The 51,759-nt window shown below is 61.9% G+C and carries 32 protein-coding genes, 1 tRNA gene, 1 pseudogene and 2 riboswitches; of the genes and pseudogenes, 15 read left to right on the forward strand and 19 right to left on the reverse strand.

All coding sequences use genetic code 11. From position 1 onward, the window contains the following. Window positions 1–354: 354 nt before the first annotated feature. A complete protein-coding gene (locus tag VNS12_RS04570; RefSeq protein WP_325486661.1) occupies window positions 355–1,656 on the reverse strand; it encodes an RsmB/NOP family class I SAM-dependent RNA methyltransferase in 1,302 nt (433 codons plus the stop codon). 8 nt (window positions 1,657–1,664) lie between these two features. After that, a complete protein-coding gene (gene htpX / locus VNS12_RS04575) occupies window positions 1,665–2,642 on the reverse strand; it encodes a zinc metalloprotease HtpX (RefSeq protein ID WP_325486692.1) in 978 nt (325 codons plus the stop codon). 110 nt (window positions 2,643–2,752) lie between these two features. On the opposite strand from htpX, the gene VNS12_RS04580 reads away from it, so the two are divergent. Beyond that, on the forward strand, window positions 2,753–2,944 hold the full coding sequence (locus tag VNS12_RS04580; RefSeq protein ID WP_325486662.1) for a DUF1674 domain-containing protein: 192 nt from the start codon (window positions 2,753–2,755) through the stop codon (window positions 2,942–2,944). Between the two features lie 7 nt (window positions 2,945–2,951). On the opposite strand, the gene VNS12_RS04585 is transcribed toward VNS12_RS04580, so the two are convergent. The 5 genes from VNS12_RS04585 to tsaD form a co-directional block, all read right to left on the reverse strand. After that, window positions 2,952–3,362, reverse strand: a complete 411-nt coding sequence (locus VNS12_RS04585) for a DUF1761 domain-containing protein (RefSeq protein WP_325486663.1) — start codon at window positions 3,360–3,362, stop codon at window positions 2,952–2,954. A gap of 74 nt (window positions 3,363–3,436) precedes the next feature. Further along, complete coding sequence (locus tag VNS12_RS04590; protein WP_325486664.1) at window positions 3,437–3,853, reverse strand: EVE domain-containing protein; 417 nt, start codon at window positions 3,851–3,853, stop codon at window positions 3,437–3,439. Continuing rightward, complete coding sequence (locus VNS12_RS04595; RefSeq protein ID WP_325486665.1) at window positions 3,853–4,149, reverse strand: YciI family protein; 297 nt, start codon at window positions 4,147–4,149, stop codon at window positions 3,853–3,855. The genes VNS12_RS04590 and VNS12_RS04595 overlap by 1 nt, the downstream gene beginning before the upstream one ends. Window positions 4,150–4,151: 2 nt before the next feature. Continuing rightward, complete coding sequence (locus tag VNS12_RS04600) at window positions 4,152–5,144, reverse strand: NAD(P)H-dependent glycerol-3-phosphate dehydrogenase (protein WP_325486666.1); 993 nt, start codon at window positions 5,142–5,144, stop codon at window positions 4,152–4,154. After that, window positions 5,141–6,202 carry a tRNA (adenosine(37)-N6)-threonylcarbamoyltransferase complex transferase subunit TsaD gene (gene tsaD / locus VNS12_RS04605; RefSeq protein WP_325486667.1) on the reverse strand — a complete coding sequence of 354 codons (1,062 nt, stop codon included), beginning with the start codon at window positions 6,200–6,202 and terminating at the stop codon, window positions 5,141–5,143. Before tsaD ends, VNS12_RS04600 begins: the two co-directional genes overlap by 4 nt. Window positions 6,203–6,314: 112 nt before the next feature. On the opposite strand from tsaD, the gene hemC reads away from it, so the two are divergent. The 5 genes from hemC to VNS12_RS04630 all read left to right on the forward strand — a co-directional run bounded on the left by hemC (window position 6,315) and on the right by VNS12_RS04630 (window position 10,928). After that, window positions 6,315–7,262 (forward strand): hydroxymethylbilane synthase, encoded by a 948-nt coding sequence (gene hemC, locus VNS12_RS04610; RefSeq protein ID WP_325486668.1) that lies wholly within the window; start codon window positions 6,315–6,317, stop codon window positions 7,260–7,262. A 2-nt stretch (window positions 7,263–7,264) separates the two neighbouring features. Next, window positions 7,265–8,005: a uroporphyrinogen-III synthase gene (locus VNS12_RS04615; protein WP_325486669.1), complete on the forward strand. Its 741-nt coding sequence runs from the start codon at window positions 7,265–7,267 to the stop codon at window positions 8,003–8,005. A 332-nt stretch (window positions 8,006–8,337) separates the two neighbouring features. Further along, a complete protein-coding gene (locus tag VNS12_RS04620; RefSeq protein WP_325486670.1) occupies window positions 8,338–9,402 on the forward strand; it encodes a COG4223 family protein in 1,065 nt (354 codons plus the stop codon). Further along, window positions 9,399–10,766 (forward strand): heme biosynthesis protein HemY, encoded by a 1,368-nt coding sequence (locus VNS12_RS04625; RefSeq protein ID WP_325486671.1) that lies wholly within the window; start codon window positions 9,399–9,401, stop codon window positions 10,764–10,766. Before VNS12_RS04620 ends, VNS12_RS04625 begins: the two co-directional genes overlap by 4 nt. An 86-nt stretch (window positions 10,767–10,852) precedes the next feature. Beyond that, a tRNA-Thr gene (locus tag VNS12_RS04630) sits at window positions 10,853–10,928 on the forward strand. A gap of 423 nt (window positions 10,929–11,351) precedes the next feature. On the opposite strand, the gene VNS12_RS04635 is transcribed toward VNS12_RS04630, so the two are convergent. Both VNS12_RS04635 and VNS12_RS04640 read right to left on the reverse strand, forming a co-directional pair. After that, window positions 11,352–12,464, reverse strand: coding sequence for a ribonucleotide-diphosphate reductase subunit beta (locus VNS12_RS04635; protein WP_325486672.1), 1,113 nt, complete (start codon window positions 12,462–12,464; stop codon window positions 11,352–11,354). Window positions 12,465–12,482: 18 nt separating this feature from the next. Next, window positions 12,483–15,371: a ribonucleoside-diphosphate reductase subunit alpha gene (locus VNS12_RS04640; RefSeq protein WP_325486673.1), complete on the reverse strand. Its 2,889-nt coding sequence runs from the start codon at window positions 15,369–15,371 to the stop codon at window positions 12,483–12,485. Between the two features lie 114 nt (window positions 15,372–15,485). Further along, window positions 15,486–15,681: riboswitch (cobalamin riboswitch) on the reverse strand. Window positions 15,682–15,796: 115 nt separating this feature from the next. Then, window positions 15,797–15,987, forward strand: a riboswitch (cobalamin riboswitch). A 247-nt stretch (window positions 15,988–16,234) separates the two neighbouring features. Between VNS12_RS04640 and metE the strand changes: the two genes are divergently transcribed. Then, window positions 16,235–18,508 carry a 5-methyltetrahydropteroyltriglutamate--homocysteine S-methyltransferase gene (gene metE / locus VNS12_RS04645; protein ID WP_325486674.1) on the forward strand — a complete coding sequence of 758 codons (2,274 nt, stop codon included), beginning with the start codon at window positions 16,235–16,237 and terminating at the stop codon, window positions 18,506–18,508. A gap of 101 nt (window positions 18,509–18,609) precedes the next feature. On the opposite strand, the gene VNS12_RS04650 is transcribed toward metE, so the two are convergent. Both VNS12_RS04650 and VNS12_RS04655 read right to left on the reverse strand, forming a co-directional pair. Beyond that, window positions 18,610–19,956 (reverse strand): sensor histidine kinase, encoded by a 1,347-nt coding sequence (locus tag VNS12_RS04650; protein WP_325486675.1) that lies wholly within the window; start codon window positions 19,954–19,956, stop codon window positions 18,610–18,612. Continuing rightward, window positions 19,953–20,627, reverse strand: a complete 675-nt coding sequence (locus VNS12_RS04655) for a response regulator transcription factor (RefSeq protein ID WP_325486676.1) — start codon at window positions 20,625–20,627, stop codon at window positions 19,953–19,955. Before VNS12_RS04655 ends, VNS12_RS04650 begins: the two co-directional genes overlap by 4 nt. A gap of 189 nt (window positions 20,628–20,816) precedes the next feature. On the opposite strand from VNS12_RS04655, the gene VNS12_RS04660 reads away from it, so the two are divergent. The 4 genes from VNS12_RS04660 to VNS12_RS04675 all read left to right on the forward strand — a co-directional run bounded on the left by VNS12_RS04660 (window position 20,817) and on the right by VNS12_RS04675 (window position 37,120). Next, window positions 20,817–22,046 (forward strand): efflux RND transporter periplasmic adaptor subunit, encoded by a 1,230-nt coding sequence (locus VNS12_RS04660; protein ID WP_325486677.1) that lies wholly within the window; start codon window positions 20,817–20,819, stop codon window positions 22,044–22,046. 5 nt (window positions 22,047–22,051) lie between these two features. Continuing rightward, complete coding sequence (locus VNS12_RS04665; RefSeq protein ID WP_325486678.1) at window positions 22,052–25,177, forward strand: efflux RND transporter permease subunit; 3,126 nt, start codon at window positions 22,052–22,054, stop codon at window positions 25,175–25,177. A 409-nt stretch (window positions 25,178–25,586) separates the two neighbouring features. Further along, window positions 25,587–33,650 (forward strand): DUF7507 domain-containing protein, encoded by an 8,064-nt coding sequence (locus VNS12_RS04670; protein WP_325486679.1) that lies wholly within the window; start codon window positions 25,587–25,589, stop codon window positions 33,648–33,650. Between the two features lie 83 nt (window positions 33,651–33,733). After that, window positions 33,734–37,120, forward strand: coding sequence for a TonB-dependent receptor (locus tag VNS12_RS04675; RefSeq protein ID WP_325486680.1), 3,387 nt, complete (start codon window positions 33,734–33,736; stop codon window positions 37,118–37,120). A gap of 15 nt (window positions 37,121–37,135) precedes the next feature. Here the strand turns inward: VNS12_RS04675 and VNS12_RS04680 are convergent, their stop codons facing one another. The 7 genes from VNS12_RS04680 to VNS12_RS04710 form a co-directional block, all read right to left on the reverse strand. Continuing rightward, window positions 37,136–37,777 (reverse strand): ribbon-helix-helix domain-containing protein, encoded by a 642-nt coding sequence (locus VNS12_RS04680; RefSeq protein WP_325486681.1) that lies wholly within the window; start codon window positions 37,775–37,777, stop codon window positions 37,136–37,138. A gap of 343 nt (window positions 37,778–38,120) precedes the next feature. Then, window positions 38,121–41,459, reverse strand: coding sequence for an error-prone DNA polymerase (locus VNS12_RS04685; protein ID WP_325486682.1), 3,339 nt, complete (start codon window positions 41,457–41,459; stop codon window positions 38,121–38,123). After that, on the reverse strand, window positions 41,456–43,015 hold the full coding sequence (locus VNS12_RS04690) for a Y-family DNA polymerase (protein WP_325486683.1): 1,560 nt from the start codon (window positions 43,013–43,015) through the stop codon (window positions 41,456–41,458). The genes VNS12_RS04685 and VNS12_RS04690 overlap by 4 nt, the downstream gene beginning before the upstream one ends. After that, window positions 42,903–43,691 carry an ImuA family protein gene (locus VNS12_RS04695; protein ID WP_325486684.1) on the reverse strand — a complete coding sequence of 263 codons (789 nt, stop codon included), beginning with the start codon at window positions 43,689–43,691 and terminating at the stop codon, window positions 42,903–42,905. The genes VNS12_RS04690 and VNS12_RS04695 overlap by 113 nt, the downstream gene beginning before the upstream one ends. A gap of 201 nt (window positions 43,692–43,892) precedes the next feature. Beyond that, window positions 43,893–45,458 (reverse strand): ABC transporter substrate-binding protein, encoded by a 1,566-nt coding sequence (locus VNS12_RS04700; protein WP_325486685.1) that lies wholly within the window; start codon window positions 45,456–45,458, stop codon window positions 43,893–43,895. Between the two features lie 97 nt (window positions 45,459–45,555). Beyond that, the gene (locus VNS12_RS04705) at window positions 45,556–46,389 is read right to left on the reverse strand and encodes an ABC transporter permease (protein ID WP_325486686.1); all 834 of its coding nucleotides are present in this window, start codon (window positions 46,387–46,389) and stop codon (window positions 45,556–45,558) included. Beyond that, the gene (locus VNS12_RS04710) at window positions 46,386–47,324 is read right to left on the reverse strand and encodes an ABC transporter permease (RefSeq protein WP_325486687.1); all 939 of its coding nucleotides are present in this window, start codon (window positions 47,322–47,324) and stop codon (window positions 46,386–46,388) included. Before VNS12_RS04710 ends, VNS12_RS04705 begins: the two co-directional genes overlap by 4 nt. A 242-nt stretch (window positions 47,325–47,566) precedes the next feature. On the opposite strand from VNS12_RS04710, the gene VNS12_RS04715 reads away from it, so the two are divergent. The 4 genes from VNS12_RS04715 to VNS12_RS04730 are packed head-to-tail and all read left to right on the forward strand — an operon-like array spanning window position 47,567 to window position 51,629. Continuing rightward, on the forward strand, window positions 47,567–48,565 hold the full coding sequence (locus tag VNS12_RS04715) for an ABC transporter ATP-binding protein (RefSeq protein ID WP_325486688.1): 999 nt from the start codon (window positions 47,567–47,569) through the stop codon (window positions 48,563–48,565). After that, complete coding sequence (locus tag VNS12_RS04720) at window positions 48,562–49,557, forward strand: ABC transporter ATP-binding protein (RefSeq protein WP_325486689.1); 996 nt, start codon at window positions 48,562–48,564, stop codon at window positions 49,555–49,557. Before VNS12_RS04715 ends, VNS12_RS04720 begins: the two co-directional genes overlap by 4 nt. Window positions 49,558–49,596: 39 nt before the next feature. After that, the gene (locus VNS12_RS04725) at window positions 49,597–50,955 is read left to right on the forward strand and encodes an MmgE/PrpD family protein (protein WP_325486690.1); all 1,359 of its coding nucleotides are present in this window, start codon (window positions 49,597–49,599) and stop codon (window positions 50,953–50,955) included. 14 nt (window positions 50,956–50,969) lie between these two features. Then, window positions 50,970–51,629, forward strand: a complete 660-nt coding sequence (locus VNS12_RS04730) for an aminotransferase class IV family protein (protein WP_325486691.1) — start codon at window positions 50,970–50,972, stop codon at window positions 51,627–51,629. Between the two features lie 6 nt (window positions 51,630–51,635). Here VNS12_RS04730 and VNS12_RS15410 read toward each other — a convergent pair. After that, a pseudogene (locus tag VNS12_RS15410) lies at window positions 51,636–51,759 on the reverse strand (sensor histidine kinase); the annotation flags it as partial.

Here is a 51,759-nt window from a genome sequence, read left to right on the forward strand (position 1 = left end):
TCGAGAACGCTCTGGGCGTCGGCGGGACGGAATTCGGCCAGACGTGCGACGAAGCGAGTCGTGCCGGCGCCCGACCAGGTCCAGGAAAACAATGGATTGGTCACCGCCTGATCGGCCAGACCCAGGCCCGCCCGCCGCAGACCAAAACGCAAAACTTCAAACACGCCCACACCCGGAACTCTACTCGCGGCACTGGAGGGCCGGGCGGTTCAAGCATCGCCCCTGCGCACGTCCAGCCCCTTGAGTTGCCGCGCTTGGGTCCGCAAAGCAAAATGCATTTGGCCCGCAAGCACGCCAATGTAGCATCAACTTTGCGTTAACCACAGGGCGGAGTGAAGATTATCCCGTCCATTCTCACCTTTTGACAAACCGGGCGGCAAAAAAACCGTCAAGACCGCCGTCAACTGCGCCGGGGAGGTCAAGCGCGGGGGTGAGGCGGAGCGCGCCGTCGGCAGTGATCGGGGCGCTCCAGCCATCGAGTTCTTCCGCGGTGATTGGATCGAATTCGAGGTCCTTGAGCGCTTCCGCGGCCCAGCGAAGATGGGATTCGCCTTCTTCGGGTTCCAGCGAGCACACGCAATAGACCAAGCGCCCGCCGGGCTTGAGCAGGGATTGCGCGTGAACCAGCATTTGCCGTTGCAGGGCGACACGACCCGCGATGCCCTTTTCATCCCGATGCCAGAGCACTTCAGGGTGGCGGCGGAACGTTCCGGTCGCCGAACAGGGCGCATCGAGCAGCACCGCATCGAATATTGGGCCCGGGGCATAGTCGAGCGCGTCGGCGACCACCATTTCGGCATTAAGGTGCAGGCGCTCAAAATTGGCTGTCACCCGCTCCATGCGTTCGGCAGACAGATCGAGGGCGGTCACGGTGCTGCCGGCGGCTGCCAGTTGGGCGGCCTTGCCACCGGGCGCGGCGCACAGATCGAGCACTTTTTCACTCGCCTGGACACCGAGCAGTCGGGCGGGGATTGCCGCAGCGACATCCTGCACCCACCATTTCCCCTCGGCAAAGCCGGCAAGATCGGAGACCGCAGCGTCGCGCTCGGCGAGCCGTACGGTGTCGCCCAGGAGCGGCTGGGCGCCCAGCGTTTCGACAAGCGCCGGATCGGCGGATTTAAGGGTCAGATCGAGGGGCGGCGTTTCGGTGAGGAGATCGGTGAAGCGCTCAAAGGCGGCATCGCCATAGGCGGTGCGCCAGCGTGCTTGCAGCCAGTCGGGAACCAAAAGCGCAGCGGGCAGGGCAGCGAGCGCCGCCGCATCGCGCTGTACCGAGCGCAGAACGCCATTGACCAGCTTGTCGAACCGTCCGGCGCGCTTGTCGGCGCGGGCTGCTTCAACGGCAAGATGAATCGCGGAATGCGCGGCGATGCCATCAATGAACAGCAATTGCGCGATGCCCAGCCGCAGCACCGCTTCGAGGATGCCGGCGCGCTGGGGGACGCCTTTTGACAGCGCCCGGTTGAGAATTTCGCTGATCTGGCCGTGTCGGCGCAGGGCGATAGTCACCATGCGGTTGGCGAGGGCGCGGTCGCGTCCCTCCTGTAGCCGCTCGGGCCCAATGGGGGAAAATGGCTTGCCGTCGAGCACTGCCTTAAGGTGAAAAGCGGCCTCAAGCCGAAGCCTGAGACCGGGTCGGTCGTGTTTGTCGTTCAAAATCTGTCCTATCCCCAGGGGCCCGCCGCGCCACCTTCATCCGGACGGCGGCGTGTGCCGGGCGGACGCCAGCTCTGGCCGGGCCGGGTGGTGGTCGTCGCCGGGTTTACCCGCGAACGCGGCGTTTGGCCACCGCCTCCGCCACCATTACGCGCCATTTCCATCAGCGCGGCGATGCGGTTGCCGACATCGGGGTGGGTGGAGAACAGATTGTCCATGCGGGCACCCGACAGGGGGTTGGAAATATACATATGCGCCATGGCGGGTGCGCGTTCGGCAGCCATGTTGACGGTGCGCTGGCCTGCGGCAGAAATCTTTTCCAGCGCGGTGGCAAGGGCGAGCGGATCATCGCAGATCGCCGCGCCGTCGCGGTCGGCTTCGTATTCGCGCGTCCGGCTGACCGCCATCTGCACCAGCATGGCGGCGATGGGGGCCAAAAACACCATGGCGATCACCCCGATGAACCCGAGCGGATTGTTATTGTCGCGATTGCCGCCGAAAAACAGGCCGAACTGGGCCAGCATCGAAATCGCGCCTGCCAGGGTGGCGGTGATGGTCATGGTGAGGGTATCGCGATTTTTGATATGGGCCAGCTCGTGCGCGATGACGGCGGCGACCTCGCGGCTGTCGAGGTGGCGCACGAGGCCCGAGGACACGGCCACGACGCCCTTATCCGGGCTGCGCCCGGTGGCAAAGGCATTGGGCTGGTCGGTCTCGATCAGATAGAGCCGAGGCATCGGCAGGCCGGCATTTTCGGCAAGCCGCTGTGTCATCGCGTAGAGATCGGGTGCCGAGCGGGGATCGATCTCGCGCGCGCCCTGCACCGAAAGCACCATTTTATCAGAGTTCCAATAAGCAAAGGCGTTGGTGCCCAGCGCAAACAGCAGGGCAATCACGGTGCCGCCTGTGCCCCCGATCAGATAGCCCACGCCCATGAAGAGCGCAGTCATGCCAGCCAGCAGGATTGTGGTTCTCAGCGTGTTGATCATCAAATGCTCGGCTTTCCCCGATAGATTCGTTCCCGAAACGCTCTATATGATGGTAACGCCCATGGCGGCCAACAAGTACCGTCCCGCAAAAGCGAAGAGAAAAACCCATGTCCGAAACGCAAAAAGTCAAGCGTCCCGATCCGGAAATCGCGCGGCGCGCCCTGGAAGAAGCCCGGGCGCGGCGCGTGGCGATCGATGCCAGGACCAGTGACGCCCCGACCGAGATCGACGGACGTGGCGGGCTCGACCCGGCCCGTTACGGCGACTGGGAAATCAAGGGCATTTCCTCTGACTTCTGAACCGAGGTCAGCCCAGAAGACCCAACACCACGCCCTGCACGATCATCACGGCCAGCAAATAGCCGCCATCGATCACCGCCAATGACCATTTCTGGCCCTGATAGCGGTGGTTGATGATGATCGAGGTGATAATGAAGCCCAGCCACAGGTGGATGCCCACGGTGACGGCATTGCCCAGTGTCATGGTGCCAAGGATCAGCGGGGTCAGCAGCGCCAGGAAATAGGCCATGACCAGTTGCATGGCGGCGTTCCAGACAAAGGCCGCTGAGCCACCGGCTCCGCGCTTGATCTGTTCCATGGTCTTGCCGGTGGCCGACAACCATTGGCGGGAGAGGCCCATGTACCAGGCAGCACCCAAGGCCATCGAAGCCACCATGGCCAAAACGATGGCCAGCCAGTTGACGCCCAGATAATTCATCGTCCCCTCCCAAGGATTTTTTCAGCCCGTTACTGAGTGTGCGCCTGTTTGGTTTGGGCGTCCATGGCAAGTCGTCAGGGCTCGGTTTCTCCCATGCGGCACACTATGGCCCATTCTTCCTCCGTCACCGGCTGGACCGAAAGGCGCGAATTGTTGACGAGGACCATGTTCTCAAGGTCCGGATTAGCTTTGATCTCGTCGAGCGTGACCGGGCGTTTGAACGGACGCACCGCTTCGACATCGACGCATTCCCAGCGCGGATCGTCGGTGGTCGAATCGGGATGGGCTTCATTGGCGACGCGCACGATCCCCACGACTGCTTTTTCTTTCACCGAATGGTAGAAAAAGCCCAGATCGCCCTTTTTCATGGCGCGCATATTGTTGCGGGCGGCGTAATTGCGCACCCCGTCCCATTGCTCGGGCGCACCCTTGGCCACCTGATGGTGCCAGCCCCAGGTCTCGGGCTCGGATTTGAACAGCCAGTATGCCATCAGATGTGCTCCGGACGTTTGATGACCCAATTCCAGGGTTTGACTTCGACGCTGGCAAACACACCTTCGGTTGCGTAGGGATCGGCGCCGACCAGCGCCGTAGCGGCGTCGTGGTCAGCCGCCCGGATCACCATCATCGAACCGACCGCGTTGCCGTTTTCATCGAGGAACGGACCGGCCAGAACCATGGCGTCGGTCTTTTCCTCCCAATAGGCGAGGTGAGCGGGGCGAACCTCCTGACGCCGTGCGAAATGGTCCGGCTTGTCGAGGCCGATCACTGCGAACATTTTTGTCATTGTCATCCTTCCCGTTTCAAAGGGCGGCGCATCAGCATGGGCACGATGGCCTCGATTTGTGCTTCGCCCGACAGCAGCATGTCCACCGCCCCGATCAGCGGGGCGTCGATCTCGTGGCGCAAGGCGATGGCGCGGGCCACCGGGGCGGTGAAAACGCCCTCGGCCAGTCCCATGCCAGAAGAACTTATTTCGTCAACGCCCATTCCTTGTCCCAGCGCCATGCCGAAGCGGTAATTGCGGGAGGCGCTGGAGGTGCAACTGAGCGCCAGATCGCCAATGCCGGCAAGCCCAGCGAGGGTTGCCTCGTTGCCGCCCAGCGCGGCAATCATCGGACCCATTTCGGCAAAGGCGCGGGCCAGAAAGGCCGAGCGGGCCGACAGGCCCAGCTCCGCGCCGTCAATGGCTCCGGCACCAAGCGCATAGACATTCTTGAGCGCACCGCACAACTCTACCCCGGCAATATCGCCGCTGGCATAGGGACGGAAACTGTCGGACGCCAACAGGGTTGCGATGGTTTCGGCGCGGTCGCCCGTCGGCCCCGCCAGCGTCACCGCCGTGGGTTTCCCTGCCGCCACGTCATGGGCAAAACTGGGGCCTGACAGAACGAAGGGTTCGGCATCGGGGGCGGTCTGGGCCAATATCTGGCTCTGACGGTCATTGGTGCCGGTTTCCAATCCCTTGGCGCATAAAATCACCGGCTTTCCGGCCAGCCGCTCGGGGCCGATGGCGGCAAGCGTCGCCCGGCTCGCCTGCGCCGGCACCACCAGCAGAATGGCGTCGGCCTGTTCAAGGCCGGAAAAACCTGTTTGAGCGAAGAGGTCGGGATCGAGCGCGATGTCGCCAAGATAGGTATTCAGGGTGTGGCGAGAATTGATCTCGTCCACCGTATTTGCGTCCCGTGCGACGAGCGAGACGCGGTTTCCAGCCAGGCGTGCCGCCTGCGCCAGCGCCGTGCCCCAGGACCCGGCACCGATGACAAAGATTGAGGCGCTCACATTGGGTCTCGCTGCAATTGGTCGAGCGGCCAGCGCGGACGCGCGGCGCTGTCGAAACCGTCCGTCAGACCCAGCGCGAAACGCTCCGCACCCGCCCAGGCGATCATCGCTCCATTGTCGGTGCACAGTGCGGGGGGCGGAATGACCAGATTTGCGCCGGCCGCGTCGGCAACTTGCGCCAGGGCGGTGCCGATGGCGCGGTTGGCGGCGACCCCGCCGGCCACGACAAAGGTGGGGGTGAGATCAGGATAGGTCTCGGCGAAGCGGTCGAGGGCCTGTCGAGCACGGGTTGCGACGATATCGGTCACCGCTGCCTGAAAGCTGGCGCACAGGTCCGCAATATCGGCCTGCGAAACCGGGGCCACCGATTCTGCGGCCAGCCGCATGGCGGTCTTGAGGCCGGAGAAAGAAAAATCGAGCCGTTTTTCCCGCAACAGGGGACGGGGGAGGGCGAACCGCTTGCCGTTCCCCCCGAGCGCGGCGCGTTCGACCTCGGGGCCGCCCGGATAGCCCAGCCCCAGCAGCTTGGCGGCCTTGTCAAAGGCTTCTCCCAATGCGTCGTCTATGGTGCCGCCCCAGCGCTCATAGTTGCCGACGCCTTTGACCAGCACGATCTGGGAATGGCCGCCCGAGACCAGCAGCAGCAGATAGGGAAAGGTAACGCCATCGGTAAGGCGCGCGGTCAGCGCGTGGCCTTCGAGGTGGTTGACGGCAATGAGCGGCTTGCCACTGCCGGCTGCCAGTGCCTTGCCTGTGGTCAGCCCCACCAGGACCCCGCCGATCAACCCCGGCCCTGCGGTGGCGGCGATCGCATCGATATCGGCAAGCGATGTGTCTGCTGCATCGAGCGCCCGGGCGATGATCGCGTCGAGGTGAATCACATGCGCCCGAGCCGCCAGTTCGGGAACCACGCCGCCAAAGGCGCGGTGTTCATCGATCTGGCTGCGGACGATGTTGGAGACAATCTCCCCGCGTCCATCGGAAAAACGCCGGACGACAGCTGCGGCGGTCTCGTCGCAACTGGTCTCGATCCCCAAAATCAGCGTGTCGCGATCCATTGCGGCGATCTGGTCTCTGGCCCTTGGCTGTGGTCTGATGCAAAAAGCGGATCGCAATCCGCTATTCGCGCGTTGGAAAAGCGCGCCCATCTGTGACACCTGCGAGGCCATATTGCAATCTCCTGCTCCCACTCCCGTTCTCACCATCGGTACGCGCGGTTCGCCGCTGGCGCGCGCGCAGGCTCACGAGGTCCGCGACCGGCTCGCTGCCATCCATGGGCTGGAGGCCGACAGCATCGCCATCAAGGTGATCAAGACCAGCGGCGACATGATTCTCGACCGCCCGCTTTCAGAAGTGGGGGGCAAGGGGCTGTTCACCAAGGAGCTGGAGGTGGCGCTGGCCGCAGGTGAGATCGATATCGCCGTTCACTCGGCCAAGGATGTGGCGACCACCTTGCCCGAGGGCATGACCCTTCCGGCCTATCTGCCACGCGAGGACGTGCGCGACGCGTTTCTGTCCCTTAGGGCCAAAAGCCCCGATCATCTGCCCGAAGGAGCGGTGATCGGCTCGTCTTCGCTGCGCCGCCGGGCCCAGATGAAGCGTTTCCGCCCCGATTTCCGCACGGTGGAGTTTCGCGGCAATGTGCAGACGCGGCTGCAAAAGCTGGCCGACGGCGTCGCCGATGCAACATTGCTGGCGGTGGCCGGGCTCAATCGGCTCGGCGAAGCCCATCGAGTGACCCATGTGCTCGATCTGGCGCAGTTCCCGCCGGCACCGGCTCAGGGGGCCATTGTCATCGAAAGCCGGGACGACGATAGCGAAGCCATCCGGCTGGTGGGGATGCTCGATGATCCCGACACTCGCCTGAAGGTCGAGGCCGAGCGCGCCTTTCTCAAAACCCTCGACGGCTCGTGCCGTACGCCGATCGCAGCGCTGACGACACTGGCGGACGGGCGGCTGACCCTGTTTGGGCAGATCCTGTCCCCCGATGGGTCGGAAGTGCATGAAGACGAGGTCAGTGGCGACGCAGATACGGGCGCAGAGCTGGGCCGCAGGCTTGGCGAGATGCTGCTTGCGCGGGCGGGAGAGGACTTCTTCACGCGCCTGCGACAGGGCTGATCATGGAAAAACGCACCATTCTGGTCACCCGGCCTCAGCTCGATGCGGAGCGCACCGCTGCCGGGCTGGCGGCGCTGGGCCTGTCCCCGATCATCGCCCCAATGCTCGAAGCACGGTTCACGGACGTCGATTTGCCCGATCCCTCCGGCTTCGTGGCGATTGCGGCCACTTCGGCCAACGGCATCCGCGCGCTGGCGGCCCGTCCCGAAGGGGAGGCTTTCGCTCACCTGCCGGTCTATGCGGTGGGCGATCACACCGGCGCTGAAGCGCGGGCGGCGGGGTTCGAGCAGGTTCGGGCATCCGAGGGCACCCTCTATCACCTGAGTCGCGATATCATCGCCGATCGGCCAGAGGGCAGGATTTTTTATCCTGCCGCCCACCATCAGAGCGGCGATCTGGCCGGGCTGCTGGCCGCGTCGGGAATCGAAGTGACCTCGCGTATTCTCTATGAAATGCATGCGGCGACCAGCCTGGCGCCGGGCCTGAGGGAGCGGCTGCTGGCCGGGGACATCGACGGCGCGGTGTTTTATTCCCGGCGCACGGCAGAAGTGTTCGCCGGGCTGGTGGGGGGCGAAGAGTTCGCGCCGCTGCGCGGGAAACTCCATTGCCTGTGTATGTCGGAGAACGTCGCCGAGCCGCTGGTTTCGGCCCGGTTCGTGCGGATCGGCCTGGCCGATGCACCCTCCCACGAAGCGGTGATGGTCCTAGCGCTGGCTTTTGCGCGCGATCAAATCAGTCCATGATGGCGCGGGCACACCCGACCGATTCACCTGAATAGAGGCAGGCTGAAATGGCAGAAAAGAAATCCGGTCCGGTCAAACCCCCGATTATTGACGCCACGCCGCGCCGCGAGGGCGCCGAAAAGCGAGCGGCTAGTGGCGGGGCGTCCGGGGCCAGGCCAGAGCCTTCTGCCCCTGCGTCAGCTTCCGCGACGCCTGCTTCCGCCACGCGTCCTGAACCCAAGCAGAAAGCGTCGGACAGCAAGCCAGCCAGCGCAACTCAGCCGGCCCCTTCTGCGTCTTCGGCGCCCCGTTCGGACGCCGCTGCGGCCTCGCCTGCGTCCGGCCCCGGCGCCATGTCGCCTCTCGTGCTGGCAGGGAGCGTCGGCGGGGGCGCGTTGATCGGGTTGGCGCTGGCCTATGGGGTGGCGCTGGCCGGGTGGTGGCCGCAGCCCGGAGCCTTGGACGGTGGAGAGATTGCCGCACTGGAGGCCCGCACCACCGAAATGGAACGCGCGCTCGCCGGGCAGGCTTTGGAACGCACTGCGCTGGAAGACAGACTCGGCGCGGCGGAGATGGCGCTCGGGCAGCTTTCTGCGGCAGAAGCGCCGTCCCTGGACGGGCTGGCCGCAGAGGCCGATCTGGACGCGCTGTCCACGCGGGTGGACGAACTGGCAAGCCGTCTCGATGCGGTGGCGGCAGGGGCCTCCGCTGAGGATTCGACCCGTATCGCGACCGAATTGACGGGGATTGCGGCACAGGCTTCCGACCTGTCGGCGCGGCTTGATGCGCTTGAACCGCAAGTGGCGAATCTTGCCCCCAGAATTGCGGCGACAGAGGCACGTGTGGATGATCTCGACACCCGCATTGCCGACCAGCCGGCCTTTGAGGCGGTTTCCGCCGAACGGGACCGGGTTGCCTTGTTGCCGTCTGCTCTTGGCGCGCTGGAGCGGGCGGTGACCTCCGGTCAGCCCTTTGCCGTCGAGTTGGCGGCGCTCGAACCGCTGCTGCCATCGTTGCAGATTTCGCCGCAGGTGCGGGCTGTTGCCGCAAGCGGTGCCGATACCGACGCCGGGCTCCTGGCGAGGTTTCGCGCGGAAATCCCCGACATTCTCGCCGCCCGTCCCCGCGACCCCGAGGCGGGTTGGGCCCAGACCCTGCTCGATCAGGCGGCTTCGGCCATCGCCCTGCGCCCTACTGCAGGGGATACTCCCCAGGCGCTGGTTGGCCGCACCGAAGAAGCGCTGGAAACAGGCGATGTGAACACCGCTGCCGCCGCCTTTGCTGCGCTGCCCGCGCCCATGCAACAGGCCGCGCCCGGGTTCACCGAAGCTTGGGCACGCACGCTCGCCGCCCGGGACCTGCTGGAGACTATCCGCGCCGCCGACCCGATTGCACCTGCCACGGAGGCCAGCCAATGATGCGCCTCGTTCTCTATCTCGTCGCCAGCCTGGTTTTGGCGTTGGGCGCGGCCTGGACCATGAGTTTGCCGGGCACCGTGGAGATTGCCTTCGGTTCGTGGCGCATGAGCCCGGGGCCGGGCTTTGCCATTCTGACCGTTCTGGTGATCGCCGTACTGGCCGCTTTGCTCTGGGGGCTATTTTCGCGTGCCATTGGCGCGCCTGCTGCGCTGGCCCGCGCCAATGCCCGGAGGCGGGAAAAGGCGGGCGTCGAAGCGCTCTCCGACGCGGTGATCGCCTTGCAGGCGGGCGAATTTTCCAAGGCCCGGATGCTGGCGCGCGATGCCCGGGCCAAGCTTCCCGATAATCCGGCGGCCAAGTTGCTCGAAGCAAGGACCGAATTGGCGCTGGGCGATCTGGCATCGGCGCGAGAACATTACCGCGCTCTGATTTCCAACGAGCGGACCGCGCTTGCGGCGCTGTCGGGGCTTTACGATCAGGCGCGCACCCAGAACCGCAATACAGCTGCGATCACCTTTGCCCGCAAGGCGCTGGCGATTTCGCCCAGCCTCGATTGGGCCTCGGAGGCGGTGTTTGACGATCTGGCTGCCCGCGGGGACTGGGCCGAGGCGCTTAATATGAGCGCGTCGCTTCCAGCCCGCACGCGGGTGCAGAAAGCTGCCAAGAGCCGGCGGCAGGGGGTTCTGGAAACCGCTCTTGCCCTGACGCTGGAAGAAACCGAGCCGGACGCCGCCTATGAGCATGCCCAAAAGGCTCTGCGCGCGATTGCCGATTTTGTGCCGGCAGCGCTGGTCGCCGCGCGGATCCTGATCAATCGGGGTGATACCCGCCGCGCCTCAGCGTTGTTGCGCCGGGTTTGGAAGGCCAGCTCCCATCCCGATGCGGCAACACTTTATGCCCATGTCACGCCGGGCAGTTCAGCGGTGGAGCGCCTCAGACGCATCGAGGAGCTTGTCGCGGCTCCGGGGAACAACGAGGCCGCGGCCATCGTCCTCGCCCGCGCGGCGATCGATGCCTATGAATGGGAACTTGCCCGCAAAGCGCTCGCGCCGTTCGTCGTCGGACAGCCGACCCGGGACATGTGCCTGTTGATGGCCGAAATCGAAGAAGGGCAATCAGGGGATCAGGGGGCTTCGCGCGAATGGCTGGCTCGCGCCGTGACCGCACCGGCAAATCCGGTCTGGACCGCCGATGGCGTCACATCGGACGAATGGGCCCCGGCCTCTCCCGTCACCGGACGGCTGGACGCGTTCGCGTGGAAGGTTCCCCTCGAAACCCGGCCGGTCCGTTTGCTGGCCGACCCGGAGCGAGCGGCCGAGATCGTCCGGGATCCGGCCCCCGCCCTGCCGCACCCATCGGGCTGAACTGGCGCGTGCGTTGGGGCGGCGCTTTTTGCGCTTGCACCTTGCCCACACGCCCATTAAAAGACGCCCAACCGCCTCCGGGCCGTGCCGCTTTAGCTCAGTTGGTAGAGCACATCATTCGTAATGATGGGGTCAGGTGTTCGAGTCACCTAAGCGGCACCAGTTTTTCCAGTGTATATCAATGACTTAGCGTGATCGCTGCGGAGAGTGCGGCGTGTGCATGTTATGGCGCCAAAGCCAAGTTCTTGTTTTTATTGCCCTCGTTCCTTCTTGCATCGCTGGGTGGCTTGGCTAAACGACACAGGCCTGTCGCAAGCGCTGGCAGCCTGAGCCGATGACGAGGACTACGGACCACTACAAGCAGACGATCCGCAGTCCTGCATTCGAGCTCAAATCCTGACGCCCTTAGAATGGCCGGTTTGGAGCGGTGGTCTGAGCGGCCTGCACGGCAGACACGCGTCGTTTTCGGGGTTCGGTTACATCGTAAAACTTGTCTTAGCCGACGTTTGGAAAGTCCGCATTGCGGACTCTCTTGTTTTCAGCTCTTTGTGCCGTTCTGATATTTCTGCGGAATTCTGCTAAGGTTTACTCCCAGCTTAGCGAGCCGCTTGATTGGTACTCGATGACCCGGCTCTCGAAGAAATTCTTCTCCTTCTTTAAATCCATTACCTCGCTCATCCACGGGAACGGATTGTCCGCCGGTGGGAAGACCGGCTCCAGCCCCAGTTGCGCGCAACGGCGGTTGGCGATGAAGTGCATGTACTGCTCGCACAGCGCCGCGTTGAGGCCGAGGAAACCGGTGGGCATGGTGTCGCGGCCATAGGCGGCTTCCAGCTCGGCGGCGTCGCGCAGCATGGCGCGGATTTCCTCCTGGAAGGACGCCGTCCACAAATGCGGGTTCTCGATCTTGATCTGGTTGATCACGTCGATGCCGAAGTTGAGATGAATGCTCTCGTCGCGCAGGATGTATTGATACTGCTCGGCGATCCCCACCATCTTGTTACGGCGGCCCAGCGACAGAATCTGGGCAAAGCCGGTGTAGAACCACATGCCTTCAAAAATCACGTAGAAGGCCACGAGGTCCTTGAGGAAATGCTGGTCGGCCTCGGTGGTGCCAGTGCTGAATTCGGGATCATCGAGGCTCTGGGTGTGCTTTAAGGCCCACGCCGCCTTGTCGGTGATCGAGGGCACCTCGCGATACATGTTGAACAGCTCGCCCTCGTCCAGCCCCAGGCTTTCCACGATATATTGGAAGGTGTGGGTGTGGACCGCCTCCTCGAACGCCTGTCGCAGCAGATATTGCCGGCATTCGGGGTTGGTCAGGTGCCGGTAGATGGCCAGCACGATATTGTTGGCCACAAGGCTTTCCGAGGCGGCGAAGAACCCCAGGTTGCGCTTGAGCATGCGGCGTTCGTCATCGGTCAGCCCGTCTTTCGATTTCCACAGCGCGATATCGGCCTGCATGGAAATTTCCGTAGGCATCCAGTGATTGGCGCAGCCCGAAAGGTATTTCTCCCAGGCCCATTTGTACTTCAAGGGCAGGAGCTGATTGACGTCGGCGCGGGCGTTGATCATCGCCTTGTCAGAGACCGAGACGCGGGCGGCGCCGCGCTCGATCTGGCCCAGGCCTGTGGCGTCACCCGTGTCCGTATTGGACGCGGCGGGATTGGGGGCATCATCCCATGCGAGAGTGCTCATGGTCATTTGTCCTTGGTTCTACTGGCAGGCTTCGCATTCGGGATCGTCGATGGCGCAGGCATTGAGCCCCGCCTCGCGTTCCGCGCGAGCCCGCAATGTGTCGATGGATGGGGCGACGGGCGCGACCGAGACCGGCGAGACCGCGTTGAGCTTGCCGTCCGTGCCCTTGAGGGTGGATTTTTCAACGCTGGTGGCCGCGCGAGAGCGCAGGTAATAGGTGGTCTTGAGCCCCATCGACCAGGCGAGCCTGTAGATCGAATCCAGCGCCTTGCCCGAGGGGTTGGCGATATAGAGATTGAGCGACTGGGCCTGGTCGATCCATTTCTGCCGGCGCGAGGCCGCTGCGATCAGCCATTTGGCGTCGACCTCGAAGGCGGTGGCGAAGACTGCCTTGAGATTGTCGGGGATGCGATCGATCTGCCCCACGCTGCCGTCGAAATATTTGAGGTCCGAGATCATCACCTCGTCCCAGAGGCCGCGTGCCTTGAGCGCTGCGACCAATAGCGCGTTCACTACGGTGAAATCGCCGCTCATATTAGTCTTGACGTAAAGGTTCTGGTAGGCGGGCTCGATTGACTGGCTGACGCCGCAGATATTGGAGATGGTTGCGGTCGGCGCGATGGCGAGACAGTTGGAATTACGCATGCCCACCGTCCACACGCGTTCGCGCAGCACTTCCCAATCGAGCCGCTGTGTGCGGTCCATATCGACGCTGCCGCGCGCCTCTGCGATCCTTTCGATGGAATCGACAGGCAGGATGCCTTTCGACCACAGCGAACCCGCAAAACTCTGATACCGGCCGCGTTCCTCGGCCAGTTCGGTCGAGGCCCAGATGGCGTGGTAGGAGATCGCTTCCATAGAGACGTCGGCGAAGTCCACGGCCGCGTCGGAGGCATACGCGATGCCCTGCATCTGCAAGGCGTCCTGGAAACCCATCAGGCCCAGCCCAACCGGACGATGCTTGAGGTTGGAGCGCCGCGCTTCGGGAATTGTGTAGAAATTGATATCCACCACATTGTCGAGCATGCGCATCGCCGTCTTGACGGTTCTGGCGAGCTTGTCGTGATCAAGCCCGTTTTCCCCGATATGGGCGACAAGGTTCACCGATCCGAGATTGCACACGGCGACTTCGTCAGCCGAGGTGTTGAGCGTGATTTCCGTGCACAGGTTAGACGAGTGCACCACGCCCACATGCTGCTGCGGCGAACGCAGATTGCACGGGTCCTTGAAGGTGATCCAGGGGTGCCCGGTCTCGAACAGCATCGAAAGCATCTTGCGCCACAGATCGACAGCACGAACCTTGCGGTAAACCTTGATGCGGCCCGCCTCGGCGTCGGCTTCGGCCTGCTCATAGGCGGCCTTGAATGGCTTGCCGTAGAGGTCGTGCAGGTCGGGCACCTCGTCGGGCGAAAACAGCGTCCATTCGCCATCCTCCTCGACGCGCTGCATGAACAGGTCCGGCACCCAATTGGCTGTGTTCATGTCGTGGGTGCGGCGGCGGTCGTCGCCCGTATTCTTGCGCAGGTCGAGGAATTCCTCGATGTCGATATGCCAGGTCTCCAGATACGCGCACACCGCTCCCTTGCGCTTGCCGCCCTGGTTGACGGCAATCGCCGTGTCGTTGGCGACCTTGAGGAAGGGTACAACCCCCTGGCTTTCCCCGTTGGTGCCCTTGATATGGGCGCCAAGCCCACGCACCGGCGTCCAGTCATTGCCCAGCCCGCCCGAATATTTGGCGAGCAGCGCATTGTCCTTGATGCTCTTGAAAATGGCGTCGAGATCGTCGCCGATCGTGGTCAAAAAGCACGAGGAAAGCTGCGGACGGCGCGTTCCGGCATTGAACAGCGTCGGCGTGGAGGCCATGAAATCGAAGCTCGACAAAAGATTGTAGAACTCGATGGCCCGCTCCTCGCGCTCAGTCTCGCGCAGGGCAAGTCCCATGGCGACGCGCATGAAGAAGGCCTGCGGAAGCTCGTAACGTTGGCCCGAGACGTGCAGGAAATAGCGGTCGTAAAGGGTCTGTAAGCCCAGATACTGGAACTGCATGTCGCGCTCGGGCCGGATGGCGGCGGCGATGCGCTTCAGGTCGAACCGTGCCAGCTCGGGGTCGAGCATGTCCGCATCGATCCCCGTCTTGACGTAGGCGGGGTAATACTCGGCATAGCGGGTGCCCATGTCGGCCTGCGTCGCCTGTTCGGGTCGGCCGAAAACGAAGCTCAGCGCCTCGCGGCGCAGTCGGTCGAGCAGCAGGCGGGCGCTGACCTGGGCATAGCCGGGATCGTTTTCCACCAGCGTGCGGGCGGCGAGAATGGGGGCCAGCGCCAGCTCGTCGAGCGAAATGCCGTCATAGAGATTGCGCCGTGCTTCATCGATAATCGCCTGGGCCGAGGTGCCCTCCAGCCCGGCGCAGGCTTCGGCGACCACGGTTTCGAGGCGCGCGAAATCGAGCGGAACGCTGTTGCCCTCCGCATCGCGCATGGAAAGCCCCGGCGCGCTTTCGACCAGTCGCGGCGCTTTCGCCGCCTGTTCGGCCCGCTCGGCGGCGCGGCGCTCGCGATAGAGCACGTAGGCGCGCGCCACCTTGTGGTTTTCCGAGCGCATCAGCGCCAGCTCCACCTGGTCCTGCACGTCCTCGATGTGGAAGGTGCGCCCTTCGCCCACGCGCTTGGTCAACGCGGCGACGATATTGCCGGTTAGTTGCTCGACGATCTCGTGGATGCGCCGCGATGCGGCGGCCGAATTGCCCTCGACGGCGATGAACGCCTTGGTCAGCGCCACCGAAATCTTCGAGGCATCGAACGGGGTCACGCTCCCATTGCGCTTGATAAGGCTGTAGCCCGGCTCAAAAGCCTCGGCATGGCGCGTTGATGGGAGATCGGCTGGATCGGCGGAAAGGACTTGCGACATCGGCACCCCGGATGCTGTTGCAACGGGGCGCAAAGGTGCGTGAAGCTGCGGACAGGACACAAAAATCCCCTTCCGCCGGCACACGAACCCAACGAGACACCCCGCCCGTTGAAAGACAGTTCACGCGCACGGCAGGTCTCCTGGCTCGCGGATCGTCGCGTTCTTCCCGCCTTCCCAGCCGATGGCCAGTGGCGAATTGGTGGAAGAAAGCTCTCCGCTTACAGTTGCGGGGGCAGCATCGGTTTCTCACCGATTTCCCGTCTTAGCCCCTGATCTTGCGATCGGGGGAACCGTAACACGCCATATATAGTGTGGGGCGCGATGATTCGCGTCAATCGGCAATCGGGCCTGTGGGTAATTCCGTGGAAGGAAAGTGATATAAAGATATCTTTATATCTGTGTTGACATCAGGCGGCGATTGCGTCAGTTTCATTCTCGTCCACGGTCCCCGCGAGGGGATAACAGGGAATTCGGTCAGGGCCTTGGCTCAAGTCCGAAGCTGCCCCCGCAACTGTAGGCGGTGATAGAGCGTCCAAAGGCCACTGGAGTTTTCCGGGAAGGCGGGCACTCGGTTTGAACCGCGAGCCAGGAGACCTACCTTGGACCTTGCTTTTCCTTTTTGGCCGATCGGGGTGGATCGGTTCGAGGACACGACGATGATCGACGCAATCTCCCTTCTTTCGCAGCCTCATTGCGACATGCGAATGCCCGCGGCCTGACCGCAGGCGCATCACTTCCCATTCATTCCCTTTTTTCTCCGCGTGGTTCGTTGGAGCGCTTCCAGCAAAAGTGGACGCCACTTTTGCGGTTCGGAAGCGCGACCGATCAAAGACTCGCGGCCCGTTTTCGCATGAGGCAAATCCATGACCGTTTCGGCCAATCTCGGCTTCCCCCGCATCGGCGCGCATCGCGAGCTCAAATTCGCGCTTGAATCCTATTGGAAGGGCGCGACGTCAAAATCGGACCTGTTGGCGACCGCCGCGCAGTTGCGCGCCCGCCACTGGCAATTGCAGCAAACCGCCGGGATCGAGGTGATCCCCTCCAACGATTTCACACTTTACGATCATGTGCTCGACACCGCGCTGGCCTTTGGCGCGGTTCCCGAGCGTTTCGCCGATCTGCAGAGCGGTGATCCGCTCGATCTCTATTTCGCCTGCGCGCGCGGCACCGACACCGCCCCGGCCATGGAGATGACCAAGTGGTTCGACACCAATTACCATTATATCGTCCCCGAATTCGCGCCCGACCAGACGTTCAATCTCTCTTCGACCAAGATCGTTGATGAATTCCGTGAGGCCCAGGCGCTGGGCATCGAAACGCGCCCGGTCCTGCTCGGGCCGGTCACCCTGCTGTCGCTGGGCAAGGCCAAGGGCGATTTCGCGCCCATCGGCCTGATCGACCGCCTGGTGCCCGCCTATGCGGAAATCCTCGCGACGCTCAAGGCCATCGGCGCAAAATGGGTGCAGATCGATGAGCCCGTTCTGGCGCTCGATCTTAGCGACAAGCAGCAGGCGGCGCTGAAATTCGCGTTCGAAGCGCTGGCTCCCATAGCGCCCAAAATCATGCTCACCACCTATTTCGGCGCTCTGGGCGACAATCTCGACCTCGCCGCCGATCTTCCGGTGGCCGGTCTGCATGTCGATCTCGTCCGCGCGCCGGAACAGCTCGAACCCGTATTGGCGGCTTTGCGCGACAAGCCCACCACCCTTTCGCTCGGCCTGATCGATGGCCGCAACATCTGGCGTGCCGATCTGGAAGAAAAATTCGCCTTCGTTCGTCGCGCCTGGGACCTCGTCGGCCCCGATCGCCTGCAGATCGCGCCATCCTGCTCGCTACTGCACACCCCGATCGATCTCGATTTCGAAACCAATCTCGATCCGGACCTCAAATCCTGGCTCGCCTTTTCGCGGCAAAAGCTCGAAGAGGTCCAGGCTCTCACCCTCGCCATTCAACGTGGCGAAGGCGCGGCTCGCGAGGCCTTTACAGCAAGCAGCAAGGCCCTCGCGAGCCGCACAGCCTCCGAACGTACCCATAATTCCCGGGTGCGCGAACGCGTGGCGTCCATCACCCCCGACCTGCTCAGCCGCAAAAGCCCTTTTGTGGTCCGCGATGCCATCCAGAAACAGCGGTTCAACCTGCCGCTCTTTCCCACCACCACCATCGGCTCGTTCCCCCAGACCAGGGATGTGCGCCAGGCCCGCGCCGCCCACAAGCGCGGCGAGCTCGACAGCACGGCCTACAATGGCTTCCTCAAGGATAAGACGCGGGAATGCGTGGCCATCCAGGAAGAACTGGGTCTCGACGTGCTCGTTCATGGCGAGTTCGAGCGCAACGACATGGTGGAATATTTCGGCGAGCAGTTGGAAGGCTTCGCGTTTACGAAAAGCGGCTGGGTGCAGTCTTACGGCTCGCGCTGCGTCAAGCCGCCGGTGATCTTCGGCGACGTCTCGCGCCCCCATGCGATGACGGTGGAATGGTCCGCCTACGCTCAGTCGCTGACGCGAAAGCCCATGAAGGGCATGCTCACCGGCCCGGTCACCATCCTGCAATGGAGCTTCGTGCGCGACGACCAGCCGCGTTCGGAAACCTGCCGCCAGATCGCCCTGGCCATCAGCGACGAAGTGCTCGACCTCGAAGAGGCGGGCATCGGCATGATCCAGATCGACGAACCCGCCCTTCGTGAGGGCCTGCCGCTGCGCAAGGCTGATTGGGCGGATTATCTCGCCTGGGCTGTCGATTGCTTCAAGCTCTCCGCCGCCGGCGTCGCCGATCAGACCCAGATCCACACCCATATGTGCTACGCCGAATTCAACGACATCATGGACGCCATCGCCGCGCTCGACGCCGACGTGATCTCCATCGAAACCTCGCGCTCGGACATGGAACTGCTCGAAGCGTTCGGCACCTTCAAATACCCCAACGCCATCGGCCCCGGCGTCTGGGACATCCACTCGCCGCGGGTGCCCGATAGCGAAGCTATGGTCGCGCTTCTGAACAAAGCGTTGGAAACCATCCCGGCCGAACGCCTGTGGATCAACCCCGATTGCGGCCTCAAGACTCGCGACTGGTTGGAAACCCGAGCCTCCCTTGTTCAATTGGTTGACGCCGCGAAGCAGTTGCGGGCGGCAAGCCGCTAGGTTGTCCATACGCGTTTCCGATATTATGGCGGCTTCGGGTCATCATTCGTCCGAAGCCGCCATATCCAGTGTGGGAGCGCGCTTTCCTGTTTGCGGCTCCCTCATCTTAGGGGCAGAGACACTGTGAAGGCGGTTCCGCCGGAGGGGCGGTCGGCGACGGAGACGTGCCCCCCATGCAGTCGGACCACGTCGCTGACGAGGCTCAGCCCCAGGCCTGATCCGTGATTGAGCGGTTTGACCCGGTGGAAAGGTTCAAAGATGTCTTCCTTGTGCTGGTCGGGCACACCCGGGCCCTCGTCTGCAACCATGAGCAGGCCGTCGTCATCGATCGTGATCCGGATTTCCCCGCCGCCGCCGCCATGGGCTATCGCATTCTGGATGAGATTGGCGACGACGCGCTCGATGGCGCCATAGTCGGCGCGGACAAAGCTGCTGGCGAGCTTGCTGTCAAAGGCAATTTCATAGCCCGCGGCTATCGCGAGCGGGGCAAGATCGGCCACGACGTCCCGGGTCAGTGCGACAAGGTCGGTTGCCGTGTCCTCGGGGGAAATCTGCTCCAGGCGCTGCACGTCAAGGAGTTGCTCGGCAAGGTTGTTCAGCCGCGCCACGTCAAGCAGAAGCCGCTGGCGCTCGGGCCGCGGCACGAGCGTTTCAATGCGGGTCTGGAGAATGGCGATCGGCGTCTTGAGTTCATGGGCGGCGGCGGCCAGAAACCGCTGTTGGCGCATATAGCCCTTGTCGATGCGCTTGAGGGCGGCATTGAAAGCGCTCACGAGGGGTTCGATTTCGCGGGGCAGGCGATCGGTGGGCAGTTGCATGCCGCGCTGGTCGATATCGATCATGTTGGCCTCGGCGGCGACCGCTTCGACAGAGCGCATCTCCCTGCGGATGATCCATGGGATCATGGCCGTCGTTGCCAGGGCCAGCACGGCAAACAACACCAGCAGGTAATGATTGATCGCTTGTAGCGCGGCGGGGATGATATCGACCAGCCTGCCATTGCCGGCAATAATGTGCAGGCGGGCGTCCCCGTCCTCATAGATGCGCACGAACGCATCGAGGGTCGAGCCCACGTCATAGCCGCGCAGGCTCACCCCGCCAAGCTCACCCACGCGGCTGGCTATGCCGGCGTAGATCTCTGGCACGCTGCCGAAGCTCAGGGTCGCGCCGTGTTCATCCTGAGCCACGAACCAGAACCCGGGCGCTTCGTCATGCAGGCGTTCAAAGGCGGCGGTGGGATGGAGGATAAGGCGGCCATCGGCGTCCCAATCGAGAGCCTCTGCCACCACATGGGCATCATCGGGATTGGAAATCTGCCGGTCGAAACCGTAAAGCAGAACGATGGCGCCGATCCCGAGCGTGGCCGAAACAACAATCGCGATGCCCTGAACCAGTACGAGGCGGACCATCAGGCGCGATCGCAGCGAGCGGGTGCGTTTCCAGATCATGCCGACTGCCGGATGAGATAGCCGATGCCGCGGATCGTATGAATTTCAACGCCGGCACCGGCCTCGGTCAGCTTTCGCCTGAGCCTTGAGATGTGCGCATCAAGGGAATTGGAGGCGATTTCATCATCGAATCCGAAGACGGATTCTTCGAGCACTGCGCGGGTCACGCTGCGCCCGGCGCGCTGGATCAACGCTTCGAGCACCAGCCGCTCGCGCCGGGGCAGGCCCAGAACAGAACCACGGACGCTCGCCTCCCGATTGGCGACGTCGTAGGTCAGATCTCCCAGGCTCACAAGCTGGTCGATCATGGCGACCGGGCGCCGGCGCAGCGCCCGTATGCGGGCGATCAACTCATCGATGGAAAAGGGTTTGGCCAGATAATCGTCGGCGCCGACGTCCAGCCCTTCGATGCGCTGCTGGGTCGATCCATATGCGGACAGCACCATCACGGGCACCCCGCCGGTCTCGGCGCGCAAATACGAAATGAAGGTCAGCCCCTCGCCATCGGGAAGGTGACGGTCCAGAACGACCATATCGTAGCTCGCCGATTGGATCGCTTCCCTGGCAATCGCCAGATTTGGTGCCAGATCCACAATCATGTCGTGCCGTTTGAGGGCTGCGGTGATCATGCTGGCCATTTCCGGCTCATCTTCAACGAGCAACAATCGCATCACAGTCTCCTTGTGGCGCACCTTCAAGCGCTAACATTGCCCCAGCGTTACGGGCTACGGGAAAAACGCAATGCTGATGCAATCTTTGTGATGTACCAGCGGGCAACGTGCCGTCATTGCGGCTTATAAACAGCGAGCTGTCCCGGATGGTGGCACCGGTGGCAGCGCAGTCAGGTCCAGGAATTTTTCATGAATGTGTTGCATGGCAAGGATGCGTTTGCATCCGCAAACGAGCCTGTGTCACCGTCCGAACCCAAGGGTGGCAAAGCCGATCAACCCACGCCGCGCAAGGGCCGGTTCTGGCTTTGGATTCTTGTTTTGGCCGTGATTGGGGCAGGGGCCTATGTCTGGTTCTCGCAATCGCAAACGCAATCATCGGACGCGCCCGCTCCCGTCGCTATGGACGAAGCGCCGTCAGACCCGGTGATCATGCGGCTCGATCCGGTCGAGATTTTTGAGGTTGCCGCGTCGACACAACTCGAAACTGTCAACATCACAGGCACGCTGCGTCCGGCGCGTCAGGCTTCGGTTTCCACTCGCAGCGCGGGCATGATCGAGACGGTCAACGTGCGGCCGGGCGATCGTGTTGAACAAGGTGATGTGATCGCCGAGATCGATACAGCGGAACTCTTGCTGCAGCGCCAGCAGCAGGAGGCCGCCATTGCGGCGACGCGCGCTCAACTGACCCTTGCGCAAAGCCAGCTCGACACTGCACGGGCGCTGGCCGAGCGAGGAACGAGTTCGCGCTCTGCCCTTGAGGCGGCGCAATCGGGTGTCGACAGCCTCGAAGGCAATCTCAGCGCTCAGGAAGCACAACTGGCGACCCTCGATCTCACCCTGTCGAATGCCACCATCCGCGCGCCTTTTGCCGGCATCATCGCCGAGCGCATGGTCGATTCCGGACAGTCGGTCAATCCGGGCACTCCCGTTGTGGTCGTCGTCGATACGGCGCAGATGGAGGTGGTCGGTAACGCCTCGTTGTCCGACGCGCTCGATATTGAAGCAGGACAGGATGTCGTGATCACCGTTGAAAGCCTGCGCAACCGGACCTTTGCCGGCGCGGTTGGCCGGATCAGCCCGGTGGCGGCGCAAGGCACACGCTCGCTGTCGGTGTTCCTGACCCTCGACAATCCAGGCGGCATGCTGCGCGGCGGCATGTTCGTCACCGGACAGATCGTGATCTCGCAGGCTGAGGATGTGATCGCGGTCCCCCGTCAGGCGGTGCTTGAGGACGATGACGGCAGCTATGTGCTGGGCATCAAAGATGATCAGCTTGTGCGCCGCGCTGTCGGCATCGTCCGGGAATGGACAGATTCGCGCATGACGGAAGTCACCGGGCTTGATGTCGGCGATGTCCTCGTCGGACAGCACCTTTCGGGACTTGCCGCCGGCATGCCCGTGACAATCGAAGGGCGCTGATTGCCATGTTCCTGACACGCATTAGCGTCGCCCAGCCGGTTTTTGCCGCCATGGTCATGGTGGCCATCATGGTCTTTGGCATTTATTCATACCAGCGACTGCCGGTCGAGCAACTGCCGGACATCGATTTGCCAGTCGTGGCAGTCGTTGTCGCCTATCCGGGAGCCTCGCCCGAAGCGGTGGAAAACGACGTCGTCCGACCGATCGAAAATTCAATCAACTCCCTGAGCGGGGTTGATACGCTTCAGTCGATTTCGCAGTCGGGTCAGGCGATGATCATCATCCTGTTCGACATGGAGATCGATTCTGCTGCCGCCGCGCAGGACGTTCGCGACCGCGTCGCCCAGGCCGAATCCCAACTTCCCGAAGGGGCCAATCGCCCGCAGGTCCTGCGGTTTGACCCGGCCGAAATGCCGGTCGTCTCGCTGGCCATCAGTTCCGACACGATGTCGGCCAGGGATCTCACGACCCTGACAGACGACGTGATCGCCACCCGGCTTGGCAACATCCAGGGTGTGGGGCGGGCGACGATCGTGGGTGGAGTGCCCAATCAGCTCAATATTCTGGTCGACCCTGACCGCCTGATCGCTTTCGGCGTGGGTATGGACGCCGTTGTTGCGGCGGTTTCCCAGGATAATCAGGTTGTTCCCGCCGGAGCCGTCCGAGATGCCTCCTCCGTCCAGTCGATCCAGATCGAGAGTGAGATAGCGGATCCGGACGATTTCCTCGACATCATCGTTGCCAGACGGGGCAATCAGCCAGTGCGATTGGGAGATGTTGCGGTGATCGAGGCCGGTCAGGCCGACGAAAACAGCCTTGCCTATGTCAATGGCCAGCGCGCGCTTGCCGTGGATATCGTCAAGATTCAGGGGGCCAATACGGTGTCGGTCGCCGCCGCGATTCACAAAACCATCGCAGATCTTCTCGAAAACGAACTTCCCGAGGGCGTGCACGTCGAAGTCGTCCGGGATGGTGCTGTTCCGGTGGAACAGTCGTTTTACGCTGTCATCAATATGTTGGTTGAGGGCGCGTTTCTGGCCGTGGTCATCGTGTTCCTGTTCCTCAACTCCTGGCGCTCGACGATCATTACCAGCCTCACGCTGCCCATTTCGATTATCGGCACCATGGTGGTGCTCGACATTCTGGGCTTCACGCTCAACATGATGACGCTTATGGCGCTGTCGCTGTCGATCGGTATCCTGATCGACGACGCTATCGTTGTGCGCGAAAACATCATGCGTCACTTGCAGATGGGGAAATCGCACCGGCAGGCGGCTCTCGATGGGACCAAGGAAATCGGCCTGGCGGTTCTGGCCACGTCGCTCACCATCGTCGCCGTATTCCTGCCCGTGGCCTTCATGGACGGAATTCTAGGGCTGTTTTTCCTGCAATTTGGCGTGACGGTTTCGGTCGCCGTGCTGATTTCGATGTTCGTGGCCTTTACGCTCGATCCCATGATGTCGAGCATCTGGTACGATCCCCACGCCCATGAGGATGCGCCGCGGGGCCGGATCGGTCGTACGATCGGGCTGTTCGGTAAATTCTTTTCTTGGCTGACGGACCGCTATGGCAGTCTGCTCAAATGGTGCCTCAATCACCGCATCACCACGCTCGTGGCTGCTCTTGCCATCTTTGTGGGCAGCTTCCTGTTGATCCCGCTCGTCGGGTTCGAATTGATTCCCGCGCAGGACAACAGCGAGTTTCAGGTTACGATCGAGACCCCTGTTGGCTCCTCGCTTGAATATACAGCCGCCAAGGTCAACCAGATCGAACGCGTGCTGCATGAGTTCCCGGAGGTCGAGCGGACCTATGCCACGGTTAATTCCGGTCAGTCTCTGGGTGAAAACGCTGCATCTATTCTGGTGTCGATGGTCCCGCCAAGTCAGCGTGAGTTGACGCCGCAACAGATGACGGCACCGGTGCGCGCGGCCCTGGCCTCGGTTCCCGGCGTCCATACCCTTGTGGGGGCTGCAAGCGGTCTTGGCGGGGTCGCCAAGCCGATCTCGGTCAACATCTTTGGCGACAATCTCGATACGCTGCGCAGGGTTTCCGACTCGCTGGCCGCCGAATTTGCCGCCATCGATGGCATCGTCGATATTGAAACGTCGCTTCAGAGCGCACAGCCGGTTCTCGGAATCCGCATCAATCGCGAACTGGCGTCCGATCTGGGCGTCTCCATGCAGCAGATCGGTGCCACGCTACGCCCGATGCTGGCCGGACAAGAGGTCAGCACCTGGGTCAACTCGCAAGGGCAGAATGTCGATGTGGTCGTCAGGCTTCCCGAATATCTGCGCGACCGTCCCGATGTGGTTGGCTCCCTGCCGGTCAGCCAGAGCGGTGCCACGGGCAGCCAGCAGCTCATCCGCCTTGACGAGGTTGCCGAAATCATCCTGTCGGAGGGCCCGGGCGAGATCAATCGACAGAACCTGTCGCGGTCGGTTCAGGTTACCGCCGATATTTCGGGGGCTGCGCTTGGCGACGTGATTGGCCCGATCCAGGCCGCGATCGACAATCTCGATCTGCCGGTGGGCTATTGGGCCTCGATGGGTGGGGACGCCGAGAGCATGAACGAAACCTTCGGCTCGGCGGGCTCGGCGCTACTGCTGGCAATCGTCCTCATCTATCTGGTTCTCGCCTCCCAGTTCGGCAGTCTCTTGCAGCCGATTGCGATCATGATCTCGGTGCCGCTATCGCTGGTTGGCGTGCTGCTCGGCCTCATGGTCGGCGGGAGCACTATCAACATGATGTCGCTGATCGGCTTCATCATGCTGATGGGGCTGGTGGTCAAGAACGCCATTCTGATGGTGGACAATACCAATCAGAGGCGCTCCGAGGGCCTGTCGTTGCGGGATGCGCTGGTGACGGCGGGCACGACGCGGTTCCGGCCCATCGTCATGACCTCGCTGGCCATGATCTTTGGCATGCTGCCGCTGGCGCTCAGCCTTCACGAGGGCAGCGAGCAGAACGCCTCCATGGCCCACGCGATTATCGGCGGCATGATCTCTTCGTCGCTGCTGACGCTTGTCGTGGTGCCGGTGATCCTGACCTATATCGACGGGTTCGGCCGGTTCGTTTCCCGCTTTCTGCCCAAGGGCCCGGACGATGCCGAGGTGCATGCCCCGGCGGAATGACCTTGGTCTTCTCGCGCAATGCTGCGGCAATGATCGTGCTGCATTAATGCCTGTGCCGGAGAAAAAAACCGGCCCAGGCCAGGCAAAAGCTCTGGCTCTGGAAAAGAAAATAAAGCTTCTTGCTCTTGCAATCGTGCCATAAAGCACGCTTGTCGCGCTCTCGCGCACCAATGAGGCCTCGCCTGAAAGCGGGGCCTCATTTCACTTTCAGGCGGCCAGAGCGGCAGGATGTCGCCTCGGGGGCCATACCAGGTGACAAAAGACTCTGTTTAAGCGAGAAGGGGGCAAGTCTTGGCCAAGTGTTGCCGAATCACCCTGTCCTGCCGCGCCCCAGAAATTTGCGGCTGATCACGATTGAAGTTGCGCTCCGACCAGAAGGTCACGGCGCGGTCTCCAGTGAGTCCTGAATATGTCTATACGCTCGTTTGTCGTTGCTACAGTCCTGGCTGGAGCTGGATTGTTGATTCCGCAATCGGCGATGGCGCAGGACCAGTTTCAGGTCAATATCGACAGTCTCGCACCAGTTCCTGCGGGGGGCGATGCAACCTACAAAGTGCGCATCGATAATGCTGGAAATTTCACTACCGGTGCCACCACAGTAACGTTCGATATTCCAGTCGATACTGACTATGAGGGAGTGCTCGGGCTCGATAATTGTGACCCACTGAGCGGCGAAGGACCGTTGAGCGTCATTTGCGACGTTCCCGCAATCGGCGTCGATGGGGCCGTTGAGGCCACGGTGTTTCTGCGCCACTTCACCGAGGGGACCGTTACCTTTGCCGCTGAAATGACCGAAATGGCGGATGAGACCCGGTTCGAGCGGACCACAACCGTTCAGAAGGGCGCTGACCTCGGTCTGACGCTAAGCGCCCTGCCAGAAACGGTCCAGGCGGGGGATATTGCCCAGTTTTTTGCCACGGTCACCAATCACGGCCCCTATCCCTCCGGGGCCGCCACTTTGGATGTGACCATTCCCGACGGGATGTCGCCAGATTTCGAACTGCCGGCGGCATGCTCGGTCACCGGCTTGCTCATTTCGTGCGTTGTGCCGCCGCTTGGTGTCGACGAAACCTTCGAGTTTGAGTTTTCGTCTCAGGTCACGACCGCCGACGAGTCCGACATCACGATGGATGCGAGGCTGATCAGTGAAAATCCACGTGATCCGAATGCCGCAAACGATGGGATGACGGCCCATCTCGCGGTGTTGCCGGGGACTGATCTCAGCCTGGGCAAGGCGCGTTCGCCTCTCGGGCTGCTGCTCGTTGGGCAAGAGGTTGAGTTTACTCTTACTCCCCGCGTTGCCGGGCAGGACCCCAAAACCGCTCAGATCACCGATGACGTACCGGTGAACTATACAATTACAGAAGTGCTCGCCGAAGCGGGCTGGACCTGCGCGGTCAACGGGCAGGTCGTGACGTGCGACTATGACTCCGGCGAAGCGGGGGCCGATTACCATACGCCGATCGTGATCAAGGCAGATGTGGCTGCGGCTGGAGAAGGCATCGTCAATACTGCCGAGATTGAGTCTGAAGACGAAAATGCTGGTGCCGATGGCAATAACCGGGGCGCCGACATTCCCGCCAACATTGTCCCGCCAACCCTCGATTTGCGCGCCAGAAAGGCGGGGCCGTTCGAAGGGCTGGTGGTTGTCGGCGAGGAGTATGACTTCAGGCTCTGGGCAGTAAACGACGGTAATCTGCCGTTCGATAGGGAGTTGACCTATACAGACCACATTCCCGTAGGCCTTACCGTAACCGCTATTTCGGCTCCTCTCGGCTGGACGTGTCCGACCGTTCCCGCGAACGGCTTCCTCGGCGCGCAGGATATAAGCTGCACTACAGACAAATATACTAGCGATCCTCTGCGGCCAGGTGAACGCGCGGATACCATCACCATCACGGCAAAGGTCACCCAGGCCGATATCGACCCGAACGGGCTGACGGTGTCGTATCTCGATTATGAGGAAGATGACGCCACGCCGGGCAATAATGTCACCAACAGTGGCGGGCTCACCAGCGTGGAGCCCGGCAATGCTGCCGATGTGGGCGTCATCAAGTCGATCTCGCCCACAGCCTCCCCCGTTGTGGCTGGCGATGCGATCACCTTCCGCATCGAAGTCGTCAATAGTGGTCCGGCCACTGCCGAAGACGTGCGGCTGGAGGACAGGCTTGAGCCCATCGTCAATCCCATCGGACATGCGCTCAGCTATCCGACGGTTGATCCGGCGTTCGATGCCAATGGAATGGTGTGTTCCTTCGGAGCGAGCGGCGCATATTATTATCGCGACCTTTCCTGCACAATCGCCAGTCTGCCGATCTGCACACCGGGTGACGATTGCCCATTTGTGGATGTCACCGTCCATGCCGGCGGGGTCGGCAGCCAGTCGAACACGGCTGTTGCCTATTCGTTCAAAACGCCGGATCGTGATACCAGCAACAATGAGTCGATGGTCCCGTACGAGGTTGATCCGCGTACCGATGTGACCATCACCAAGACCAGTGCATCCATCAATGCCGGGGCGGCGGTAGGGCAGCCAATCACCTATGTGATCGCAGCCAGTGTCCTTGATAACGGCTTGAGCCCTGCCGACGGGGTAATCGTTCGGGATACGCTGCCAAAAGATGTACGCTTTATCAGCGCGACGCCCAGTCATGGTGGCTGTTCTGTCGTGCCCTCCGTCAATGCGATCATCGACGATACGAACCGTCTCATTCAGTGCGAGGTGGGGCAGATTGGCGTCAATTCCCAGCGCACTGTGGAAGTGGTGGTCGTGCCGACCATGGCCCTGCTTCCTATCGCCCCCGATACCGTGAGCGAAATCGTCAACAGCGCGACGGTTACCACGACCACGCCCGAGGTTGATGAGGACAATAACGATGCCAGCGTCAGCATTCCGATCAATCCGCCCTCGCTCGACCTGATCGTCAGCAAGGAGGAGTATCTTGTTCCCGACCAGTCCATGACGACGCCCGACCCGGTGTTGATCAATGAGCAGGTCGGGTATCGCATCATCGTGACCAATGTGGGCCCGTCAGATGCGACGGATGTGGTCCTGACCGATATTCTGCCAAAGACGGGCTTTGTCGCTCCATCGCTGCCTGACGAGCCCGATGGGTGGACATGCGATTTCGAGGGTGTCAATCCAGCCGAACCGGGCGGCGACCTAGTCTGCAAAGCAGCCTACTTCCCAGCCGGTGAGACCGCTGTTTTTGAATTCACCATGAAGGCCGATGAACGCGGCTTGCACACTAACCGCGTCGAGGCCTCGTCCGAAGAAACGAGGCGTGGGTATGACAGCAACCCCGGAAATAACGAGGACGCAGAAAGCACCCGCGTGCGCGTTCGTTCCGATCTGCAGATCACCAAGACGCCCGAAAAGGACGAGGTGGATCTGCGTGAGGAATTCTACTGGGACCTGACGGTCGTCGGCCTTACCGATACTTTCCCCGGCCTGGATGTGGCCGAAGCGGTGACGCTGCACGATACGTTCCCTCAGGGTATGATCATTTCGCGCGCGCCTGAAATTTTGCATCCACAGACCGGAAGGACCTGCAACGCTCCGCTTGGGACGAGCGCGCTCTCGTGTGATCTGGGCGATGTCGTGCCCGGTGAAACCGTCACCGTGCGGGTCTGGGTCAGGATCGTAGAGCCGCATGCGCCGGGTACGCGGATCGTCAACACTGCGCGGGTCAACACGCAGTCGTTCGATCTCTACCCGGGCAATAACGAAGACGAAGGTGAGGTAGCAACCGTTCGCGCCAGTACTATCGAAGGTACGATCTGGCGTGACTTCAACGCCGATGATGTGCGCGACGCCGTTCACGACACGGGTCTGGCCGGGATCACCGTGACCCTGACCGGTACGGCCGAGCATGACCCCGCTTACACGGCAAACGCGACAACGACCACGGCGGCTGACGGTACCTATATTTTCAATGATCTTCCGCCGGGCACCTATCAGGTCGCCTATACCTTTCCAGGTGGTGGCCGCTACGAGCCCGGCAGCGCGCTGCCAGGGGATGGGGCGCCGAGCGCGCCGAACGACTACACCCTCTCCGGTATTGTCGTGGCGGGATCGCAGACCAGCTCGAACCACGATTTCACGCTGATCCCGCAGGCGCAGCTTTCCGTGACGAAGACCGCGGCTGATCCGGTGTTCCATTCCGATGGCAGCTATTCGATCGCCTATACGGTTGTGGTGACAAATGGCAGCGAAGAGCCGCTGGAAAATGTCTCCGTTATCGACGATCTGGTCGGCGCGGGGGGCAATTTCGGCTCTTATACGAGCGCGTCCGAACCCGGTCGGAGTGAGTATACCGTCACCGTCACAGAAGGTCGCTCTGATTTCACTGGCCAGGGTGTACAGAGCGGTCTTTGGACGGATGGAGCACTGGACGTGGCGGGAACGGCGTCCCTTGAATACACGCTGCGGGTCAATCCCGAGGTGCCGCGCGTCCAGCCGCTGGCCCATACCAACGTGGCGAATGCGACGGGTGATGGCGAATGGTCCGGACAGACACCAGCGACCAACGACGATCTCGCCGACAGCGATAGCGTTGTGGTTACCCCGGATTTCGACCCAGAAATCACCATCACCAAGACCGCCAGTCTGGCCGGCTCTACACCGCCTGCGGTGGGTAACGTGGTCACGTATACGTTCCGCATCGAAAACACCGGAAAGACGCCGCTGATCGATGTGTCGCTGACCGATGACCTATCTGGATTGCAGGGTCTCAGCACCACGTTGATCGATGAACTCGCGCCGGGTGAGCATGAGGAACGGACGGCCACATACGTTCTAACCCAGGACGATCTCGACAATGGGTCGGTGGCCAACACCGCCTCAACTAGCGGGCAATGGGGCGAGGACAGCTCTGGCGGCAAATTGACCGTAACGGACAGTGATACTGCAACGGTGCTCGCTCTCGCCAATCCGATGCTCAAGATTGAAAAGACCATACTGTCAACAACGGTCGATCCGCTCGTGCCCACCAGGCCGACGGATACGATCACCTACCAGTTCGTGGTCACCAATACCGGCAACACCAATCTGCGCAATGTGGTGGTCAAGGATCCGCTGCTGGGGGCGGATGTGACGGTCGGTAATCTGCCGGTGACTGATAGGGAACGCACGGTCACCGCGACCTATACAGTCACGCAAGCCGATATCGATGCGGGCGAGGTGGACAATACCGCTCATGCTACCGGGCTTTCCGGGCCGAACGATACGTCGGTCAACAGCGACACCAGCTCGGCCAAGCAGCGCCTGTATCAACAGCCCGGTCTGGTGCTGGTGAAGGTTGTGGACAGTATTCCCGATGAGCCGCGAGCCGGTGACAGCGTCAGATGGACCGTGACGGCAACCAATACCGGTAACGTCACGCTGCACGATGTCAGCGTCAGCGATCCATTCCTTGACGCGGTGGTGACGCCTCCGGCCGATACGACGGTGGCGCCGGGAGCGTCGATCAACTTCACGGTGACGGCACCGCTGACGCAGGACCACATCAATGCCGGCGAGGTCATCAATCAGGCCACAGCCGCTTTCAAGACTCCCGACGACAAGACGGGAACACCTGTCGACTCCAGCAATGATCCGTCGACGCCTGATACGCCGGAAGATACTGTAACTCCGCTCAACCAGAGCCCGAAGATCGGCCTGGTCAAGCGGATGACAGGGCTTCCGACAATCATCCAGGCGGGTGCAGAACTGCCCTACAGCTTCACCATAACCAACCTGGGCAATCTGCCGCTCAGTGCGCTTAAGCTTGAAGACGGGCTCAAGGACTTCGTCCTCGATGACGCTTCGATCGAATTGCTCCGTACGGTGACGCTCCATCCCCTCGATGCTGACGAAGCCCCCACGGCTTCTCCCAATGAGATTGTGGTGCAGGGCGTCTATACGCTCACTCAGAGTGACATTGAGGCCGGAAAGGTGGTCAACACGGCCGAAGCCACGGGCACTCCGACCCATGGTCCGGACGATCCGGTGAGCGCTGAATCGACGGTCGAGACGTCTCTCGCCCGCGCTCCGCAGATCAGTCTCGTCAAAACCGTCAGCGCCACCTCGTTTGGGCCTGCGCTACCGATGGTGGGCGATACGATCACCTATGCCTTCAGCATCGAAAACACCGGCAACGTAATCCTTGACGACATTGAAATCACCGAACAGCTGATCGGGGCGAGGATCACCAATCCGACCGGATGGACCGGGCCACTGGCGCCGGGGAGCACCAATACCGACGCCTTTATCGCGACCTATACCCTCACCCAGAACGACATCGATGCCGGTGAGCTTGAAAACACCGCAACGGTCTTCGGCACCGGGATTGGGCCCGATGGCGATCTGACAACGGTGACCCACGATTCGACAGTGACCCAGCCGCTCAGCACACAGGCGGCCATCACCATCGTGAAGGCCTATGAAGCCGACCTCAGCACGCCGCCCATGCCGGGCGATGAGATCACCTACACGTTTCTTGTGACCAACACCGGAAACGTGACCCTCTCCGATGTCGAGGTTGATGATCCGCTGACCGACCTCAACATGCCGGTCACCACGATCCCGCTTTTACTGCCGGGTGCCGACAACGCGGTCGAGCTGACCGCGACCTATCTGGTCAAGCAGAGCGACATCCAGCGTGGCGAAGTGGTCAACCAGGCCAGCGTCAGCGGTGACCATGGCAGCGGAAGCACGTCCGGAACTGTGGATGCAGACTCTAACGAAATTCGCGTTCCGCTCTCGCAGGTGCCGAGCATTGCGATCATCAAGGAGGAGAGCTCCGCGCTCAACGATCCCACCCAGGTGGGCGAAGAGATCGAATACACCTTCATCGTGCGCAACACCGGCAATCTGGAACTGACCGGCGTGGTGATCGATGACCGGCTGATCGTTCCCACTCCGGCCAGCTTTGCCATCGGCGCGCTGTCGCCCGGCGATGAAGTCACGGTCGGTCCGGTCATCTATGCGATCGTGCAGGACGATATCGATGCTGGCGAGGTCATCAACCAGGCCACGGCCACCGGCACCTATGATGATGGATCGGGACCAGAACCAACCAGTGATCTGTCCGGACCGACCTTCGAGGACGACGAGCCGGTTGTGGTTGAAGTCTTCCAGCCGCGCCCAAGTCTGGCCATCGAAAAGACGGCAACCTTCATGGGCGGGAGTTTCTACGCTCTGGTGGGCGACCCGATCGATTTCGAGTTCACAATCGAAAACACCGGCAATGTCGACATCACCGGTGTGAGCCCGCGCGAGCTGGATTTCACGTTCAACGGACAACCGGCTGAAAACACCCTCTCGGCTTTCGATCCGCTCTCGGCGGACCTCAAGCGAGGGGAAACGGTGACCTTCACGGCGCGCTACCTGCTCACGCAGGGTGACCTGAACGCTGGCGCAAACGTAACCGACGGTGTCAGCAACACCGCCGAGGCGGTCGGCACGTTCGATGGCGCCGAGGTGACCTCGCCCGACGACACCGCAATCCTGACATTGCTGCCCCAGCCGCCAAGCGATGTGTCGATCACCAAGACGACGACCCGTCCCAATATACGGCGCGGCGAAACGGTGCCGTTTACGATCAGGGTCGAGAACCATTCGCTTGCCGATGCCGGGCTGGTGACTATAACCGACCGCATCCCGGCGGGGTTCGTCTATGTCGAGGATAGCGCCCAGGTCGATGGTGCGGCTTTCACGCCGTCGATTGCCGGACGAGACGTGACTTTTGCCGATCTGCGTCTGGTGCCCAAGGGGGTCATCGAGATCGACCTGGTGCTGCGGGCCCTGCCCGCGACCCCACCGGGCCGCTACACCAACATCGCCTTTGGGATCGATGCGCTTGGCACACCCTTGGAGGACGAGGGCCGCGCCACAGTGGAAATCCTCGCCGAGGCCGTGTTCGATTGTTCCGATATCATCGGTACCGTCTTCGACGATCTCAACGGTAATGGCTACCAGGACGAGGGCGAGCCCGGCATTCCGGGCGTGAGGCTGAGCACGGCCACAGGTACCCTGGTCACGACGGACGCGTTTGGCCGCTACTCGATTCCTTGTGCCGCACTGCCCGCCGCCAATGTCGGCAGCAATTTCGTGCTCAAGATCGACGCGCGTACCTTGCCGGCCGGCTTTGCCCTCACCACCGACAATCCCGCGATGGTGCGCCTCACCCCCGGCAAGATGGTCGAGATCAATTTCGGCGTCTCGCTTGGCCGCGAAATCCGCATCACCATCGGTGACGCAGCGTTCGTTGGCGGGGGCACAGAGCCGACTGTGGACATGCTCGCGGGCATCTCTCAGTTGACCGGGCTGCTGGCCGAGGATCGCTCGCGGCTGGTTGTGGTTCTGGAAGCAACCCGCGAGGGACCGGCTGATGCGCGCGCCGAAAAGATCATTGCGCTCATAAGGCAGAGCTGGAGGGATTTTGGGGCGCCCTATGCGCTCGATATCGAAACTACAGTGATCGAACGGTGATCAAGATGACGGTTTTTTCTCCTGCTTCCCGTTCCTTGCTAACTTCGCTCCTGGTGACGACGGCCCTCTCAGCCGGAGGCGTTTTGATCAGCGCACCGGCCATGGCCCAGATGGGCTTTTCCATTGCGGTCGACGGGGAATATGTCGCCGGCGACCCGCGACCCAATATCGAGCCCAGGCGCACCGACGTGTCGCTGGCCGCGACCGATATCCAGCTGACCTATGACGGACTGGGTGGCGAGCAGCGGCTGGCTGTCGGGCTGGTCTCGGCAATAGCGGGCCCCGGCGGCGGCGCGAGCCTGAGCTTCGCCCTCGACACCAATTATGGCCAGTGGATCGAGCGGGCCGAATTGCGGGCGTTTGCGCCAGGCGTGGCGGCACCGGTGGCCATCGTGCCTTTCGACAAGGGTCGGGCCGGCCTGGTGCTGGCCCCCGATTTTGGCCACGGCGAACTGGTCTATCTTGCGCGTGTTTATGATGCCGATGGGCGCTACGACGAAACGCAGGCTTTTACCTTCGATCTCGATGAAATCGCGGCAGCGGGAACAGTTCAGGGGCGCTCGGTTTACGCTGGCGACAATACTGGAAACCGCAGCATTCCTGTGCATGGCGGCACGGTGACTGTAAGTGGAGCCGACCTGCCACAGGGCGCGCAGGTGCGTGTTCTGGGCGAGAGTGTTCCAGTGGATCGGACCGGGCGCTTTGCCATCGATCGCATTCTGCCCTCGGGAGATCATGTTATCGACGTCGCCATCGTCGCCCCCGATGGGCAGACGACAATTTTCCGGCGCGACATCAACATCCCCACCAGCGAATGGTTCTATGTCGGGCTGGCCGATCTCACGGTCGGGACCCGCTGGGGCGATGGCAAGCTGGTCGATGCAGCGCCCGAGGAATTCGACGATCTTTACGTCAAAGGTCGGGCCTCGTTCTATCTCAAGGGCAAGATCAGAGGCGAATACCTGCTAACGGCTGCAGGAAACACTGGAGAAGGACCGCTGGAGGATATGTTCCGCGGCGTTCTGTCGACCGATCCGCAGGCGGTGCTGCGCCGGATCGATCCCAATCAGTATTATCCCGTCTATGGCGACGATTCCGTTTTGGTGGACGACGCGCCGACCAGCGGCAAGCTGTATGTACGGCTCGAACGTGGCCCCAGCCATGTGATGTGGGGCAATTTCCGCACCGAAATCGGTGACAGCAGCCTGTTGCGGGCTCAGCGCTCGCTTTATGGCGCTTCGGGCCATTATGAATCCGATGTCGTGACCGACAAGGGCGATCCGCGTTACCGGGGTACTGTGTATTTTGCCCAGCCCGGAACGCTGCCAGCCACCGATATCCTGCGCGGAACCGGCGGATCGGCCTATGTGCTGCGGCGGCAGGACGTCGCGCCGGGGTCCGAGATTGTCCGGATCGAGACGGTCAATGCCGTGACCGGCACGGTGACGGAGAGCCGCTTGTTGCGGCCCGGCGTCGATTATTCGATCAACTACATGCAAGGGCTGGTCATCCTTGCCCAGCCACTGGCTAGCCTTGCGCCGTCTTCCGGTGCGGTGCAGTCAAGCGAGGCTGATTACGCCAATCTGACGGTTCAATACGAATACAGCCCCGCTGGGTTCGAGCCCGAGGACTATGCCTTTGGCGCGAGCGGTTCGGCGTGGCTGCATGACTCTGTGCGCATCGGTGCCACGGCAGTTTCGGAAACCGGAACCAGCGGCGACGATATCTCGGTGGTCGGCGTCAACGCCCGCGTTGAGGCGTCAGCCGAGACGTTCATTGAGGGCGAAGTGCTGCGCAGCAGCGGGCAGGGCCGTTCGGACTGGCTGTCAACCGATGGCGGCTTCACCTATGTGCAACAGCCCGCCGCGCGGCCTGCCGATGAAGCTTTTGCCTATCGCGTTCGCGCCCAAGCAAATCTGGCCGACCTGCTCGACAGCTCGTTCGATGCGGTCGGCGGTATCGTCGTCGAGGGCCGGGAGGCCGGCTTTTCGACGCTCGGGCAACAGAGTGTGCATGACACGTTCCTGGTTTCTGCCTGGCTCGACGCGGCGCTTTCCGAGGACCTCGAACTGGGCCTCGACATCGACCATATCGAGAATGCTTCGGGTATGCAGCGCACCGAAGCGGGGGCGGAAATCCGCTATCGCCTCAACGAGGATTTGTCGGTTTCCGCTGGCCTGATCCATCGCGAAACCTCGCGTCCCGGGGGCAGCGACAAGGACAATGGCAGCCGCACCGACATTGGGGCCCGTGTTGCCTATCAGCCCTATGAATATCTGACGTTGCACGCCTTCGGGCAGGTCACCGCTCATGCGAGTGCTGGCTATGGTCGCAATGATCGCGTCGGGCTTGGGGCGGAATGGCAGATCGATGAGCATTGGGCGCTGGGCGCCGAAGGCTCGATCGGCACCACAGGCCCGCAGGCTCTGGCCACCATCAGCCACAGCCCGGCTCCTGGCGAGCGGACCTATCTGGGCTTTCGGGTTGCGCCCGATGCCCGCGATGATTTCTTCACCCAGACGCGCCCGATCAACGGTCTGGTGGCTGGCGGTGAGCGGCGGCTCAATGAGGCGGTGTCCGTGCATGCGGAAAACACCTATGGCCTGTTCTCGGACGATGGCCGGATGAGCTCGCTCTATGGCATCGATTTTGCGCCGGACCAGGCGTGGTCGGCGTCGGCCACCTATGAAACCGGGCGGATCGACGATGCCCTGTCCGGTGATCTGGAGCGTCATGCCCTGTCTGCTGGATTGAGCTATGTCGAGGATGGCATCGAATGGACCTCGCGCGGCGAAGTCCGCATCGAAACTTCCGATGATGGCAGCCGCGACCGCAACACCTTCCTGGGACAAACGGGACTTTCGGTTCAGACCAATGACGACTGGCGGGCTCTGGCTGGAGTCAGCGCGCTGGTCAGCCAGTCGGACCAGTCTTCCATACTCGACGGTGATTATATCGAAGCCACGCTCGGGGGCGCCTATCGCCCCGTCAACAATGACCGTCTCAACGCGCTGATCCGCTACACCTATCTTTATGATCTGCCCGGGCCCGATCAGGTCTCGCGCAATGGTTCGGTGCTTGGTCCGGCCCAGCGCAGTCATATCTTCAGCGTGGATGCCAATTACGACGTCACTGAACATCTCACCATCGGCGGCAAATATGGCTTCCGCGTCGGGGAGATTTCGGAGTCGCGGCTCGTCCGGGATTTCGAGAGCTCATCAATGCATCTGTTCGTTTTGCGCGCCGATCTCGGGATCATCACCGACTGGCGATTGCTGCTCGAAGCGCGAGGGCTCTATCAACCCGAAACGCAAAATTTCAATGCCGGCGCCCTGGCCATGCTGTCCTATGACATCAATGACGTGGTGCGGCTCGGGGTCGGCTACAATTTCGGAAACTTCACTGATGATCTTCGCGATCTTTCCTATGATCACCAGGGAATTTTCCTCAATCTGTCAGCAAGGTTCTGAAGGTTTTCCGGCTTTTCAGGCGCTGGTTTTTTCGGTTCCGTGGACGACGCCCAGGGCATAGGGCTCGCCCGGACCCGACAATACGGCCAGTCTGGCATGCATCCGGATGGAGAATTTGTCTTCAATCACCAGGTCAATCAGGGAGAGGACGTCTGACGATTGCGCGGCTGAAATGTGTGCTGTAGCAATGAGATGGCGGGTATTGTCCACCTTGTAGCCGCACAGATGCGCCAGGCTTTCGTTGCAATGGGCGACCGACGTGTCGCGCTCGATCAACAGCGCCGGCTGGGGCAGGGCCTGCACCAGCCCCATCATCGCCTTGAAAGCCCCCTCCCTGCCATCGGTCTTTCGCTTGAGCAGGACATAGGCAATCAAAAATGTGCGCAGAACCGATGTCGCGTTGGACTGGTCAGCACTGGCCAGCATCAGGACTTTGAAGACTAAGGCATTGCGAGACAAGCCAATATCGGCAGCGGCCTCTTCCAGTACCCGCCAGTAAATGGCTTCCAGCCGAACGCCCTTGCGCAAGCCGTTATGGCTCAGCGCTTTGAATTCGGGCGCAGCCAGCACCGAAATGCGCTCGCTATCAAGCAGGCTCTCCGGCGCTTCTCTCTCGTTTGTCAGACGGGGCGCCTCAGTCGTGTCGACGATTGCCACCAAGCCAATCTGTAGCCGACGCGCATGTCTGCGCTCAAAGCTACTCCCTGTGTGCGACCAGGCATTCAAAGGCCTGGCGACATTCGCCATAGTATATTATTTTTAGGATGACTGCCAGATATTATGAGACGATGCGCTATCGATTGATAGTTTCGATTAGTATGGTGCATTCATTCAGTTGATATTGGCATATCATGCTATGCTTTGATGTTGTTCTGCATTTACTTTGCAGTCTCTAAAATTTTGTTTAAAGAATATCCGAAGATCTGTCGATTTTATATTTTAATTCGCTTTTCTGTAAACAAGGTAATATTTTATGTTGAGCTTGGTTATAGGGTGCGCATCAATGGAAGTCGCGTGATTTGGGCACGATGCGGGTCTGACGCGGATGGGCATCGAGCCGGGGAGACCCGGCAGAAGGAGGTTTATTCAGTGTGGTAAGGGTATCGAGCAGATCAGACCGATCATCTACGGTGCTGGTCATGACGTGGATAACCCCTTCCTTGCTTTTTTGTACCACCCCCTCGATCACCGCCAGACGCGAGGCCATCACCTGCGCGCGGTATTTCTCAAACTTCCGGGCCCACATCAGCCCATTGGCTATGCCGGTTTCGTCTTCCAGAGTCATGAAGATAGCATTGCCTTTGCCGGGCCGTTGCCGGACGAGCACAACTCCCGCCACCTTCACCCGGCATCCATCGGGCAAATCCGCCAATTGCGCGCAACTCACTATCCCTTCGGCCGCAAAACCTTCTCGCAGAAAGGCCATGGGATGTGCCTTGAGCGAAAGCCGGTGCGTCTGGTAATCGGCGATCACATGTTCCGAAAGGGCCATGAGGGGCAGGGTCATGTCCTGCTCCTCACCCAGTTCCTGGCTTTGTGCGGCAGCAAACAGGGGCAGAGGATCATCCTGTGGCAAACGCCGGACATGCCAGGCGGCAGTGCGGCGATCGATCTGCATCGACCGCGTGGCATCGGCATCGGCCAGCAAGATCAGAGCACGGGCTGGCAGGCCGGAGCGCTGCCATAAATCTTCGATGGAGGCATAGCCTGCACCGCGGCGGGCCACCAATTGCTCGCTCCAGTCGGATTTGAACCCATCGATCTGCCGCAATCCCAGACGCAGGGCGCGATAGCGGCCTTCCCCCAGTTCAAGGGTGTTGTCATGTGCGCTGAAATTGACGTCCAGCGGGCGCACGTCCACGTCATGCTCTCTGGCGTCGCGCACAATCTGGGCCGGTGCGTAAAACCCCATGGGCTGGGAATTGAGCAGCGCGCAGGCAAAGACGTCGGGGTAATGTTTTTTGAGCCAGGCGGAGATGTAAACCAGCTTGGCAAAGCTGGCCGCATGGCTTTCGGGAAAACCATATTCTCCGAACCCTTTGATCTGATTGAAGCATTTTTCAGCGAAGGCGCGGTTGTAGCCACGGGCCTCCATGCGGTCGACCATCAGTCTTTCGAACTGCCCGATCTGGCCGTTGCTGCGGAACGTGGCCATTGCCTTGCGCAGGCGATTGGCTTCGACATCACTGAAATTGGCCGCAACCATGGCAATCTGCATGGCCTGTTCCTGAAACAATGGGACACCCAGCGTGCGCTTCAGGACGTTGCGTAGCTCATTTTTGTCGTGCGGCGGTCCAGGCTCGGGGTAGTCTGCTGTCTCCTCCCTGTTGCGGCGGCGTAAATAGGGATGGACCATATCGCCCTGGATGGGGCCGGGCCGGACAAGGGCCACCTGAATGACAAGGTCATAGAATTCCTGGGGTTTCAGCCGTGGCAGCATGTTGATCTGCGCCCGGCTCTCCACCTGAAACACCCCGATGGAATCGCCCTCCTGGAGCATCTCAAAAACAGCCGCGACATCGGGATCATCGGGTCGGCTGGCGTTGACGTTCGCCAGGGTCAGGCTTTTGCCGTAGCAGTTTTCAACCAGATCAAAGGCCTTGCGGATGCAGGTGAGCATTCCCAGAGCCAGGACATCGACCTTGAGCATCCTCATCCGATCGATATCGTCCTTGTCCCATTCGATAAAGGTGCGGTCCTCCATGGCTGCATTGGCAATGGGAACATAGTCGTCCAGCCGGTTTTGCGTCAGGATGAAGCCGCCCACATGCTGGGAGAGGTGACGCGGAAAGCCCAGCAGTCGGGTCGCCAGCGCCACGGCGCGCCCGATCTCGGGGTTGTGCGGATCGAGCCCGGCCTGCCGGATGTGCTCATGGGGGAGTTTTTGGCTGGTCCAGCTTCCCCAGACCGTCGCAGCGATGCGGCTGGTGATGTCCTCGGTTAGTCCCAGCGCCTTGCCCACGTCGCGGATGGCCGAACGAGGACGATAGCTGATCACGGTTGCCGCGATCCCGGCCCGTTCCCGTCCATAGGTCTGGTAGATGTGCTGGATGATCTCCTCGCGCCGTTCATGCTCGAAATCGACGTCGATATCGGGCGGCTCCTTCCGCTCCTTGGAGAGGAACCGGGCAAACAGCAATTCATGCTCATTGGGATCGACAGCGGTGATCCCGAGCACGTAACACACCGCTGAATTGGCGGCCGAGCCCCGGCCCTGACACAGGATGCCCTTGCTTTGGGCCACCTGAACGATGTCATGGATGGTGAGGAAGTAGGTGGCATATTCAAGTTCGCCGATGAGTTTCAGCTCGCCTTCAAGCAAGGTTCTGATCTTTTGCGGAATGCCTTGGGGATAGCGCTGTGCTGCTTCCTGCCATGTGAGCTCTTCCAGCCAGGCTTGCGCTGTATAGCCCTTTTGGATCGGCTCCTCGGGATATTGGTAGCTAAGCTGGTCGAGGGAAAAGGCGATCCGGTCGAGAAAGTGGCCGATTTGTGCGATTGCCTCGGGATAATCGCGAAACAGGCGGGCCATTTCGGCAGGTCGCTTGAGGTGGCGCTCGGCATTGGCTTGCAGCCGCCGCCCGGCTGTCTGGATCGTCACCCCTTCGCGAATGCAGGTGAGGATGTCCTGAAGGTCGCGCTGGTCACTGGTGTGGTAGAGTGCATCATTGATCGCCAGCAGCGGAATGGCGTGGCAGCGGGCGATCGCATCCAGCCGATTGAGCCGTCTTGCGTCGTTACCCCCATAGCCGATTGCCGCCCCCAGCCAGACCGAACCGGGGGCAGCCGTCTTCAAGGGCGCAAGGATGGTATCGAGGCCTTCGGGGTTTTCGGGAGGCAGCACAATCAGGTTCAAGCCGGAACAGGAAAACAGGAGGTCGGAAAAGCCCAGGATGCAGTCGCCTTTTCGGGCCTTGAGGTTGCCGCGGGTCAAAAGCCGGCAAAGGCCGCCCCAACCTTCCTTGTTCTGGGGATAGGCGATGATGTCGGGAGTGCCATCGGAAAAAACCAGACGCGCGCCCACGGCAAGTTTGAAGTGCTGCGCCCGCTGTTGCAGGCCGGCCGGCGTGAATGGCAGATCGGGGCCAGGCTGGCGCTCGATCAGCACGTATTCGCCTGGTCCTGATCCCTCGCGCAGTTTTTCGACCGGCATGATGCCTTCGCGCAAATCCTGAAGCGCGCCAAAAGCCCGGACCACCCCCGCCACCGAATTGCGATCGGCAATACCGATGCCTCCGTGCCCGAGCAACAGCGCGCTCAGCACCATATCCTGGGGATGCGACGCGCCGCGCAGGAAGGAGAAATTGGTGGTCGTGGCCAGTTCGGCATAAAAACTCATGGGAACAGCCCCTGGATGAACCATTCGACCCGATCGACGCCATAAAGCCCGTAGCGAAACACCCAGAACCGGTGCCCGGCCCCGTCCTCGATGCGGAAATAATCGCGGGTCTGGATATCCCGGGTGTCGCGCCACCATTCCGCTGCGATCCGTTCGGGGCCTTCGGCGCGCACCACCTCGAACCAGGCTTGCCGCCATTTGAAGCGGCGTGGAGGGCTGTCGGGAACCTCGGCAATTGCTTCGATCCGCTGCGGGGGATGAAACAAGAATAGCGGGCGGGTCGGGACGGGAAAGGATGCGGCCCGATCCCATGTTCCCGTGCCTTTCATGTCCGATATCGCCGGGGCTGTTCTGGCCGCCCGTTCCGGCAAGTGGCTGTCATTGGCAATAAAACGCTGCACTGAGGCGGGCCCCAGACGCGCATTCAGCCGATCGATCAGATCGCGCACCGCCTGCTCCGTACTTTCCCGGCCATCGAGCGTATCCTGACTGTCGGGTACGGCATCGCCAGCCAGGGCGGACAGCCGGATCATGTCGAAGCCGAAACCGGGGTCGAGGGGATCGGTCAGCGCATCAAGCCGCAAATCGAAGAGCCGTGCGAGAGTCGGGGCGTTGCGCAGCGGCTGGCCGGACAGCACTTCGATCCGCGTCACCCTGCCATCGGTGCGGAAAAAGGCCGCTTCAAAATACCGACCGCCCTGTCCGTGGCGTTCCAGCTCAACAGCAAGCTTTTGTGCCAGATCCCCAAGCGCCAGCATTATGTCTTCCCTGAGCCCGATCGGCTCGGCAAAGCGCTGTTCAGCGGCAAACAGAGGCAGCGGGCGCCGCGGGGTTACAGGGCGATCGATTTCTCCAAGAATTTGGGCCAGCGCGTCCGTCACCTCTGTTCCGAACCGCGCGGCCAGGGGTTTTCGGGGGCGGGAGGCGAGATCGGCAATCCGCATCAGGCCAGCCCGGCGCAGGGCAACGAGGATGGCCGGAGGGCATTCGAGAGCATCGATCGGCAGCCGCGAGACCCATTGCGCTTCCTCGCCAGGCGGCACGATGCCTCTCTTGCCAAAGCGGCACAGGGCGCGCGCTGCCCGTGCCGTGCCGGCAATGGCCAGATGCGCGGCAAAGCCTTGCCCGGACAGATGGTGCGCGATGTCTGCGATCAGTGGCGCTTCGCCGCCAAACAGATGCGTCACCCCAGAAATATCGCAAATCAGCCCATCTGGGGGCTCGTTGGCAACAATGGGGCTATAGCGGTCGAACCAGTCGGCGATGGCATCGAGCAAGTCGGCATCGGCGCTGTCGTCGTGTTCGATCACCCGGATGTCTGGTACTCGCGCCCGCGCATCGGCAAAGGCGAGGCCAGGAAACAGGCCCTTTTTCTGCGCCAGGGCATCGGTGGCGATGAGGATAAGCCTGTTGCCGCGGCGAGCAACCACAATGAGGGGGCGGTTATCCCGCTCGTGCCCAGCCTGTCTGGAGGTGCGGTGCAGCCGGTCCGTTGAAAACAGGGGCAGCCACAGCGCCAGATAGCGCCTGCTGCTGGGAAAATGCGCGTGTCTCATGGCTCCATTCCAACGTCCAATGCCATCCGGCCTTTCCGCCCCGTTGCCGCAGAAGTTCGGTTGAAAATGCTGCCTTCCCCGGAAAATTGGCGATATCGCTCGATGGAGCAGCTGCGATGCTCCAGCGGGTTGCAGCGGCGCTTGGCTCCGGCGCGGCCATCGTCCGCAGCATCAGGGCGGTTACCCCACTTGCTTCTGCTGCCAGAGACAGACGCCGACTGGCCGTGAGATCGAGCTGGCGGCTCTCCCCCCAGCTTTCCAGAATCACCGTTCCCAGACCCGAACAGCGCAAGGCTTCCAGTGCGGCCCGCAACCCCTCGACCACATCTTTTGCCTGCACCACCACCATCCGGTCGGGGGAGAGCCCGGCTTCCGCCAGCCCGGGGGCGTAGAGCGCACCGGCTTCCAATCCAACCCGCTGATGGCGGACCCACAGCAGGGGTCTATCGGGCGCGGCGCGCAAGCCGAGCCCCATGGCAAACCCCGCCGCTGCTGGGATGTCGGCAGCGTGCGTGGGAAAGATTTCATGCACTGCGCCTCGCGCCAATCCGCCCATGAGGGCAGCATCGACCGGGCCGGCGCCCAGACTGAAGGCGCCGTGCTGCCCGGCCCCGACGGGAGGGTCGAGACTGGCGAGAGCCTGCCGCAGCGCACCCAATCGGTGTGCTCTGTTCATGACTCGATGTTCCTATTTTGTTCTATTAGGACTCAGAACCGCACATGAGTCAATCGGACTCAGGAAAGCGAAGGTCACGCTTTTGCGATAGCAGGATTTTTGTATTGTCCGGCTGCACTCACTGGTGCTGCGGGCCAGCGACCGCCATGGAAGCGGCGCGCGGGATATTTCCGCGCGCCCCTGTTTTTGTGTGACCGGCAATCAGTTCGCGGAGATGAACCCCGGGCCGAACATCATTGCGTCACTGTTGACGGTGGTCCATTCGTAGTCGTTGGAAACCACCCAGTCGACGACATTGCGCCACAGCATCAGGGCGGGCTGCTCGCGCTCCCAAATGGCGACCATTTCGCGGAACAGTCTGACCTTTTCCTCTTCATCGGCTTCGGCCAGATACTGCTCGCCCAGAGCGACGAATTCTGCCGGCGGCGTCCAGCTCCGGTCATCGGCGCGCGTCGCACGGGCCGAGTCCGGGCCCCAGAAGCCCCAGATGCCGCGAGTCGGCGTCCCATCGAAGGCCACTGACATCGACATGTTCAGCACACCGAACGGATGCTTGAGGGCCAGCGGCCAGCTGTCGACGATATTCAGCCGGACATTGATTCCCAGATTACGCCATTGCTCGGCGATGAATTCGACGGCCAGATCGATGTTGGGATAGGCGCCGCGCACCGCGTTTACGACGACTTCTTCACCATTATAGTCCGATTGCGCCAGATATTCGCGCGCCGCGTCCAGATCATACTCGATCAGCGGACGGATTTCCGAGTCATAATAGGCCGGAGTATCGGGGAAGTTGAACGGCGCAGGGGCAAAGGTTGCATCGCCCCAAAGCGCGGCGACCAGCGCGTCGCGGTCGATCGCTGCCGACATGGCATAGCGCAGGTTCACGTCAGCGGTTGGCGTGGGCGCGAACTCGGGCAAATCGAGCGCGTTATAGGCCAGCATGATGTAGCCGTCAGCCGGGCGGCTGACATAGGTGAGGTCGGGATAGGCCCGGACCGTCTCAATTTCATCGACAGGTGTGTTGACCATGAAATCGTACTGACCGGCGACCATGCCTGCGAGGCGGCCAGAAAATTCCGGAACGATGCGGAATTCGATGGTCTCCAGCGGGGGCGTGCCACCCCAATAGTCATCGAATGCTTCGAGCTTGACGTGGCTCGACTGGTCGAATTCGACAACCCGGTACGGGCCGGTGCCGATCGGCTTCTGGCCAAACGCCTCGGGACCCACTTCCAGATAATAGTCGCGCGGCACAACGAAGCCGAGCGGGGTGACGAAGCGGTAAGGCAAGTTCGGGTCGACCACCGAGGTCTCAACTTCGACAGTCTTGTCGTCGATCACTTCGACCGACGCAAAGGACGTCGTATAGCGCGTTCCGGCAGGCACAAGGGCGTTCTCACCCCAGATGCGCTCTTCGGAAAGCGTGAAAGCCACGTCTTCGGCGGTCATGGTGTCGCCGTTGTGGAACTTGACGCCTTCGCGAATTGTCAGGCGCCATGTCGTGCCATCGACCTGTTCCCACTGATCGACGACGGAAGGTGCAAGCTCTGCTCCTTCAGGGTCTTCAAGCCAGTTGCGGCTGATAATCGGGTCATAGATATTGCTCATGATCCGCAGGGAATTGGTTGAATTCCCGTCGATCGGCTCAAGGCTGCGGTAAAGCCCGTTGACGGCGACCACGATCTCGGGACGGTCGGCCGCCTGTGCGGCTGCTCCGATCGTCCCGGCGGCCAGCGCCACGAATGTGATAGCAAGAGTTCGCATAATCAGTCTTTCGTACTTCCTTGTAAGCTGGCGCCTCGCAAATCCGGGAAAACTGGCCGGGGCGCCTGAAATCCGGCAAGCCTTAATTTCGTATATATCAGCTTCTGCGCAAGGTCGGGTCGAGTCTGTCGCGCAGCGCATCACCCAAAAGGCTGATGGCGAGGGTGGTGAAGAAAATCAGCGACCCCGGGATCACCGCCAGCCACCAGGCGCGGGCGAGGCTGTTGCGGCCTTCGCCGAGCAGTTGGCCGAGGCTGGTGAGCGGGGGCTGGATGCCGAGGCCCAGAAAGCTCAGCCCGGTTTCGAGCAGGATCGTCTGGGGGAAATTGAGAGTCGCCTGCACGATTACGATGTTGAAAACAGTAGGTAAAATGTGTCTCCGGTCGATCGCGATGCTCGACACGCCGATGGTGCGGGCGGCCTCGACGAAGGGCAGAGTGTGGGCGGAAAGCGCGCCGCCGCGCACGAGGCGGGCATAGCTTTCCCAGCCATAAAGACCCAATACGACGACAAACAATGACAAAGAATTGCCAAAGATAGCAACAATTGCCAGCGCAATGATGATAAATGGCACCGCAGCTTGGAGGTCGATGGCACCGAGAATAAGACCGCCTACGAGCTTGCCGCTGCGCGCCGAGATCAGCCCCAGAGCGGTGCCCAGAACGGCGCTGATGATGGTGCCGACCAGCGCTAGCCCGATGCTCAGGCGCGTGCCGAACACCAGCCGCGCCACAAGGTCGCGGCCGAGCCCGTCAGTGCCCAGCGGGTACTCCCAACTGCCGCCGGCAAACACCGGGGGCAGGTTGCGGGCCAACAGGCTTGAGGCACTGTAGTGATGCGGGGTGAGGAAATCGCCGAACACCGCGAAGGCGACGACAGCGACGAGCATTGCGGAGGGGATGACGACCCCAAGACTCCAGCGCTTCATCATGCGCCTCCCGACCGACGGCTGGTGCCGATGCGCGGATCGAGCCAGCCATAGAGCAAATCAACCACCATGTTGGACAGCGCCATGGTCGCTGCCGCCAGAATGACGATGAGTTGGACAACCGCCAGGTCGCGATCGGTGACCGATGTGACCAGCAACCGGCCAACGCCGGGCCAGGCAAACACGGTTTCGATGACCACGGTGCCAGCGATCATCGAGCCGATGCTAAACCCGGCAAGCGTCACCAGCGGAACCAGAATGGCACGGGCCACATGGTGCGTCATGCGCCGCAGGGGCGGGACGCCGTTAGCCCTGGCGGTGCGCATGAACGACGAGGATAATACTTCCAGTACCGCCGAGCGGGTCATGCGCGCATAAGCACCAGCGGTGGCCATGCCCAGAGTGATGACCGGCATGACCAGGCTCAACGCACTGTCGAACCCCCCGGCGGGGAGCATGCGCAGGCTCAGGGTGAAGAACAAAATGAGCAGGATGCCGAGGAAAAAATTCGGCATGGCAAAACCAAAAACCGAAAATCCCATTACGAACCGGTCGAGCATTTTGCCGCGATGCAAAGCGGCATACATGCCCGCCGGAATGCCGATGACAAGGGCGAGGAGCAGGGCGAGGCCGGTCAGGATGAAGGTGGGGCCGATGCGCGGTGCGACCAAATCCCAGGCGCTGCCGCCAGTGCGGAAGGAAATGCCAAAATCACCGCCCAAAATACCGCGCAAATAGGATAGGTACTGGACCGGCAAAGATTCGTTGAGCCCGAACCGTTCGCGATACTGATCGATCACGATCTGGGGCGCGTCAGAGGGCACCATAGCGGCTACCGGGTCGCCCGTCAGTCGCAGGAGGATGAAAACCAGGGTCGCTGCGGCCCAGATCGTAAGCACAAAGCGCAGCAATTTTCCCATCAGAAACGATAACGACAACCGACCCTCCGGTAGTGCGGCTTATTTTAGTACGGCCCCGATTGCAGGGTGTCTATACTCGCAATTTGAGTATTTCGGCAATGTTATTCTCTGGTGTGTCGGGAAATTAGAATAACGCACCCATGGTGGCGTTGACACAAAAGGGGCAGGCCCATAAGGATGCCGATCCTAGCTGAGCATTCAAGCCAATGCCTTTCAACGCTTCCACAGCACACTGGCAAAGCGGCCAGCAAGAGACTTAAATGAACCAGCCATTACTCGACGTTCAAAACCTGTCGGTCCGTTTCCAGACGGAAAGCGCACCGGTGATCGCCGTCGACAATGTCAGCCTGACCGTCGCCCAGGGCGAGGTGCTCGGTGTAGTAGGCGAATCAGGCTCGGGCAAGAGTCAGACGTTCATGGCGCTGGGCGGGCTGCTGGCATCGAACGGCAAAGCAACGGGCAAGGCATTGCTCGATGGCGAGAACCTGCTCGCCCTGACCGACCGGCAACTGGACCGGGTGCGGGGACAGAAGGTCTCCTATATCTTTCAGGACCCGATGACGGCGCTCAACCCGTTTCGCACGGTCGCCTCGCAGATGACGGAATTGCTCAAGCTGCATCAAGGGCTCGATCGTGCCGGTGCGCGCGCCGAGGCGCTGCGCCTGCTCGAACGGGTGCGAGTGCCCGATGCGCGCCGCCGCCTTGACGCGTACCCGCATGAACTGTCAGGCGGCATGCGACAGCGCGTGATGATCGCCATGGCCCTGTCCAACCGGCCCCGGCTGCTGATCGCCGACGAGCCGACGACGGCGCTGGACGTCACGGTGCAGATACAGGTTCTCGATATTCTCGATGAATTGCGGCGCGAGGAAAACCTGGCGGTGGTGCTCATCACCCACGACATGGGCGTGGTGGCGCGGCTGGCCCATCGGGTGATCGTTGTCTATGCGGGCACCATCGTGGAAGAAGGGGCGGCTGAGGACGTACTGATGCGTCCCACCCATCCCTATACCGCCGGACTTCTGGCTTCCATGCCGGACCTTGCGGCCCCCCTGAGCCGATTGCAGCCGATCACGGGCTATCCGCCTGACGGCCAAAAAGAGAGAGTGGGGTGCATGTTCGAACCCCGATGCCGCAAGGCGCAGGCGATCTGCAAGCAGCAGGTGCCGTTGCTTGAAGCGCGCACGGGCGGCCACCGTCAGGCGTGTCATTTTCCGCTGACGTCCGATGCTGCCGGAGCGCTCGGAGGCCTGTCATGACCGATACTGCACGGGGGCTTAGTGTCGATGCCCTGTCGATCACCTACCCGATCAGCCAGGGGCTGTTCAGCCGTCCGCTTGAACTCAAGGCGGTGCGGGAAGTAAGCCTGTCGATCGCGCCGGGAAGAACGCTTGGCGTGGTTGGCGAATCGGGGTGTGGAAAATCCACTCTGGCACGCGGTATCTTGCGCTTGCAAAAGCCCAATGGCGGGGTCGTTCGGTGGAACGGGCAAGCGATTTCAGAATTCTCCGACGCCCAGTTCCAGCGCGTGCGGCCCGAAATGCAGATGGTGTTCCAGGACCCGCTGGCGTCGCTTAATCCGCGGATGCGGGTGGCCGATATCATCGCCGAACCGCTGGTCACCCACCGCCCGCAACTGGGGGGTAAGGAGCGGTTGGCGCTGGTGGAAAAGGCCATGGAGCGGGTCGGGTTGCGGCCTGAAATGGCCAACCGGTTTCCCCATGAATTCTCTGGCGGGCAGGCCCAGCGGATCGGTATTGCCCGGGCCATCGTGCTGGAGCCGGGACTGCTGATCTGTGACGAGGCGGTTTCGGCGCTCGACGTTTCCATCCGTGCTCAGGTGCTGGTCCTGCTCGAACAGTTGCAGCAGGAACTCGGCCTTGCCATCCTGTTCATCAGCCATGACCTGGCGGTGGTGCGCTACATTGCCCATGAGGTAATGGTGCTCTATCTGGGGCGGGTCGTCGAATATGCCAGCCGCGACGTGTTGTTCGCCAATCCCAAGCATCCCTACACACAGGCGCTGATCGGCTCGGTTCTGTCCAAGGACCCGCAGATCGAGCGGGCGCATGACATACCCGATATTGGCGGGGAGCTGCCATCGCCCATCGATCCTCCGCCGGGATGCCCGTTCAGCACCCGCTGTCCGCTGGTCCAGCCAATCTGCCGCCAGATGATGCCGCCGCTGGTGACCCAGGCCGATGGCTCGCAGGTCGCCTGTCACGTTGTCGAAGCCGAAAAAGCGACCTAGCCGCTTTCCCCGGCCCGTTTACTATCGAGGAGTTCTCCCATGACCATTTCCGACCGCGAATGGGTTCGCCGCCATCTCGCACTGGCAGAGAATGCTGTATCGGCTGCCGATGCCGCAATTTTGGGACGGCTGACGGCGGACACCGTGGCGATCGCCCATTATGCGCGCAAGCATCGCGTGGGCGGCACGGCCCATGACGAGGCGGCCATCGACCTGGGCGAAGCCGGAACGGCGGTGTGGGGTTCCGGGCGGTGCGCGCCATTCCTCGACGCTGCTTTCCTCAATGGCTCGGCGGGGGAAGCCCTCGACTTTCAGGAAGTGCTGCTCAATGGCCGCAATAACGGTCATGCGGCTGTGGTGATCGTTCCGGCGGTGCTGGCGCTTGCCCAACAGCGCGGCGCAAGCCCCGACGCGGTGCTGCGCGCCTTGCGGGTGGGCTTTGTCGCCAATATCGGGCTGGGGGAAGCGCTCGGGCGGGCCCATCGTACCGAAGGGCGGGGCTTCCGCACCACATCGCTGACGGCAACGCCAGCGGCAGCGCTGGCCTGCGCCGCCCTGGTGGGGGCTGATCTGGATGTGGCGCTGGCGGCGGTGGGCATCGCCGCTTGCGCGCTGCCAGCGGGATTGCTCAGCGCCATGTCGCCCGCCGTGGGCAGCTACAGTCAGGACAAGGACCTCTCGGTGGGGTTTTCGGCGCGCCACGCGCTTCATTCAGCGCTGCTGGCCGAGGCCGGGGCCACAGGGCCCGAGGCTCCGATCAGCGGGGACAAGGGCTGGCTGGCCAGTTACGCATCGGGTTCTGCCGACATCGCTTATCTGGAGACGGCACCGGAAGCGCGTGATCTCTCGACCTATTCGATCAAGCTGTTCCCGGCCAATTTCGGATGTCAGGCGGCCATTCGCTGTGCCATCGAGTTGGGAAGCGAAATCGATGCCGCGCAGGTCGAGCGTCTGGAGGTGAAGGTGAAATCCTCCAGCGCCCAGTCGCTGTCGACGCGGGCCATCGACAATCATCTGGCGGCACGGTTCAGCCTGCCGTTTGCGGTGGCCAGCGCGTTTATCCGCAAGCGTTCGGAACTTGCCGATTTCGAGGGAGAGGCCGTCGCCGATCCCGCTGTGCTCGATTTCATGGAGCGGGTCGAGGTGTCCGGCGACGATGACTTTGAGGCGCGCCATCTGGAGCTTGGCATTTTCCCGGCCTGGATGGCGGCGATCGGCCCGGACGGGGTTATCGCAGAGCGGGCGTTTGACGGCCCGTTCCACGCCATGGATCCGGCCGAGATGGACGCCTTGTTTGCCGCCAAGCTGAGCAGCCTGACCGATGCGGAGACGGCGGCAAGGCTTCTGGCCTACGCTCGCGACCCCGGCGCATCGGCTGCGCTCGACCTGTTGCGCTAAGCGAGCCTGATGTGATGCCAGTGGACTCCATCAGCCTGATCGAAACCCTGTTGTGGGAGCCCGGCGCCGGTTACTGGCTGCTGGAGCGGCACCTTGTCCGGCTGGAGTGTTCGGCGCGTTATTTCGGTATTCCCCTGGCCGTGTCGGAGGTTGGCCATCTTCTCGACACCACCGCATCGGGCTTTGATGGCAACCGAATGCGGGTGCGGCTGTTGCTCGACCAGAAGGGAGAGGCGAGCGTTACCGCGACCGCGTTACCCCCTGTGGATGCGGGGAGGGTCTTTCGGTTCGTTATTGCCGAGGAACGGGTCGATTCCGGCAATGTCTATCTCCAGCACAAGACCACGCATCGTGACTTTCTCGATGCGCCCCGGATGCGGGCGGTTGAGCGGTTGGGTGTCGATGAAGTGATCTTTACCAATGAGCGGGGCGAAGTGACCGAAGGCTCGTATCTGACGCTGTTTGTTGAGCGCGATGGTGCGTTGCTGACCCCTGCGCTGGCGAGTGGCCTGTTGCCCGGTACGTTGCGCGCCGAGCTTCTGGCGGAGGGGAGGGCTCGCGAAGCGGTGCTTTATCCACACGATCTCGATCAGGCCGATACCATCTGGCTGGGCAATTCGGTGCGCGGCCTGATCCGGGCAGAGCGCCAGATGCCTGGACAGACGGGGCGATAGCACCGGTCAGCGAGGGCTCCACGGCAGGTCGATGGCAAAGGCGGTTCCCGACCCTGTTTCGAGCAGTGCGATGCGGCCGCCATTGGCTTCCACCAACTCTCTCGCGATGGCGAGCCCCAGGCCCGTGCCG

This window comes from Pelagibacterium sp. (assembly GCF_035555455.1).
In the GTDB taxonomy this organism is placed as follows: domain Bacteria; phylum Pseudomonadota; class Alphaproteobacteria; order Rhizobiales; family Devosiaceae; genus Pelagibacterium.

What these genes read in the sequence shown, in the direction of transcription:
- VNS12_RS04580 (WP_325486662.1), top strand. Translation starts at nt 2,753, where the DNA reads ATGTCCGAAACGCAAAAAGTCAAGCGTCCCGATCCGGAAATCGCGCGG.
- VNS12_RS04585 (WP_325486663.1), bottom strand. Translation starts at nt 3,362, where the DNA reads ATGAATTATCTGGGCGTCAACTGGCTGGCCATCGTTTTGGCCATGGTG.
- VNS12_RS04590 (WP_325486664.1), bottom strand. Translation starts at nt 3,853, where the DNA reads ATGGCATACTGGCTGTTCAAATCCGAGCCCGAGACCTGGGGCTGGCAC.
- VNS12_RS04595 (WP_325486665.1), bottom strand. Translation starts at nt 4,149, where the DNA reads ATGACAAAAATGTTCGCAGTGATCGGCCTCGACAAGCCGGACCATTTC.
- tsaD (WP_325486667.1), bottom strand. Translation starts at nt 6,202, where the DNA reads ATGGATCGCGACACGCTGATTTTGGGGATCGAGACCAGTTGCGACGAG.
- VNS12_RS04615 (WP_325486669.1), top strand. Translation starts at nt 7,265, where the DNA reads ATGGAAAAACGCACCATTCTGGTCACCCGGCCTCAGCTCGATGCGGAG.
- VNS12_RS04620 (WP_325486670.1), top strand. Translation starts at nt 8,338, where the DNA reads ATGTCGCCTCTCGTGCTGGCAGGGAGCGTCGGCGGGGGCGCGTTGATC.
- VNS12_RS04625 (WP_325486671.1), top strand. Translation starts at nt 9,399, where the DNA reads ATGATGCGCCTCGTTCTCTATCTCGTCGCCAGCCTGGTTTTGGCGTTG.
- VNS12_RS04635 (WP_325486672.1), bottom strand. Translation starts at nt 12,464, where the DNA reads ATGAGCACTCTCGCATGGGATGATGCCCCCAATCCCGCCGCGTCCAAT.
- VNS12_RS04640 (WP_325486673.1), bottom strand. Translation starts at nt 15,371, where the DNA reads ATGTCGCAAGTCCTTTCCGCCGATCCAGCCGATCTCCCATCAACGCGC.
- metE (WP_325486674.1), top strand. Translation starts at nt 16,235, where the DNA reads ATGACCGTTTCGGCCAATCTCGGCTTCCCCCGCATCGGCGCGCATCGC.
- VNS12_RS04650 (WP_325486675.1), bottom strand. Translation starts at nt 19,956, where the DNA reads ATGATCTGGAAACGCACCCGCTCGCTGCGATCGCGCCTGATGGTCCGC.
- VNS12_RS04655 (WP_325486676.1), bottom strand. Translation starts at nt 20,627, where the DNA reads ATGCGATTGTTGCTCGTTGAAGATGAGCCGGAAATGGCCAGCATGATC.
- VNS12_RS04660 (WP_325486677.1), top strand. Translation starts at nt 20,817, where the DNA reads ATGAATGTGTTGCATGGCAAGGATGCGTTTGCATCCGCAAACGAGCCT.
- VNS12_RS04665 (WP_325486678.1), top strand. Translation starts at nt 22,052, where the DNA reads ATGTTCCTGACACGCATTAGCGTCGCCCAGCCGGTTTTTGCCGCCATG.
- VNS12_RS04670 (WP_325486679.1), top strand. Translation starts at nt 25,587, where the DNA reads ATGTCTATACGCTCGTTTGTCGTTGCTACAGTCCTGGCTGGAGCTGGA.
- VNS12_RS04685 (WP_325486682.1), bottom strand. Translation starts at nt 41,459, where the DNA reads ATGAGTTTTTATGCCGAACTGGCCACGACCACCAATTTCTCCTTCCTG.
- VNS12_RS04690 (WP_325486683.1), bottom strand. Translation starts at nt 43,015, where the DNA reads ATGAGACACGCGCATTTTCCCAGCAGCAGGCGCTATCTGGCGCTGTGG.
- VNS12_RS04695 (WP_325486684.1), bottom strand. Translation starts at nt 43,691, where the DNA reads ATGAACAGAGCACACCGATTGGGTGCGCTGCGGCAGGCTCTCGCCAGT.
- VNS12_RS04700 (WP_325486685.1), bottom strand. Translation starts at nt 45,458, where the DNA reads ATGCGAACTCTTGCTATCACATTCGTGGCGCTGGCCGCCGGGACGATC.
- VNS12_RS04705 (WP_325486686.1), bottom strand. Translation starts at nt 46,389, where the DNA reads ATGATGAAGCGCTGGAGTCTTGGGGTCGTCATCCCCTCCGCAATGCTC.
- VNS12_RS04715 (WP_325486688.1), top strand. Translation starts at nt 47,567, where the DNA reads ATGAACCAGCCATTACTCGACGTTCAAAACCTGTCGGTCCGTTTCCAG.
- VNS12_RS04720 (WP_325486689.1), top strand. Translation starts at nt 48,562, where the DNA reads ATGACCGATACTGCACGGGGGCTTAGTGTCGATGCCCTGTCGATCACC.
- VNS12_RS04725 (WP_325486690.1), top strand. Translation starts at nt 49,597, where the DNA reads ATGACCATTTCCGACCGCGAATGGGTTCGCCGCCATCTCGCACTGGCA.
- VNS12_RS04730 (WP_325486691.1), top strand. Translation starts at nt 50,970, where the DNA reads ATGCCAGTGGACTCCATCAGCCTGATCGAAACCCTGTTGTGGGAGCCC.